44 protein-coding genes and 2 tRNA genes (2 of these 46 cut by a window edge) are annotated in these 57,671 nt (G+C 61.1%); 34 read left to right on the forward strand and 12 right to left on the reverse strand.

The window, feature by feature from the left end; translation table 11 throughout:
• The 5 genes from parE to NTD84_RS28900 form a co-directional block, all read left to right on the forward strand.
• Positions 1-940, forward strand: the 3' end of a protein-coding gene (gene parE / locus NTD84_RS28880) for a DNA topoisomerase IV subunit B (protein ID WP_262172461.1). The gene continues 965 nt to the left of window position 1, outside the view; only the last 940 of its 1,905 coding nucleotides appear in the window; the start codon falls outside the window, past its left edge; it ends in the stop codon at positions 938-940.
• Positions 940-1,929: an esterase-like activity of phytase family protein gene (locus tag NTD84_RS28885; protein ID WP_262172462.1), complete on the forward strand. Its 990-nt coding sequence runs from the start codon at positions 940-942 to the stop codon at positions 1,927-1,929. Before parE ends, NTD84_RS28885 begins: the two co-directional genes overlap by 1 nt.
• A complete protein-coding gene (locus NTD84_RS28890) occupies positions 1,926-2,450 on the forward strand; it encodes a TIGR02281 family clan AA aspartic protease (protein ID WP_262172463.1) in 525 nt (174 codons plus the stop codon). The genes NTD84_RS28885 and NTD84_RS28890 overlap by 4 nt, the downstream gene beginning before the upstream one ends.
• A 7-nt stretch (positions 2,451-2,457) precedes the next feature.
• Positions 2,458-4,725 carry a DNA topoisomerase IV subunit A gene (gene parC / locus NTD84_RS28895; RefSeq protein ID WP_262172464.1) on the forward strand — a complete coding sequence of 756 codons (2,268 nt, stop codon included), beginning with the start codon at positions 2,458-2,460 and terminating at the stop codon, positions 4,723-4,725.
• A 176-nt stretch (positions 4,726-4,901) separates the two neighbouring features.
• Positions 4,902-5,615, forward strand: coding sequence for a membrane integrity-associated transporter subunit PqiC (locus NTD84_RS28900; protein WP_262172465.1), 714 nt, complete (start codon positions 4,902-4,904; stop codon positions 5,613-5,615).
• 226 nt (positions 5,616-5,841) lie between these two features.
• Here NTD84_RS28900 and NTD84_RS28905 read toward each other — a convergent pair whose 3' ends face one another.
• Positions 5,842-7,368, reverse strand: a complete 1,527-nt coding sequence (locus NTD84_RS28905) for an AhpA/YtjB family protein (protein ID WP_262172466.1) — start codon at positions 7,366-7,368, stop codon at positions 5,842-5,844.
• Between the two features lie 135 nt (positions 7,369-7,503).
• Between NTD84_RS28905 and serB the strand changes: the two genes are divergently transcribed.
• A complete protein-coding gene (serB, locus tag NTD84_RS28910; protein WP_262172467.1) occupies positions 7,504-8,718 on the forward strand; it encodes a phosphoserine phosphatase SerB in 1,215 nt (404 codons plus the stop codon).
• 134 nt (positions 8,719-8,852) lie between these two features.
• On the opposite strand, the gene NTD84_RS28915 is transcribed toward serB, so the two are convergent.
• The 4 genes from NTD84_RS28915 to NTD84_RS28930 form a co-directional block, all read right to left on the reverse strand.
• Positions 8,853-10,640 (reverse strand): molecular chaperone, encoded by a 1,788-nt coding sequence (locus NTD84_RS28915; protein ID WP_262172468.1) that lies wholly within the window; start codon positions 10,638-10,640, stop codon positions 8,853-8,855.
• 202 nt (positions 10,641-10,842) lie between these two features.
• Positions 10,843-11,703 (reverse strand): archaetidylserine decarboxylase, encoded by an 861-nt coding sequence (gene asd / locus NTD84_RS28920; protein ID WP_262172469.1) that lies wholly within the window; start codon positions 11,701-11,703, stop codon positions 10,843-10,845.
• Positions 11,704-11,721: 18 nt separating this feature from the next.
• Positions 11,722-12,537: a thiosulfate sulfurtransferase gene (gene rhdA, locus NTD84_RS28925; protein WP_262172470.1), complete on the reverse strand. Its 816-nt coding sequence runs from the start codon at positions 12,535-12,537 to the stop codon at positions 11,722-11,724.
• A gap of 39 nt (positions 12,538-12,576) precedes the next feature.
• Positions 12,577-14,115 (reverse strand): HDOD domain-containing protein, encoded by a 1,539-nt coding sequence (locus NTD84_RS28930; RefSeq protein ID WP_262172471.1) that lies wholly within the window; start codon positions 14,113-14,115, stop codon positions 12,577-12,579.
• Between the two features lie 166 nt (positions 14,116-14,281).
• Here NTD84_RS28930 and motA point away from each other — a divergent pair, with 166 nt between their 5' ends.
• The 3 genes from motA (at position 14,282) to NTD84_RS28945 (ending at position 16,368) form a co-directional block, all read left to right on the forward strand.
• Positions 14,282-15,133, forward strand: a complete 852-nt coding sequence (gene motA, locus NTD84_RS28935) for a flagellar motor stator protein MotA (RefSeq protein ID WP_262172472.1) — start codon at positions 14,282-14,284, stop codon at positions 15,131-15,133.
• Between the two features lie 3 nt (positions 15,134-15,136).
• Entirely contained in the window at positions 15,137-16,165 is a 1,029-nt protein-coding gene (motB, locus tag NTD84_RS28940; RefSeq protein WP_262172473.1) for a flagellar motor protein MotB, read from the forward strand.
• A gap of 80 nt (positions 16,166-16,245) precedes the next feature.
• Positions 16,246-16,368, forward strand: a complete 123-nt coding sequence (locus tag NTD84_RS28945; protein ID WP_262172474.1) for a hypothetical protein — start codon at positions 16,246-16,248, stop codon at positions 16,366-16,368.
• Positions 16,369-16,399: 31 nt separating this feature from the next.
• Here the strand turns inward: NTD84_RS28945 and rsgA are convergent, their stop codons facing one another.
• Positions 16,400-17,431 carry a small ribosomal subunit biogenesis GTPase RsgA gene (rsgA, locus tag NTD84_RS28950; RefSeq protein ID WP_262172475.1) on the reverse strand — a complete coding sequence of 344 codons (1,032 nt, stop codon included), beginning with the start codon at positions 17,429-17,431 and terminating at the stop codon, positions 16,400-16,402.
• Positions 17,432-17,538: 107 nt separating this feature from the next.
• Here rsgA and orn point away from each other — a divergent pair, with 107 nt between their 5' ends.
• The 3 genes from orn (at position 17,539) to NTD84_RS28965 (ending at position 23,676) form a co-directional block, all read left to right on the forward strand.
• Positions 17,539-18,081, forward strand: a complete 543-nt coding sequence (gene orn / locus NTD84_RS28955; protein WP_262172476.1) for an oligoribonuclease — start codon at positions 17,539-17,541, stop codon at positions 18,079-18,081.
• A gap of 154 nt (positions 18,082-18,235) precedes the next feature.
• The gene (locus NTD84_RS28960) at positions 18,236-18,847 is read left to right on the forward strand and encodes a trimeric intracellular cation channel family protein (protein ID WP_262172477.1); all 612 of its coding nucleotides are present in this window, start codon (positions 18,236-18,238) and stop codon (positions 18,845-18,847) included.
• A gap of 107 nt (positions 18,848-18,954) precedes the next feature.
• The gene (locus NTD84_RS28965) at positions 18,955-23,676 is read left to right on the forward strand and encodes an RHS repeat domain-containing protein (RefSeq protein ID WP_262172478.1); all 4,722 of its coding nucleotides are present in this window, start codon (positions 18,955-18,957) and stop codon (positions 23,674-23,676) included.
• A 5-nt stretch (positions 23,677-23,681) separates the two neighbouring features.
• On the opposite strand, the gene queG is transcribed toward NTD84_RS28965, so the two are convergent.
• On the reverse strand, positions 23,682-24,749 hold the full coding sequence (gene queG, locus NTD84_RS28970) for a tRNA epoxyqueuosine(34) reductase QueG (RefSeq protein ID WP_262172479.1): 1,068 nt from the start codon (positions 24,747-24,749) through the stop codon (positions 23,682-23,684).
• 63 nt (positions 24,750-24,812) lie between these two features.
• On the opposite strand from queG, the gene NTD84_RS28975 reads away from it, so the two are divergent.
• From NTD84_RS28975 to NTD84_RS29030, 12 genes are all read left to right on the forward strand, one after another.
• Positions 24,813-26,312 carry an NAD(P)H-hydrate dehydratase gene (locus NTD84_RS28975; protein ID WP_262172480.1) on the forward strand — a complete coding sequence of 500 codons (1,500 nt, stop codon included), beginning with the start codon at positions 24,813-24,815 and terminating at the stop codon, positions 26,310-26,312.
• Positions 26,300-26,770, forward strand: a complete 471-nt coding sequence (gene tsaE, locus NTD84_RS28980; protein ID WP_262172481.1) for a tRNA (adenosine(37)-N6)-threonylcarbamoyltransferase complex ATPase subunit type 1 TsaE — start codon at positions 26,300-26,302, stop codon at positions 26,768-26,770. The genes NTD84_RS28975 and tsaE overlap by 13 nt, the downstream gene beginning before the upstream one ends.
• A 48-nt stretch (positions 26,771-26,818) precedes the next feature.
• Positions 26,819-28,198: an N-acetylmuramoyl-L-alanine amidase gene (locus NTD84_RS28985; RefSeq protein WP_410017388.1), complete on the forward strand. Its 1,380-nt coding sequence runs from the start codon at positions 26,819-26,821 to the stop codon at positions 28,196-28,198.
• Positions 28,195-30,102, forward strand: a complete 1,908-nt coding sequence (gene mutL, locus NTD84_RS28990) for a DNA mismatch repair endonuclease MutL (RefSeq protein ID WP_262172482.1) — start codon at positions 28,195-28,197, stop codon at positions 30,100-30,102. The genes NTD84_RS28985 and mutL overlap by 4 nt, the downstream gene beginning before the upstream one ends.
• Complete coding sequence (gene miaA, locus NTD84_RS28995) at positions 30,102-31,073, forward strand: tRNA (adenosine(37)-N6)-dimethylallyltransferase MiaA (RefSeq protein WP_262172483.1); 972 nt, start codon at positions 30,102-30,104, stop codon at positions 31,071-31,073. Before mutL ends, miaA begins: the two co-directional genes overlap by 1 nt.
• 94 nt (positions 31,074-31,167) lie before the next feature.
• Entirely contained in the window at positions 31,168-31,428 is a 261-nt protein-coding gene (gene hfq, locus NTD84_RS29000; protein ID WP_007902656.1) for an RNA chaperone Hfq, read from the forward strand.
• Between the two features lie 12 nt (positions 31,429-31,440).
• A complete protein-coding gene (hflX, locus tag NTD84_RS29005) occupies positions 31,441-32,742 on the forward strand; it encodes a ribosome rescue GTPase HflX (RefSeq protein WP_262172484.1) in 1,302 nt (433 codons plus the stop codon).
• A gap of 96 nt (positions 32,743-32,838) precedes the next feature.
• Positions 32,839-34,011, forward strand: a complete 1,173-nt coding sequence (gene hflK, locus NTD84_RS29010; RefSeq protein ID WP_262172486.1) for an FtsH protease activity modulator HflK — start codon at positions 32,839-32,841, stop codon at positions 34,009-34,011.
• On the forward strand, positions 34,011-34,880 hold the full coding sequence (gene hflC, locus NTD84_RS29015; protein ID WP_262172487.1) for a protease modulator HflC: 870 nt from the start codon (positions 34,011-34,013) through the stop codon (positions 34,878-34,880). Before hflK ends, hflC begins: the two co-directional genes overlap by 1 nt.
• A gap of 316 nt (positions 34,881-35,196) precedes the next feature.
• Complete coding sequence (locus NTD84_RS29020) at positions 35,197-36,384, forward strand: ATP phosphoribosyltransferase regulatory subunit (RefSeq protein ID WP_262172488.1); 1,188 nt, start codon at positions 35,197-35,199, stop codon at positions 36,382-36,384.
• A gap of 55 nt (positions 36,385-36,439) precedes the next feature.
• On the forward strand, positions 36,440-37,729 hold the full coding sequence (locus NTD84_RS29025; RefSeq protein WP_262172489.1) for an adenylosuccinate synthase: 1,290 nt from the start codon (positions 36,440-36,442) through the stop codon (positions 37,727-37,729).
• Between the two features lie 150 nt (positions 37,730-37,879).
• Entirely contained in the window at positions 37,880-39,814 is a 1,935-nt protein-coding gene (locus NTD84_RS29030) for a methyl-accepting chemotaxis protein (RefSeq protein ID WP_262172490.1), read from the forward strand.
• An 84-nt stretch (positions 39,815-39,898) separates the two neighbouring features.
• On the opposite strand, the gene NTD84_RS29035 is transcribed toward NTD84_RS29030, so the two are convergent.
• From NTD84_RS29035 to NTD84_RS29050, 4 genes are all read right to left on the reverse strand, one after another.
• Positions 39,899-41,464, reverse strand: coding sequence for an ABC transporter permease (locus NTD84_RS29035; protein ID WP_262172491.1), 1,566 nt, complete (start codon positions 41,462-41,464; stop codon positions 39,899-39,901).
• Positions 41,464-42,474, reverse strand: coding sequence for an extracellular solute-binding protein (locus tag NTD84_RS29040; RefSeq protein ID WP_262172492.1), 1,011 nt, complete (start codon positions 42,472-42,474; stop codon positions 41,464-41,466). Before NTD84_RS29040 ends, NTD84_RS29035 begins: the two co-directional genes overlap by 1 nt.
• A gap of 271 nt (positions 42,475-42,745) precedes the next feature.
• Positions 42,746-42,832 (reverse strand) — tRNA-Leu (locus NTD84_RS29045).
• Positions 42,833-42,998: 166 nt separating this feature from the next.
• Positions 42,999-43,085 (reverse strand) — tRNA-Leu (locus tag NTD84_RS29050).
• A 224-nt stretch (positions 43,086-43,309) separates the two neighbouring features.
• Between NTD84_RS29050 and rnr the strand changes: the two genes are divergently transcribed.
• Both rnr and rlmB read left to right on the forward strand, forming a co-directional pair.
• Positions 43,310-45,940 carry a ribonuclease R gene (rnr, locus tag NTD84_RS29055; protein ID WP_262172493.1) on the forward strand — a complete coding sequence of 877 codons (2,631 nt, stop codon included), beginning with the start codon at positions 43,310-43,312 and terminating at the stop codon, positions 45,938-45,940.
• The gene (rlmB, locus tag NTD84_RS29060; RefSeq protein ID WP_262172494.1) at positions 45,937-46,704 is read left to right on the forward strand and encodes a 23S rRNA (guanosine(2251)-2'-O)-methyltransferase RlmB; all 768 of its coding nucleotides are present in this window, start codon (positions 45,937-45,939) and stop codon (positions 46,702-46,704) included. The genes rnr and rlmB overlap by 4 nt, the downstream gene beginning before the upstream one ends.
• Positions 46,705-46,749: 45 nt before the next feature.
• On the opposite strand, the gene NTD84_RS29065 is transcribed toward rlmB, so the two are convergent.
• The gene (locus NTD84_RS29065) at positions 46,750-46,944 is read right to left on the reverse strand and encodes a hypothetical protein (RefSeq protein ID WP_262172495.1); all 195 of its coding nucleotides are present in this window, start codon (positions 46,942-46,944) and stop codon (positions 46,750-46,752) included.
• Between the two features lie 64 nt (positions 46,945-47,008).
• Between NTD84_RS29065 and rpsF the strand changes: the two genes are divergently transcribed.
• From rpsF to NTD84_RS29105, 8 genes are all read left to right on the forward strand, one after another.
• Positions 47,009-47,431, forward strand: a complete 423-nt coding sequence (gene rpsF, locus NTD84_RS29070; protein ID WP_007939579.1) for a 30S ribosomal protein S6 — start codon at positions 47,009-47,011, stop codon at positions 47,429-47,431.
• Positions 47,432-47,459: 28 nt separating this feature from the next.
• Entirely contained in the window at positions 47,460-47,690 is a 231-nt protein-coding gene (gene rpsR / locus NTD84_RS29075) for a 30S ribosomal protein S18 (protein ID WP_002551829.1), read from the forward strand.
• A 36-nt stretch (positions 47,691-47,726) separates the two neighbouring features.
• The gene (locus NTD84_RS29080; protein ID WP_262172497.1) at positions 47,727-48,620 is read left to right on the forward strand and encodes a hypothetical protein; all 894 of its coding nucleotides are present in this window, start codon (positions 47,727-47,729) and stop codon (positions 48,618-48,620) included.
• A 19-nt stretch (positions 48,621-48,639) separates the two neighbouring features.
• Positions 48,640-49,086, forward strand: a complete 447-nt coding sequence (rplI, locus tag NTD84_RS29085; protein ID WP_262172498.1) for a 50S ribosomal protein L9 — start codon at positions 48,640-48,642, stop codon at positions 49,084-49,086.
• Positions 49,087-49,207: 121 nt separating this feature from the next.
• Positions 49,208-50,602, forward strand: a complete 1,395-nt coding sequence (gene dnaB / locus NTD84_RS29090) for a replicative DNA helicase (RefSeq protein WP_017336265.1) — start codon at positions 49,208-49,210, stop codon at positions 50,600-50,602.
• Positions 50,603-50,795: 193 nt separating this feature from the next.
• On the forward strand, positions 50,796-53,099 hold the full coding sequence (locus NTD84_RS29095; protein ID WP_262172500.1) for a YgiQ family radical SAM protein: 2,304 nt from the start codon (positions 50,796-50,798) through the stop codon (positions 53,097-53,099).
• 389 nt (positions 53,100-53,488) lie between these two features.
• Positions 53,489-56,764, forward strand: a complete 3,276-nt coding sequence (locus tag NTD84_RS29100) for a DUF2126 domain-containing protein (protein ID WP_262172501.1) — start codon at positions 53,489-53,491, stop codon at positions 56,762-56,764.
• 88 nt (positions 56,765-56,852) lie between these two features.
• Positions 56,853-57,671, forward strand: the 5' portion of a protein-coding gene (locus NTD84_RS29105) for a circularly permuted type 2 ATP-grasp protein (RefSeq protein ID WP_262172502.1). It continues 1,668 nt past the right edge of the window; the window shows 819 of its 2,487 coding nt (coding positions 1-819); the start codon lies at positions 56,853-56,855; the stop codon falls past the right edge of the window.

Genomic DNA, 57,671 nt, shown 5'->3' on the forward strand with positions numbered 1-57,671 from the left:
CGTCCTGTCGATGAAAATGCAGGAGCCGCAATTCTCCGGCCAGACCAAAGAGCGTCTGTCGTCCCGTGAAGCCGCGGCGTTCGTCTCCGGCGTGGTCAAGGACGCGTTCAGCCTGTGGCTCAACGCCCACCCGGAAACCGGCATGCTCCTGGCCGAGCTGGCGATCAACAACGCCGGCCGTCGCCTGAAAGCCAGCAAGAAAGTCGAGCGCAAGCGCATCACCCAAGGGCCGGCGTTGCCGGGCAAGCTCGCCGATTGCGCCGGCCAGGACCCGATGCGTTCCGAGCTGTTTCTCGTGGAAGGTGATTCTGCTGGCGGCTCCGCCAAACAAGCGCGGGACAAAGAGTTTCAAGCGATCCTGCCGTTGCGCGGCAAGATCCTGAACACCTGGGAAGTCGACGGCAGCGAAGTGCTGGCCAGCCAGGAGGTGCACAACATCGCCGTGGCCATCGGGGTCGATCCCGGCGCGGCGGACATGAGCCAGCTGCGTTACGGCAAGATCTGCATCCTCGCCGACGCCGACTCCGACGGCCTGCACATCGCCACGCTGCTGTGCGCGTTGTTCGTCCAGCATTTCCGCCCGTTGGTGGATGCCGGTCACGTCTACGTAGCGATGCCGCCGCTGTACCGTATCGACCTGGGCAAAGAAATCTACTACGCCCTCGACGAAGCCGAACGTGACGGCATTCTCGATCGTCTGGTGGCCGAGAAGAAACGCGGCAAGCCGCAGGTCACGCGATTCAAGGGCCTGGGTGAAATGAACCCGCCGCAACTGCGCGAAACCACCATGGACCCGAACACCCGGCGACTGGTGCAACTGACCCTGGACGATTTCGCCGCAACCTCGGAAATGATGGACATGTTGCTGGCGAAGAAACGCGCCGGCGACCGTAAATCCTGGCTTGAGTCCAAAGGCAACCTCGCCGAGGTTCTTGGCTGATGCGGGTTGGCTTGGCCCTGGCGTGTGCGTTACTTCTGACCTCGGTGACGGCGTTTGCCGAACCGGCACCGGAGTTGCGCCTGTTATCCGAACATCCCGTGGAGGGCATGCGCGGCGGCAACCTGTCGGGGTTGGCTCAGTGTGGCAAGGACTTGTGGACGATTTCCGATCGCGACGACGATCAGATCTACCGTCTCAAGACCGGCGATACGGTCTGGCAGGCTGAAACCGTGCACATCGACGTGCCGCCGGTGCCGGACAGCGGGCTGCCCTGGGGCTTGCGTTCGCGGACCTGGGCGGCCGCCTTCGTGCGCGGCGGCGACCTGGATTTCGAGGGCATCACCTGCGACAGCGCGGGCAATCGCTACCTCGTCAGCGAGTCCCATGCCGCGGTGCTGCAAGTGCCGGTGGTCGGTCCCGTCTCGTGGTTGAAGATCTCGCCAATGCTGGTCCGCGAAGCGCGGGCCAGTGGCATGCTCTTGCATTTCAACGCCCTGTTCGAGGGCCTGGCGATCAACCCGGCAGGCGATCAGTTGTGGCTGGCCGCGGAGCGCGAGCGCCGGGGTTTGCTGACGATCAAGCGTCAGCAGACGGTTTGGGATTGCGATGGCGGCTGTGTGCTGCTGAGCGAAGCCGGGATGGAGATGCAGCCCGCGCAGTTTGATAAGGCTAAAGCGGTCTCGCGGGACTTTGCCGACTTGTCATTGTTCAACGGCAAGCTGTTTACCCTGGAGCGCAACGCGTTCCAGATTTGCCGCCGCGACGCAACGACGGCCAAGGTGGAGCGTTGCTGGTCGTTTGCCAGGGACGCGTTGCAGGACGGTCGTCAATATCCGCAGGCGTATGGCCTGGCGGAAGCGTTGGTCGTGGATGCGGAGGGCGCCTGGATCGGCATCGACAACAACGATGGTGCCCGTGACGACGGTGAGATTCGCCCGATTGTCTGGCGTTTCGCCGCGCCTGAAGGTGGCTGGAGCGCCAGGCCATGACCCCGCAAACGCCGGGCAAGCGCGCCGGTCGGGTGTTTATGGTGCTGGCGTGGTGCGCGGGACTGTTTTTGGCAACGCGGTTTTTCGGTGATTGGGAAGCGCGTCAGGAAAATCCCAACGTCGTCGTCAGCTCGGAACAGGGCGACGGTTTTATCGAAGTGAAACTGGTCAGCAATCACCAGGGACATTTCGTCGCCAGCGGCCAGATCAATGGCCAGCCGGTGGATTTCATGCTGGACACCGGGGCGACCGACGTATCGATCCCGGCGGAAATGGCCAAGCGGCTGAAACTCGAAGAGGGCTTCGGCGTGACCCTGAGCACGGCAAATGGCCTGAGCCAGGGTTATCGAACCCGCATTGACCGTTTGCAGGTGGGTGACATCGTGTTGCGCGACGTGCGCGCGCTGGTCGCGCCCGGCCTGGATGGCAATCAGGTGCTGCTCGGTATGAGCGCGCTGAACAAACTTGAATTTACCCAGCGCGGTGGCACCATGCTGCTGCGCCAGACAACGAACCGATGAGGCCCGCATGAGCGACTCCCTTGATCTCAGCCTGGACGGTGTAGAACGCCGGTCACTGGCTGACTTCACCGAAAATGCCTACCTCAACTACTCCATGTACGTGATCATGGACCGTGCCTTGCCGCATATCGGCGACGGCCTGAAACCGGTACAGCGGCGCATCATTTATGCGATGAGCGAGTTGGGGCTGGACGCCGATTCCAAGCACAAGAAATCGGCGCGTACCGTCGGTGACGTGCTCGGTAAATTCCACCCGCACGGCGATTCGGCCTGCTATGAAGCCATGGTCCTCATGGCCCAGCCGTTCAGCTACCGCTACACACTGGTCGACGGCCAGGGTAACTGGGGTGCGCCGGATGATCCCAAATCCTTCGCCGCCATGCGTTACACCGAAGCGCGGCTGTCGCGTTATTCCGAAGTGTTGCTCAGCGAGCTGGGCCAGGGCACCGCGGACTGGGGCCCGAACTTCGACGGCACCCTCGACGAACCGCTTGTGTTGCCGGCGCGTTTGCCGAACATCCTGCTCAACGGCACCACCGGTATCGCCGTGGGCATGGCCACCGACGTACCGCCACACAACCTGCGCGAAGTCGCGACAGCCTGCGTGCGCTTGCTCGACGAGCCGAAAGCCACGGTCGAACAACTCTGTGAGCACATCCAGGGCCCGGACTACCCGACCGAAGCGGAAATCATCACGCCGCGCGCAGACTTGCTGAAAATCTACGAAACCGGTCGCGGTTCGGTGCGCATGCGCGCCGTGTACCACATCGAAGATGGCGACATCATCGTCACCGCGTTGCCGCATCAGGTGTCTGGCGCCAAGGTGCTGGAGCAAATCGCGGCGATGATGCAGGCCAAACCGTCGAAAGCCCCGCAGATCGCTGACCTGCGCGACGAATCCGACCACGAAAACCCTTGCCGCATCGTGATCATTCCGGGCGCGCGGAAAAACTTCGACCACGACGCGCTGATGCAGCATCTGTTCGCCAGCACCGAGCTGGAGTCCAGCTACCGGGTCAACATCAACATCATCGGCCTCGACGGCAAGCCGCAGCTGAAAAACCTGCGGGCGTTGCTGGTCGAGTGGTTGGAGTTCCGGGTGCAGACCGTGCGTCGTCGCCTGCAATTCCGCCTCGACAAGGTCGAGCGTCGCCTGCACCTGTTAGACGGTTTGTTGATCGCTTACCTCAACCTGGATGAAGTGATTCACATCATCCGTACCGAGGAGCACCCGAAAGCCGCTCTGATTGAGCGTTTCGCCCTCAGCGAAATCCAGGCTGACTACATTCTCGACACCCGTTTGCGCCAGTTGGCGCGACTGGAAGAAATGAAACTGCGTGCCGAGCAGGATGAACTGCTCAAGGAACAAGCCAAGCTGCAGGCGCTGTTGAGCAGCGAAGCCAAGCTGAAAAAACTGGTGCGCTCCGAGCTGATCAAGGACGCCGAAACCTATGGCGACGACCGTCGTTCGCCGATCGTCGAGCGCGCCGAAGCCAAGGCCCTGACCGAACACGACCTGCTGCCGAACGAAAAAGTCACGGTAGTGCTGTCGGAAAAAGGCTGGGTTCGCTCTGCCAAGGGACACGAAATCGACGCCACGGGACTCTCCTATAAGGCCGGGGACGGTTTCAAGGCGCTGGCGCCGGGTCGTTCCAACCAGTTTGCCGTGTTTATCGACTCTACCGGCCGCAGCTATTCTGTGGCCTCGCACACCTTGCCTTCGGCCCGTGGCCAGGGTGAACCACTGACTGGCCGTCTGACACCGCCGCCCGGTGCGACCTTCGAATGCGTGCTGATGCCCGAAGACGATTCGCTGTACGTGATCGCCTCCGACGCCGGTTACGGTTTCGTGGTCAAGGGCGAAGACTTCCAGGCCAAAAACAAGGCAGGCAAGGCCCTGCTGAGCTTGCCGAACAATTCGAAAGTGATTCTGCCGCGGCCGGTGGCTGATCGTGAGAACAACTGGCTGGCCTCGGTGACCACCGAAGGTCGCCTGCTGATCTTCAAAATCAGCGATCTGCCACAATTAGGTAAGGGCAAAGGCAACAAGATCATCGGGATCTCCGGTGAGCGTGTAGCCAGTCGCGAAGAATATGTCACGGACATCGCCGTACTGCCCGACGGTGCCACGTTGGTGCTGCAGGCCGGAAAACGTACCTTGTCGCTGAAAGCGGACGACCTCGAGCACTACAAAGGTGAGCGTGGGCGTCGTGGCAACAAATTGCCACGTGGCTTCCAGAGGGTGGATGCGCTGCTCGTCGAAAACCTCAATTAAGCGTCCTAGAGCGCTCGATCTACGATTTAACGCGTAGATCGACGCTTTCGCGCTGGAGTCGGAACGCATATTCACGGATGATATGGCCTTTCAAGCGCCGGCGTGGCCGAGCGTTCTTCATATTTATTGAGTATTTTCACTGTGATTAGCCTTGTGGCAATCACCTGGATGGGACGATGACTGCTCTGCGCCTTCCTTTTATTTTGATGCTCGCCGGCGTTCTTGGCCTGGCGGGTTGCAGCGTTCACCAACCGGTGTCGCTGTACCAGCTGGACAGCGGAAGTCCGGCTCAACCTGCGCAAAGCGCGGGCATGGCGGTATTACTCGGTCCGGTCACGGTTGCCGATTACCTGCAACGGGAAACCCTGCTGCAGCGTCAACCGGATGGCAGCCTCCAGGCGGCGACCGATGGTCGTTGGGCGGGAAGCCTGTCTTCCGACATCGACCAGTTGTTGCTGCGTCAGGTGGCCGGTCACCTTGACAGCCAGCGTGTCGTGCTAGCCCCGGCGACCCTCGGCTTCACACCGGATGTTCAGGTGCTGCTGACCATCACGCGTCTGGACTCGGGTGAATCGCAACCAGCGATTCTGGATGCGCAATGGCGTCTGATCGACCGTCGTGGTCAGGTTCGCGATAACCGCATCATTCATCTGCAGGAGCAGCACGCCGGCGGTACCGCGGCGCAGGTCCAGGCTCAGGGCGTATTGTTGCAGCGCCTGGCTGAACAGCTGTCGGTGGCGCTCAAGCCATTGGCCAATCAGCCACCGATTGCTGAAGCACCGCGTAAACCGGCTCCGAAGCCCGCAGCACCGGCGACGGAGCAGGAAAAGCAGCCGAAGATCCCGATGGCCTCGCCGATCCGGACGGATATGGAAGTGTTCCGCTTCTGAAGCTGGATGGATTTGAAACAAGGCCCGCGTTGATGCGGGCCTTGTTGTTTTTGCGAGGCGGTAATCTGCCTGTTCTGGCCCAATCGCCAGCAGGCCGGCTGCCACAAGGGGCATGTGTACACCACAAATCCAATGTGGGAGCCAGCCTGCTGGCGATGGGGCCGGAACAGGCAACAAAAAAGCCTGCAGACAATCACTCATCTGCGGGCTTCTTCATAACGAGGCTCTAGGCCCGACGCTCATGCATCCGCGCCAATTGCCGCTCAAGCATCGACGGATAAGGCTCCATCAACCGCTCCACGCAGCACGCACCCTCAGGGCTGGCAATCGGGCGAATCCGCGCACGCTGGCGAATCAGCACGTCGTCACCGATTTTGCGCTCCACTAGCAGCAGGTTGCGGCTGTGTTGCGACAGGGCCAGGGCGTCCTGTGCGGTTTCGGTCAGCAGCAGGTCGATCTGGCTCAGGCCGAACAAGCCGTCGCCAAGGGTCAGGCCCAACTGCAATTGCAGGGTGATGCCGCTGTCGGCGACTTCGATCTGCAACTGATGGCCGAGGGCGCGCAGCAACTCACCGCAGCAGATGGCGTTGGTCAGGTAATCGTCGCCGCTGTCCTCGGTGTGGAAGACCATCAGCGTGCTGCCGTCGTTCAGGCTATGCAGCTCGCCCTCATAGAGCGAAGCGGCCTGATCGAGGCAATCGCGGTAGCGTTTGAGCAATTCTTCCAGGCGGGTGCGAGGCAGACGACGCAGTTGATCCTGAGCGCCCAGTTGCACAGCCAGCACCGCGCTGTGCTGCGGCACGTTGGAAATCACCGGTTTAGCGAGCGGTTTAGGCGCACTGTCGGCCGACTCATCACGCAGATCGGCAAACGCATCGTCGTCATCGTCATCTTCGACGGTGCTGACAATGTGCCGTGGCGCAGGCTTGAGGGCGGCGACCGGCTTGCTTTCGTCGAAACTCGGGTCACGCAGGTTGCGCACTTCGAAGGACGGCTCGTCGGCGTCTTCGTAATCGCTGTCGTCGTACTCGGGTTCCGGTGCAGGCTCAGGCTCGGCCGGTTCCGGCGCGAAATTGGCGTGCAGTTGCCGCGCCAGGTCGCCGATCTCGTCCTGACGGTCAGTCGCCGGGGTGTATTCGTCGATATTGCGCAGCCATACGCGCAATTGCAGCAGCGGGGTGGAGATGTGCCGACCCAGGCGCAGGCTCAAGGCCAGCGACAACGCCAACAGAATCGCACTCAAGATGCCCATGCTTTGCAGGCTGATGGTCATCGGCTGCTGGAATTGGTCCATGTCCAGGCTGATGCGCAATTGCCCGGCGGTCACGTCCTGGAAGGTGATCTTGCTCTGGTACATGCCTTCGGCTTCGCCCAGCAGGCTGTGCTTGGGGCGCTGACCGGCTTCGGCAAGGATACGGTTATCCACGCTGTAGATGGCGGCGTGGGCCACCAGCTTGTTTTTGGTGAGGTTGTTGAGCAGCACGTTGAGGCTGAGGATGTCGTTGGACACCAACAGCTCCGTCGCCGACGTGGCGGTCTGCGTGGTCAGGCTTTCGCCCAGGGCATCCGCCTGCTCGTGCATGGCCTGCTTGAACTGCAAACCCATCACACAGGCGTAGATCACCAAGGCCAGAGCGACCAGGATCACGTTATGGCTGGCGATGCGCAATGCAATCGGTACACGGCGATGGCGCAGTGCCCGGAAGATCAGCAGAAAGAAGTTATCGGTTTTTACTGGCGTGGGCCGGTTCACTTGAGCTCGGCTCTTTTGTCCGTGAAGTTGACGCGCAGTATAGCGACAGGCCCTAGACCGGCAAAGCGCTCACGGTGCCCGATGGTCACTGAAAGTGGGTAGAATGCGGTTTTTTTCCACCTGCGGGGGTGCGCCTTGCGCGAAATCGTCCTGATAAACATCACGGGAGTCGACCGTCCGGGTCTGACTGCGGCCATTACCGGCGTTCTGTCCCAGGGTGGTGTGAACATTCTCGACATCGGTCAGGCGGTGATCCACGACACCCTGTCCTTCGGCATCCTGGTTGAGATTCCTGACACCGAGCAAGGCAAGTCGGTACTCAAGGACATCCTGTTCAAGGGGTACGAACTCGATCAGCAAGTGCGGTTTACGCCGGTGTCTGAACAGGATTACCAGCAGTGGGTTGGCAACCAGGGCAAAAAACGCCACATCGTGACGCTATTGACCCGCAAAGTAACTGCCGGGCAATTGCAGGCCGTGAGCTCGATTACCGCCAAATATGGCCTGAACATCGATCACATCGATCGCCTGTCCGGGCGCATGCCGCTGGACACGCCGGCTGACAAGGGCAAAGGCTGCATCGAGTTTTCGGTGCGCGGCGAAGCGGCGGATCCGCAAGCGCTGCGGGCGGAATTCCTCAGCGTGGCCCAGGAGTTGAACGTCGACATCGCGTTCCAGGAAGATTCGCTGTTCCGCCGCAACCGCCGGCTGGCGGTGTTCGACATGGACTCGACGCTGATCGAGGCCGAAGTCATCGACGAACTGGCCAAGGCTGCGGGCGTAGGCGACAAAGTGTCAGAAATCACCGAGCGAGCGATGGCCGGCGAACTGGATTTCCGCGCCAGCTTCAAGGAGCGCCTGGCCTTGCTCAAAGGGCTCGATGTCGGCGTGTTGGACGAAATCGGCGCTTCGTTGCGCCTGACCGAAGGCGCCGAAACCCTGTTCGCCGAACTCAAGCGCCTGGGCTACAAGACGGCAATTCTCTCCGGCGGCTTCACCTACTTCGCCAAGCAGTTGCAGGCCAAGCTCGGTATCGACTATGTGTTCGCCAACGAACTGGAAGTGGTCGACGGCAAGGTAACTGGCGTGGCGGTCGAGCCGATTGTCGATGCGCAACGCAAGGCGGATCTGCTGAAGGAGTTGGCGCATAAGGAAGGTTTACGGCTGGAGCAGACCATTGCGGTCGGTGATGGCGCCAATGACTTGCCGATGCTGGCGATTGCCGGGTTGGGCGTGGCGTTCCGTGCCAAACCGCTGGTGAAGCAGTCGGCGAAGCAGGCGATTTCCACGTTGGGGCTGGACGGGGTGCTGTATTTGTTGGGCTTCCGGGATCGTGACGGGCAGCTCTAATATCCTGGGCGTCTGAACGGGCCACTTCGCGAGCAAGCCCGCTCCCACAGTTGACCGCATTCTCCTGAAGGAACCGGATCACTGTGGGAGCGGGCTTGCTCGCGAAGGCCGCGCCGCGGTCTTATAGATTCAGCTCAAAGCGTCTTCCACAACGAATCAAAATCTTCCTCGGAACTGACCACGCCGCTCCCCGCGGCGCTCTCGCTCTTGGCCGCCTCCAGTGACCGATAAGCAAACTGATTGAAGCTGTTGGTGCTCGCCACTCGCCGATCCAGCCCGGCCCGGCGTTCCTCGCCGTTGGTGTTGATCAGCACCTTGTTGCCTTCCTGAAACGGCAGTCGCGGGGCGAGCAGGGTAGCCGGTAGGTCGATCGCGCTGATGGCGGGCAATAACAGGCCACGCAGGTAATGGCTGTGGTCATCGCGGGTGCGCACCAGTTGCAGGCCGCAAGGCTCGGCGTACGGTGCGACTTGCTCGATGCCCATTTGCGTTCCGCCACCGCGAACCTGGCGGATCCAGCGCACCACGGCGATGCTCCAGCCTGCTCCCGCCGAATCCTCGATACCCACCATCTCGCCCGCCTGCAGCTCGGCCGGCACTGCGCCTGGCCAGGCGAGGCAATACCCGCCCGGGCTGTGGTTGATCACCGGCAGGACGTAGGTCGGGAAGTGCCGGTTACGGTCCGCGGCGTCGTGACTGTCATCGTTCTGCAGTTGCGGGTATTCGATTTCTTCGTAGGGCAGCAACGTGTCAGCGGTGCCGTGTGGCGCTGCATCGAACGCGTGGCTCCATTGGTCTTTCTCCCGGCCGGTGGGGGACGTGGCCTTGAACTGCGCACGGCCGGCGCCGGGGTTTTTCAGGATCTCGTTGAACGGCCGTTGCCCGCCCAGATAGAAGTGCAGCGCGCTCATGCCCACGCACAGGGTCAGAGTGCCTTGGCTAGGGGTGCGCTGAAAGCTGCGCTCGACGGCCTGGCCCCAGGCGGCATTCAGGTGTTGCAGGGTATCCACACTGAGTCCTGAGGGCACGGGCAGTGGCGAGGCGCTGTCGGTTTTTTGCAGATGCGCTTCGATGGCCGCGACCAGCGGCTGTGGATCGAGACCCAACAGACTGGCTTGCTGCTCGGCGCGGAATTTCGAACGATAGCGCGGCGCTACGTCCAGTTCCGGGGCGACGGCAAACAAGCCATCGGCGGGCGATTCCGGTTGCAGCTTGAGCAGCTTGCTCCAGGGCTCCAGCACTTCGGCGAGCCGGGCGATCTGGTTCTGCCGCAACTGATTGCACCGGGCGGCCCCCAGCAGCAGCGCGACCACGTAAGTCTGCTCGACGCTGAGGGTCTGCGTCAGACTGGCCAGCTCATCACGCAGGCCCAGGTGCTGGAGCCGATGCAGGCAGGCGATCCGGTACAGCTGATGCAGCTCCAGCCACACCCCTTCCGGCACCGGGCAATAGAGTTCGGTGGCGCGGATCAGCGAGCCGTTCAGGCAATGCATCGCCCGCTGCAACGCCTGGGTCAGCAGCGGCGCGCGATCCTTGCTGAAGCGCGGGGCGATGCGCACGACGATCTGTTTGTAGCCCATCGCCAGGTGACTTTGCAGCGCCTGGCAGAGGTTGGCGATCTTGCGCGAGCGCTCATCGAGAACGATCGATTGGTGCAGGAAGTGCCGCTCCAGGTGTTTGCAGACGTAATACACCTCGGGCCGCAGCAGTTCGAGCAGTTGCAGGCGATTGTCGCTGGGCGTCAGCAACTGGTTCAGCTCGCTCAAGCCTTGATAGAGCTGGCGCGCGGTTTCGCCGATGTTGGCCTTGGGCAGGTCGGCGATCCAGCGTTTGAGGTCGCGCGGAGTCGCTTCGCAGAACGACAGGCGCGACTGTGCCGGGATCGGCGCGCGTAAAAGAAGGTGGGGACTGGTCTCATTCATGCCGTGAACAAACTCCAACCGGGAAAATGGGCAGTGAATGGCTGAACTGTATCAGCTCTTAACGGGTGAGGGGGATTGGAGTCGCCATTCCCTGTAGGAGCGAGCTTGCTCGCGATGAATGTCAAAGCGCTGCGGGGTTTCAGGCTCCCAGCGTTATCGTTCAAGACCATCGCGAGCGCGCTCGCTCCTACAGGAGACGCATTTAAGCCTTCGGCGAGCCCAGACCCTGACCCATCTGCACCGGCGAACCTGCCGCCAGTTCTTCAGCCCACTGCACCTGATCCGGCCCGAACAGCACGACTGCGGTCGATCCCAGTTTGAAGCGACCCAGTTCCGCGCCTTTTTCCAGATGGATCGGCGCACGAGCGGCTTCGTCGTAGCGGAAGGTTTTCAGCTCGCGTTTCGGCGGCGTTACCAGGCCCGCCCAGACGGTTTCGATCGACGCCACGATCATCGCGCCCACCAGCACCACGGCCATCGGCCCGCGCTCGGTGTCGAAAATGCAGGCCACACGCTCATTGCGGGCGAACAGCTCCGGCACGTTTTCAGCGGTGGTCTGGTTGACCGAGAAAATCCGCCCCGGGATGTAGACCATTTCCCGCAGGGTGCCGGCCAGCGGCATGTGCACGCGGTGGTAATCCTTCGGTGACAGATAGATAGTCGCGAAATCGCCGCCCATGAACGGCGCAGCATTGGCTGCGTCACCGCCGAGCAATTCCAGCACACTGAAACTGTGGCCCTTGGCCTGGAACACGCGACCGTGCTCGATCGGGCCGAGCTGGCTGACCGCGCCATCGGCTGGGCTGAGGATCGCGCCCGGGGTTTCGTCCAGTGGGCGCGCGCCGTCTTTCAAGGCGCGGGTGAAGAAGGCGTTGAAGTGCTCGTAGGCGGTCAGGTCTTCGACCAGGGCCTGGGACATGTCCACCTGATAGCGCTTGGCGAACCATGCGGTGAAGGCATTCTTGAACCAGCGCACACGGCATTCGGCGATGCAGCCGGCCAGTCGCGAAAGCAAGTGGTGAGGCAGCAAGTATTGGCTGAGGATAAACAGACGCTTATTCATTAACTGTCCTTAAAAACCTTAAATCTCGACAGGCGTATCGGGGTGGTTGCCCCATTCGCCCCAGGAGCCGGCGTAGCCTTTGACCCGCGGATAACCGAGGGACTTGGCCACCAGATAGGTGAAGCCAGAACGGTGGTGAGTCTGGCAGTGGGTAATCACTTCTTTGTCTTTGCTGATCCCGAGCTGTTCGAGGATCTGCGGCATGTCTTTGCGGATGCGCAGGTTGCGCGCCGGGTCCATGCCTGCGGTCCATTCGAAATTAACCGCGCCGGGAATGTGCCCGGCCTTGGCCGCCAGGACTTTCTCGCCGGAGTATTCCAGCGGTCCACGCGCGTCCCAGATCGCCAGGTCGGCGGCGCCGAGACGGCATTGCAGGTATTCACGGGTCGCGGTCGGTTCGTCGTGCAACGTCAGCGCCACGGGGCCGCCGACCGGGGCCGGGATCTGGATCGACATTGGCGAGCCTTCGGCCAGCCACGACGTCAGGCCGCCGTCGAGGTAGTGGTAGTTGCGATGGCCGATGACATCCAGCAGCCAGATGAAACGCCCGGCCCAACCGCCGCCTTCGTCGTCGTACACCACGTAGACCGCGTCGGGGTTGTGCCCCAATTCACCGAACAACGCTTCGAGTGCCGCTTGCGGCGGCATCAGGCCGGGCGCCGGCGGCTGGCCGAGTTGCGTGCGTTTCGGATCGACAAAGCGCGCACCGGGAATATGCCCTTCGGCATAGCGGGCGCTGCTGGTCAGGTCCACCAGAATCAGATCGCGGGCGTCGAGGCGAGGGAGCAAGTCGCTCGGTTCGATCACCAGCGGCAAGCCAGAGAAGTCAGACATGTGAGGTCTCCAGAGCACAAAGGGGGGGATTGTAGCGGGTCATTGCCCGCGATGGCTAAAGCTGTGCAGCGCTTTCTCGATGCACTGCGCGGTTTTCCCGAAGGCCTGCACGGTGATTTCCGAAAACGGCCCGCCGCCCTGATCCGCTACAACGATCATGATCACGCGGCCGTTGTTGACCAGCGAGCGTAACAGCAGGTGTTCGCCACCGAACTGCGAACGCAGGCTGGCCGGCAGCAGCGCCGAAAATTGTGCGTTGTTGGCCGGGGTCAGGCGCATCTGGGCCTGTTGCGAGAGCAGGCGTTGCAACACGGTGCTCTGGCTCACTGCGAAATTCAGCCCGGCTGTTTCTTTAGGCAATCCGGCGATCTGGTGCACCCGCAAATTGGCGTGGGTGCGATCGGCCATCAGGATCATCACCCGACGCATACCGCAGGCGACCAGTGCGTCGCGGGCGGAGTTGGTCAGGTGCATGGCATTGGTGAAGCGGCTCGGCTCGACCAACAGTTCGGCACATTGCTGGCGCCATTTCGTCAGGTCTTCGGCGGTCGGCGCCGGGGCCGGCAGTAACCCGGCGTGAACCCGCTTCGTGCCCCACGGCCAGAGCAAAGAAACGGCGGGGTGCCAGAGGTCGGACCGAGCGTGCTGGCGTGCACTGTTGGCAGCCTGCTGGTGCAATTGCTGCTGCACGTCGTCCATCGGCATTTGCAGGTAAAGGCTGGTCAGGTATTGCCAGCGCTCGCTGTGCGGACTGTCCCAGGCTTGTTGCGCCGATAGCGCCAGGCCGTTGGCCAGCAGCACGGTGTTGGCGGGCTGATTGAGCCAGCGGCGCAACGTCGGATCGTCGTCGAGACGGTTCTGCTGGCGCAGCGGGTGATCGACGTCGCGGGCGATGCGCAGAACTTTCACCAACTCCCGCTGTTCATTGAGCAATAGCTTGTAACCCTGTTGCACCCAGATCGGCAGGTGCCAGATCTCCACCAGCGCCTGAGCAATGTCCAGCAGGCGAACCCCGAACAATTGTTTCTCGACGGTGGCCGCCGACTCACCTTTATGGATGACCCGCAGTTCCCATTCTTCGAGCAACCGGGGATGGGTTAGCGCCATCGGCCACAAGGGCGAAAGAAACAACAGGCTGCCCCAATGGATGTCCTGCCACAGCCGGGCCAGGCGTGCGGCGAAAAAACCGTTGGCCTGTTGGGTGGCATGCTGACTGATCAATTGCAGCTGACGCAGGGCCACGGGGATTTGCGCTTCCGGTTCCGCAGGCAGGCGGGCGAGCAGTTCTTCAGTGCGCTTCAAACCGAGGCGATTGATCGCCACCTCAAGGTTTTCCGCCAGCGCGGTCATGCCGCCATGGGTGTGCCGGTTGGCTTCGCGAATCACGCTCAAGGCCAGGGCGGGGCTGTCCTGCATCAGGTCGGCGATGTCGCGCAGCGAGCTGCGGTTGTCCGCGATGGCCTTGCAGACCCGGTCGTGGCTGCCCTGCGGAACCGGCAGGCGCACGCCATCGAGCAGCTTGACCCAGCCTGCGAGTGTGGTCGGTTTTGGCGTGGAGACGTTCGTTTCGTTAGCCATGGTTGGACGCGATCATCGTCTGCATTACCTATGCCCTGAATGGGCCAAATTGGCTTTTCGCCTGAACTGGCTATAGTCTGGCGCAGTTTTGCCGATAAGTAGAAGAAGAGATTTTTTAACTTCCGAATATGACCTTGAACCCGACTCAGTAAGTGCTCCCCTACCTATGGCTAAAATAATCGGCATCATCGTCGTATTCGCGAGCGTGCTCGGCGGATACGTGCTCTCCCACGGCAAGATTGCCGCCCTGATCCAGCCCTTCGAGGTGATGATTATCGGCGGTGCAGCCCTCGGCGCATTCCTGCAGGCCAACCCCGGCTACATGACGATGCATGTGCTCAAGAAATCCTTGGGCATGTTCAGTTCGCGATTCACCCACACCTTCTATCTTGAAGTGCTGGGCCTGATCTACGAGATCCTCAACAAGAGTCGCCGCGAAGGCATGATGGCCATCGAAGGCGACATCGAAGATGCCGCCGCGAGCCCGATCTTCGCCAAATACCCCGCGGTGTTGAAAGACGAGCGCATGACCGCGTTCATCTGCGATTACCTGCGGATCATGTCCTCCGGCAACATGGCCCCCCATGAACTGGAAGGCTTGTTCGACATGGAACTCTACAGCCTCAAGGAAGACCTCGAGCACCCGTCCCACGCGGTGAACGGCATCGCCGACGCCATGCCGGGTTTTGGTATCGTCGCGGCGGTACTCGGTATCGTGGTGACCATGGCTTCCCTTGGCGAAGGCGACCAGAAGTCCATCGGCCTGCACGTGGGTGCGGCATTGGTAGGTACTTTCTTCGGTATTCTCGCGGCCTATGGTTTCTTCGGTCCGCTGGCGCATTCCCTGGCCCACGATGCCAAGGAAGAACTGAACGTCTACGAAGCCATCAAGGCGTCGCTGGTAGCCTCGGCTTCCGGCATGCCGCCATCACTGGCGGTGGAGTTCGGGCGCAAGGTTCTGTACCCGGCGCACCGTCCTAGCTTCGCTGAGCTGGAACAAGCGGTTCGCGGTCGCTAAGTCATGGAAAATAATCAGCCGATAATCATCAAGCGCGTCAAGCGCATCGCCGGCGGGCATCACGGGGGCGCCTGGAAGATCGCCTTCGCTGACTTCGCCACGGCGATGATGGCGTTCTTCCTGGTGTTGTGGCTGCTGTCCACCGCCACCCCGGAACAGAAGATCGCCATCGCCGGTTATTTCAAGGATCCGGTCGGCTTTTCCGAAAGCGGCACGCCCTACATCATCGATCTGGGCGGCACGCCGACCCTGGCGCCGGAGAACACCCTCAACCCTGAGGTTAAATCCCAGCCTCAGCCGGACAAGGTGACTGTCGACGCCGAACAGGTCGAAGGCATGGCCGAGATGGTCGAGAAGGAACGTCTGGAACTGTTGCTGCAAGAACTGCAGAACAAGGTCGACGAAAACCCGCAGCTGCAGAAATTCAAGGACCAGATCCTGTTCGAGATCACCCCGAACGGCTTGCGCATCCAGATCATGGACGCGGAAAACCGTCCGATGTTCGACTCGGGCAGCGCCCGTCTTAAGCCGTATTTCGAAGACATCCTGCTGGCCATGGCGGACACCATCAAAGCGGTGCCGAACAAGATCAGCATCAGCGGTCATACCGATGCGAAGCCTTATTCGGGAACTGGCGATTTTGGTAACTGGGAGTTGTCGGCCAACCGAGCCAACGCTGCCCGCCGTGCATTGGTAGCCGGCAGCTATCCGGATGCGCAGGTTGCACGGGTCGTCGGATATGCGTCTTCGGCATTGTTCGATCGCAAGAATCCGTTTAACCCGGTCAACCGTCGTATCGACATCGTCGTGCTAACCAAGAAAGCCCAGCAGGCTATAGAAGGTGCACAAGGTGCCGATCCGGCGTCGACACCAGCGCCGGGGCAGGACGCTCCGGGTGAGGCGCCCGGCACGCCGGTCGATCCAAACGCAGTGCCCGCCGACAAGCAACCGGTGCCGGCGCACGAACTGCGCGAGCGTTTGAACCTGTTTGAAGATGCGGCGCCAAAGCCGGGCGAGCCGCCCAAGCAGTGACCCACAAAAAAGCCGACAGCGATGTCGGCTTTTTTTATGCGGCTGGTTTGGCGACGGCCACCATCCCTGTAGGAGCGAGCATGCTCGCGATGGTCGCCAACGATAACGCGGGCTGCCTGAATGAACGCGGCGCCCTTGCGTCCATCGCCAGCAAGCTGGCTCCTACAGGGTTTGGCGTGATCCCGAAACAACGAGCTCTGTAGGCGCTGGCTTGCCAGCGATGTGAGAAGCGGTTTAGTAGCTGCTCTCCGGCAAGCTCGCAATGATCGAGCGATAACTGTTCATCCGTTGCTGCTGCACGCGCCCTTCTTCCAGAGCCTTGAGCAGTGCACACCCAGGTTCGCGGTCGTGCTTGCAGTCGCGGAAGCGGCAGGTGCCGATCAGGTCGTTGAACTCGATGAAGCCGGCTTCGACGTCGGCGCGGCTGACGTGACCCAGGCCGAATTCTCGGATCCCCGGGGAGTCGATCAACTCGCCGCCACCGGGGAAGTGGAACAGTCGCGCGGTGGTGGTGGTGTGGGTGCCCTGGCCGGACAGCTCGGAGAGCGGGCCGACGCGGGTTTCGACTTCCGGCAGCAGGCTGTTGACCAGCGAGGACTTGCCGACGCCGGACTGGCCGACGAACACGCTGATGCGTCCGTCCAGCTGTTTCTGCAGTTGCTCCATGCCGTTGCCGTGATGCGCCGACACTTCCAGCACCGGGTAACCCAGCGTGCGGTAGACCGCGAGCAAGGCGTTCAGCGCCGGGGCGTTCTGCTCGTCGATCAGGTCGAATTTGTTGAGCAGCAGCAACGGTCGGATCCCGGCGTGCTCCGCGGCGACCAGATAACGGTCGATCAGGTTGGCGTGAGGCTCGGGCAGTGGCGCGAAGACGATGACGATCATGTCGACGTTGGCTGCCACCGGCTTGAGCTGGCCGCGGCTGTCAGGGCGGCAGAGTTCGGTTTTGCGCGGCAGTTGCGCCACGATCACCCCGATACCCTGGTTGCCGGCACGCCAGACCACCTGATCGCCGGTCACCAGTGCGGGCAGGTTGGCGCGCAAGTGGCAGCGGAACACCTGGCCGGCCAGATCGCCATCGAGGGCTTCGACTTCGACCTGCACACCGAAGTGCGCGATCACCAGGCCCGTCTGTTCGGGCCCCAGGTCGCCACCCTCAAGTGCCTCGACAGCCGAGGACTCGCGTTTGGCGGCGCGGGCAGCGCGTTCGCCCTGAATCTTTTCGATGCGCCAGTTTTGACGACGATTGAGTTGGCGTTTGGCCATGGGTGTTCCGTATCAAGAATGCAGCGATTAGGTAAAACGGCCGCGAGTTTAGCACGCCCGGGCGCCGCCCTAGGCTAAACTGCGCAGCATTGCCTAGGAGCCGACACATGCAAAACCCGCAGAATCTGATCTGGATCGACTTGGAAATGACCGGTCTGAACCCTGATACCGACGTCATCATCGAGATGGCCACCATCGTCACCGACAGCGACTTGAACACCTTGGCCGAAGGCCCGGTGATCGCGATCCATCACAGCGATGAAATCCTCGCCGGCATGGACGAGTGGAACACCCGTCAACATGGCGGCTCGGGCCTGACCCAGCGCGTTCGCGACAGCCGCATCAGCATGGCCCAGGCGGAAGCCGAAACCATCGCTTTCCTGGAAAAATGGGTGCCGAAGGGCAAGTCGCCGATCTGTGGCAACAGCATCTGCCAGGACCGCCGCTTCCTTTATACCCACATGAAATCCCTGGAAAGCTATTTCCATTACCGCAACCTCGACGTCTCGACCCTGAAAGAACTGGCCGCGCGCTGGGCGCCGGACGTGCGTGACAGCTTCAAGAAGGGCAGCACCCACCTGGCGCTGGACGACATCCGCGAATCGATCGCCGAGTTGCAGCATTACCGCCAGCATTTCATCAAGTTTTAACGCTGGAACGCGGACCTGTAGGAGCCAGCTTGCTGGCGATGGCGCACTTGAGGAGGCCATCGCCAGCAAGCCGGCGCCTACAGATAGAGCACGCCTGCTTCAATAAGCACGCCTTAATGGCTAGACTGCGCGCCTTCCCGCAAGGACCGCCACCATGTTGTTGATGCTTTACCTGATCGCCATCACCGCCGAAGCCATGACCGGCGCCCTCTCTGCCGGTCGCCGGGGCATGGACTGGTTTGGCGTGGTGCTGATCGCCTGCGTCACGGCGTTGGGCGGTGGTTCGGTGCGGGACGTGCTGCTCGGCCATTACCCGCTGACCTGGGTGAAACACCCGGAATACCTGGTGCTGACGTCGGTCGCAGCGATGTTCACCGTCTTCGCCGCGCGCTGGATGCGCCACCTGCGCTCGCTGTTTCTGGTCCTCGACGCCGTGGGTCTGGTGGCATTCACCCTGATCGGTTGCATGACTGCCCTGGAAATGGGCCACGGCATGCTGGTGGCGTCGGTCAGTGGCGTGATCACCGGGGTCTTCGGTGGCATCCTCCGCGACATCTTCTGCAACGACATTCCGCTGATCTTCCGTCGCGAGCTCTATGCCAGCGTGTCGTTCGCGGCAGCCTGGTGCTACATGCTCTGCCTCTACCTGCAAATGCCCGGCGAACAGGCGATTCTGATCACCTTGTTCGGTGGCTTCTTGCTGCGGTTGCTGGCCATTCGTTTTCACTGGGAAATGCCGAAATTCGTCTATAACGACGAGCAATAACGCCCTCGCCTCGCATACATCGCCTGTCTGGCGGCGGTATATAGATAAGTCTCGCCGCGTGAATAACTTAATAAGCTGTGGCTCACCACTGTTTAAAGGTTATTTACATGCCCGATTCATCCACTGTGAGCGCGCCAGGCTCACCAGAAACCCTACATTCCAACGCTTTCAACTTCGGTGAGTTCCTGACCGGCGGTGTCGATCCCCGCACCGGCCTTTACACCTGTGCCCTGACATTGGGCGAACTGGTTTCATGCTTTCTGCAGGGCCCTTCGCTGCCGATCAGGCTTTTCTTCAGCCCGCTTCATGGCAGCGACAGCGGATTCGGCAAGGGGTGGGCGCTGGCATTGACCCGTTACGACGTGGTCAGCGGCCTGCTCACGTTGTCCGGAGGGCAGCGTTACCGGGCGAGACAGACGGCGTCCGGGCTGGTTTTTGAAGAGCTGAAGCTGCATTCACTCAACGTCCTGTGCCCAGGCCCCGGGCGTTTCAACGTCGTGCACAAAAGCGGTTTGACCGAAGAGTTGGAGATTTACGCCGGCAGCGATCTGGCAGTGCCGAGAAGGATCATGTCTGCCAACGGTGCGGCGGTCACGCTCGATTATCAGGTCATTGACGGCAAGCCGGTGCTGTCCGCCGTGCGGGACGCCAGTCGAGCGCTGCTGAAGATAGCTCGGCCGTCTGGCCAAGTGACATTGACTCTGTATCCCGACAGCGAATGCGCCGCGACTTTTACGCTGAAGCTGGAGAGCGGCAGGGTGACCTCCGTGCAATTGCCTGATGGCAGCGCCTGGTCGCTGAAAAGCGAGGCAGTGGATGGCGTCGAATGCCTGACGGAAGTGACATCGCCTTTAGGTGCCCGAGCGCTCATTGGCTACAAGGCGGCAGGCCATCGCCTTCCGCTAGACGGCCCACATCCGACGATCCCCCACGTGATTTCCCATACGGTTTTTCCTGGCCAGCAGCCGGCGATCACTACGAATTATGCGTTCTCCCAGACCAATTTCCTTGGACATGATGGTGATCAAGCCCACTGGTCGCAAGGCGGTGACACGCTTCTCCAGAGTCCGTCGACCTACCAGTATTCCTCCACGGAGATGCTGATGAACGGCGCCACGGTGCATCGCTCGATCAAGCGCACTTACAACCATTGCCATTTGCTGATCTCGCAAGTGACCACCTGCGGGCACAGCGAGATTTCCCGAACGATCGAGTATCACCTTGAACCGGGCAAGCCGTTCTCGGAGCAACCCCCGCAATGTCATCTGCCCAGGGTTCAGACGCTGCGCTACGAGAACCTCAGGACCAAAGCCTTTCGCGAAGAAGTGACGACGACCGAGTTCGATGCCTGGGGCAACCTGCTCAAGCATGTCGCGCCGAACGGGCTCATCACTGAGTCAGAGTTTTACCCGGTGAGCGGGGCCGAGGGCTGCCCCGCGGACCCTCTGGGGTTCGTGCGCTTCGAAAAAAAACGAACCGTGCGGCCGGCAGCGGAGTTTGCCCAGGCTTCGACGACGCAGACGAATTTTTCCTATCAGCAAGTTGGAGCAACGGGAAAGCCCGGCAGTGATGTGGTCCTGGCGCAGCAGGCGTTCTATGAGTGCACCACCGAAGGCGACATCCTTCGTTCGCAGACTGATTTCGAGTACGCCAGGATGAACGCGGGCGATCAGGCTTACGTGGTGTTGCAGAAACAGATCGTCAGGCAGAACGGCGAGGCCAGCTTGACCCGCTTCGAGTACCGGATTGATGACCTCTCGCTAGCGGTCGAAACCCTTCAGATCGGCTTTGATGACACCCGCAAAACATCGACCGTGACGTTTTCCACGATCAACGGATTGAAGCGCTCGGAGCAAAACGAAGATCAGGGGAAAGTCGTCTTCAGCTACGACGTTTTGGGGCGCGAGTTCAGTAAAACCGTTGCGCCAGACACCCGGTTCGAGAGTCGTTGCAGTTCCCGCTTTCATGTGGAGAACAAAGGCGCTCAAACCCGGGTGACAAAGCTCAGCAAGGACGCCAACCATCTACAAACCAGAAGTCGCTATGACGGACTCGGCCGGATCATCGAAATCGAAGAGCAAGACCCGGATCAACTGGAGGGTGTGGTGTTCCGCGAGGTCTATGCCGCGAAGTACAACGCGCTGGGCCAACTGACGGGGGAAAAGCGCATAGACCGGTGGCATGACCAAAGGCGCGTATTCACCACCACGTTCGCCTTCGATGAGTGGGGGCAGGTCAACACCACGTTGAACCCGGATGGCCGTCGGGAGCACTGCGACCATGACCCGGTCACTCGCACGGAGACGGCCTGGCGGGAAGGGATGGGCAAATCGGTCACGGTCTACAACGCCTTCGGCAAACCCGACAGCATCGAACTGTTCGATACCTCCTCGAAAAGCCAGGGCAAACAGCTTTACACCTACGATGGGCTGGGCCGCAGCGTCAGCCAGATCGACGCCGTGGGTAACCGCACGACGTATGCCTATGACGTGTTCAATCGCCTGATTCTCAGCACATTGCCCGACGGCAGCGCGGTGCAGACTTCGTACGCGCAGCATTGTCAGGAGCCCTTGCCGATCAACATCACCGTTGCCGGGCGCACGCTCGGGCAGCAGGTGTTTGACGGGCTGGGGCGTTTGACCCTGAGTACCGTCGGCGAGCGCACTACCCGGACCGGATACAAAGGCGGTTTCAGCCAGCCGGCCTGGAAGCAGATGCCTGGTGGCCAGCGGATCGAGTACCACTATGAGCCCGCTCTGGGCGGGGTTGTCACGCGGCGGCAAACCAGCGGCTTGCTCGCGACCTATAACTATCACCCTCAGCTCGGCGAGCTGACCCAATGTGTCGAGCAGGGGCGCGAAAGCCAGTTTGAATATGACCGCGCCGGGCGTCTCAAGCGCGAGGCATCGACCGTTGGCGCCGATGAGAAAGCGGCCTCCTACACCTACTCGTTGGGCGGCCGTCCGCTCAGTTGCATTGATGTGCTGGGCGAGACGCATGCGACCGATTACGACGACGCAGGTCGCCCACGGTCATTCAAACACCGCGCACTGAATGCGACTTTTTCCTACAACACCCTGGGTCAACTGATGACCATCGATACGCGCGCCGCGAAGGCGCAACGTTCGCTGGTCACGCGCCTGGCCTACGATGATTTTGGGCGTGAGGTGTCTCGCACCTTCGAGCTTGGCGGTGGCGTTACTCAAGTCCTGTCGTCGACTTACACCCTGGCGAACAAACTGGCGCAGAAGACTTTGAAGCAGGATCAGCAAGTCTTGCGCAGCGAGCGATTCACTTACGATTGCCGCGGCCGTCTCAGCCTTTATGAGTGCGAGGGCACCCAGCGGCCGCGGGATGCCCAGGGCAAAGAGATTCGTCGGCAGCGTTACGTATTCGATGCGCTGGATAACATCCTCACGTTGGAAACCGAATTCCCTGACGGCGTGAACCTCGCGACGTTCGAATATCTCGCGAGTGACCCGACCCAGTTGACGAACATCCGCAACAGCCACCCTGACTACCCGGCACCCGCGGTCCTGCGCTACGACCCCAACGGGCACCTGATCGAGGATGAACAACGGCGAAAACTGGCGTATGACCCCTTGGGGCGGTTTACCCAAGTCACCGATGCGACCGACGAGGTGATACGCACCTTTTATTACGACGCCCGGGATCAACTGGTCGAGCTGTCACAACCCTCCGGGCCGGCCACCCGGCGCTTCTATCAGAAGGGGCGACACAGCAACGAGATACGCGGCGCCCGCAAGCGTACGCTATTGCGCTCGGCGGGCGTTCTGCTGGGTCAGGATCGCCAGGGCAGCGATGCGGCGATCCGGCTGTTCGGCGTCGATCAGCAGCACAGCGTGTTGGCCGAGACACTGAGCGGACAGCGTCGGCATTTTGCTTACAGCCCCTATGGGCATCGGGCGGCGCCAGGAAGTCCGGGGTTCAGCGGCGAGCAACTCGATCCGCAGACCGGCTTATACCTGCTGGGCAACGGCTATCGCGGTTACAGCCCGACGCTGATGCGTTTCATCAGCCCTGACAGCGTCGGCCCATTCGCTGCCGGCGGTTTGAACCCGTACGCGTACTGCGCTGGCGACCCGATCAACCGGATTGATCCGACCGGGCATTTCTGGGAGGCGATATTGAGCGGAGTTCTCTCGGTGGTCGGTATCGTGGCCAGTGTCCTGACATTGGGCGCCGCGACGCCGCTGGCGATAGCCGGGCTGGCGCTGGGTGTGGCATCCGGCGTGATCGGCACCGCCGGCGCTGCGCTACGGGCGTACGACCCGGAGTCTGAAGCAGCGGAAATTCTGGATTGGGTCAGTCTCGGTCTTGGCGCTGGGTCGCTGGCCGCGGGAATGGCTGCCGCGGGCAAGGCTTCGGTTCAATGGGGCAACCGCCTCAATAAAGCGTTCTCGAACGGGCTGAGCCCGAACGGCCCGCCGTCGGCAGCGGCCGTTGGCAGCAAAGGGGCGGCGAAGGTCAGCGATGGCTTTCGCGGCAATGGCCCGTGGCGAATCAAACTGGCCGATCCGAAGAGCATCTCGAAGCAGCTCAAGCGCGCACAACAGGGCGAGTACGACAGTTTCAAGAACGCCATCTATCACGAGGGCGTCAACCCGGCCGAAGCGGCCCGGCATATGGGCGATCCGAAACCGACCTTTCTCCAGAGCCATACGAAAAACTGGAAAGACGCGCTCGGTAATAAAGTGAATAAGGTTGATCAGTGGGAGGTGCGTATCGGCGGTGCAGACCGCGTGACCTACCTGGTGGACGACACGGACAAACTGGTGACGATCCAGCAGGTCGGCGGCCACCTCTGACCCGATCAGGCGCGCGCCGAATGCTGCTTCAGTGCCCATTCAACATGTTCCCTGACCAGCTCCGACGGATAATCCTGCCGCGCCTTCAACGCTTCGAGCACCGGAATCGTCGAAGGCGCATTCCCCAGGCCCACTGCGAGGTTGCGCAACCAGCGTTCATATCCCGCGCGACGCAGCGGCGAACCTTCGGTGCTGCTGAGGAACTTGTCTTCGTCCCACATAAACAGCTCGGCCAGTTCGGCGTTGTCCAGGTTGTGCCGAGGCTTGAAGTCACTTTCCCCGGACGGTCGGGCGAAGCGGTTCCAGGGGCAGACGATCTGGCAGTCATCGCAGCCGAACACCCGGTTGCCGATCAACGGCCGCAATTCTTCCGGAATCGCACTCTTCAGTTCGATGGTCAGGTACGAAATGCAGCGTCGTGCGTCCAACACGTAGGGGCCTACAAAGGCGTTGGTCGGACAGATGTCGAGGCAGGCGGTGCAGCGGCCGCAATGTTCGCTGCTGTGGGGCGGGTCTACCGGCAGCGGCAGGTCGACAAACAATTCGCTGAGAAAGAAATAACTGCCGGCCTTGCGGTTCAAGACTAGGGTGTTTTTGCCGATCCAGCCCAGGCCCGCCTGTTCCGCGATGGCTTTCTCCAGCACGGGTGCGCTGTCGACGAACGCGCGGTAACCGAACGGGCCGATGACGGCCTGAATTTTTTCTGCCAGTTGTTGCACGCGTTTACGGATCAATTTGTGGTAATCGCGGCCCAAGGCATAACGGGAGACGTAGGCCTTTTCCGGTTCGGCCAGGCGTTTGGCCATTTCGGTGTCGCCCGGCAGGTAGTCCATGCGTAGGGAAACGACCCGAAGCGTGCCGGGCACCAGCTCTTCCGGATGTGAGCGTTTGCTGCCGTGGGCGCCCATGTAGTCCATTTCGCCGTGGTAGCCGGCGTCGAGCCAGCGCTCCAGGTGCTGCTCATGCTCGGCGAGATCCAGGCCGCTGATGCCGACTTGCTGAAAGCCCAGCTCGCGGCCCCAGTCCTTGATGGATTGGGCGAGGGCGGGCAGGTCTGTGGTAATAGCGGGCATGAGGCGAGAGAAACCGGAGCTGAGGTGCGTATAATTCTGCCAGACATCGGAGCCCGAAGACGCATGCCGCACACTAAAGATGATTTACCCGACGCGCTGTACAGCGCCGCGCAAGTGCGAGACCTCGATGCTCGCCTGATTGGCGCCGGCACGCCGGGCTTCGAATTGATGCAGCGTGCTGCGCGGGCGACCTGGCGGGCGTTGGTCCGGCACTGGCCCACGGCGCACGAATTGACGGTGGTCGCCGGCCACGGCAACAACGCCGGTGATGGCTATCTGGTCGCGGTGTTGGCCAGGCGAGCCGGTTGGCCTGTGCGGGTGTTGGCGGCCGGTGATCCTCAGCGTTTGCAGGGCGATGCCAGGTTGGCGCATGCCGAGGCGCTGTCCGAAGGCGTCGCCATACAAGCCTGGAGCGCGCAATCCGAGTTGCGCGGTATCGTGCTGGATGCGTTGCTGGGCACCGGTCTGACGGGCGAAGTGCGCGAGCCCTACGCCAGCGTGATCCAGGCGATCAATGCCAGCGGTCTGCCCGTGGCGGCGGTCGATATCCCCTCAGGTCTTTGTGCCGATACGGGGCGCGTCCTCGGCGTGGCAGTCCGGGCGGATCTGACGGTGACCTTTATTGGCTTGAAGCTGGGGCTGTTCACAGGCGACGCGGCGGATTTGATCGGCGATCTGGTTTTCAACGACCTGCAGGCTTCACCCGAGTTTTTCGATGGCGTTGCCATAAGCGCCCGTCGCCTGAGCCCCGGTAATCTGCCCCGTCTGCCGGCGCGTGCGCCGACCGCCCATAAAGGCCAGTTTGGCCACGTGCTGTTGATTGGCGGTGATCGCGGTTTTGGCGGCGCCATTCTGCTGAGCGCCCAAAGTGCCCTGCGCAGTGGCGCGGGCATGGTCTCTGTGGCCACTCGCAGCGAACACGTGCCGGCGGCACTGGCCAGGCTCCCCGAAGCCATGGTGCTGGGCACTTCGTCGGCGAATCAGTTGATGGGATTGCTGCAAAAGGTTTCCGTGCTGGTGGTCGGTCCGGGCTTGGGGCAGGCTTCGTGGGGACGCAGCCTGTTGTCGGCGGCGGCCAATGCGCCGTTGCCGCAAGTCTGGGACGCCGATGCGCTGAACACGCTTGCCGAAGGGCACTTGAGATTGCCCGAGGCTTGCGTTATTACGCCGCATCCGGGCGAGGCGGCGCGGTTGCTGGGCATCTCCACAGCCGCTGTTCAGGCGGATCGCCCGGCCGCGGCTCACGCGTTAAGCAAAAAATACACAGCGGTGGTGATACTGAAAGGCGCTGGCAGTCTGATCGCCAGCCCGGACGGGCGTCTGGCGGTGTGTCATCAGGGCCATCCGGCGATGGCCACGGCGGGTCTGGGCGATGTGCTGGCCGGATTGGTCGGCGCACTGCTGGCACAAGGCATGACCGCGTTCGATGCGGCCTGCCTGGCGGTGTGGCTGCACGCCAATGCCGGCGCTGAACAAGGTAAATCGGGCCGTGGGCTGGCGGCCAGTGATCTGATTCCAGCCATTCGTCAGTTGTTGGAGGAGCAAGCACCGTGTCTGAAGTAACCCTGTACCTGGCTGATGAAGAGGCGATGACCGCGTTCGGTGCACGCATCGCGAAAACCACCGAAGGGCACGGTCTGATTTTTCTCGAGGGGGATCTGGGCGCGGGCAAAACCACGCTGTCCAGGGGCATCATCCGCGGCTTGGGGCACGTGGGCGCGGTAAAAAGTCCGACCTTTACCCTGGTTGAACCCTACGAGATCGGTGATATCCGTGCCTTCCATTTCGACCTCTATCGCCTGGTCGATCCGGAAGAGCTGGAATACCTCGGCATCCGCGACTACTTCGAAGACGATGCGTTGTGCCTGATCGAATGGCCCCAGAAGGGTGCAGGCTTTTTGCCAAAGCCTGACCTGACCATTACCATTAGCCCGCAAGACAGCGGGCGTTCGCTGAAAATTTTGTCCCAGGGCTCGCGCGGCGAGTCGTGGTGTGCCGCTTTGGCATTGGAATCCAATTAAATGATGGGGTCAGGTATGCGCTTTCGCGCGATGGTAGCTGCCGTAGGGATGTTGTTTTTGGCGGTGACCGTCGACGCTGTGGCCGACACGAAGGTCAACAGCGTTCGTTTGTGGCGGGCGCCGGACAACACACGGCTGGTGTTCGACCTGACCGGACCGGTGCAGCACAGCGTGTTCACCCTGACAGCTCCGGATCGGCTGGTGATCGACATCAATGGCGCCACCCTGGGCGCGCCGCTGAATGTGTCCACCGCCAATACCCCGATCACCGCCATGCGCTCGGCCCAACGCACGCCGACCGACCTGCGGGTGGTCATCGACCTGAAAAAAGCCGTTACGCCGAAGAGTTTTACCCTGGCGCCGAACGCCCAGTACGGCAACCGCCTGGTGGTCGATTTGTTCGATAACGCTGCGGATGCCGCGCCGATTCCTGCGCCGACCAACGTCGCGACAGTGGCCCCGGTTCCGGTCACGCCAATCGATCCTCCGGTCAAGTTGCCGCCCGCGCCGGCTGGCAAACGCGACATCATCGTGGTCATCGATGCCGGTCACGGCGGTGAAGACCCGGGTGCCTCAGGCTCGCGCGGCCAGCGTGAAAAAGACGTGGTGCTCGCCATCGCCCGTGAATTGCAGCGTCAGGTCAATGGCATGAAAGGCTTCCGCGCCGAACTGACCCGCACCGGCGATTACTTCATCCCGTTGCGCGGCCGTACCGAAATCGCCCGCAAGAAAGGCGCTGACCTGTTCGTGTCGATCCACGCCGACGCCGCGCCTTCCGCTGCCGCGTTTGGTGCGTCGGTGTTTGCCCTGTCTGACCGCGGCGCCACGTCCGAAACGGCGCGCTGGCTGGCTGACAGTGAAAACCGCTCTGACTTGATCGGCGGTGCCGGCAACGTCAGCCTCGACGACAAGGACCGCATGCTCGCCGGCGTGCTGCTCGACCTGTCAATGACGGCTTCCCTGACGTCCAGCCTGAACGTCGGGCAGAAAGTCCTGAGCAATATCGGTCGCGTCACGCCGCTGCACAAACAGCGCGTGGAGCAAGCCGGGTTCATGGTGTTGAAGTCGCCGGACATCCCGTCGATCCTGGTGGAAACCGGGTTCATCTCCAATGCCAACGAGGCCTCGAAACTCGCGGCGGCCAACCACCAGCAGGCATTGGCCCGTTCGATCAGCAGCGGCGTGCGTCAGTTCTTCCAGCAGAATCCACCGCCGGGCACCTACATCGCCTGGTTGCGTGATTCCGGCAAGATCGCTCAGGGGCCGCGGGATCACCGGGTCAGCCCGGGCGAAACCCTGGCGATGATCGCCGTGCGCTACCAGGTGTCCCCGGCCACTTTGCGCAGCGCCAACAACCTGAAAAGCGACGAGCTGAAAATTGGTCAGACCCTGACCATCCCCGGTACTGAACTGGCGGCAAAAGAATGAATCAGGCCGTGATCAACACTGCTCGCATCGAGCTGCTCAGCCCGCGCCTGGCCAACCAGATTGCCGCCGGCGAGGTGGTCGAGCGCCCGGCCTCGGTAATCAAGGAGCTGCTGGAAAACAGCCTCGACTCCGGCGCCAGGCGCATCGACGTCGATGTCGAGCAGGGCGGCGTCAAGCTGCTGCGGGTGCGTGACGATGGTAGCGGCATTTCATCTGACGACCTGCCGTTGGCCCTGGCCCGTCACGCCACCAGTAAAATCCGCAACCTCGAAGACCTTGAACAGGTGATGAGCCTGGGGTTCCGCGGTGAAGCCCTCGCGTCGATCAGCTCCGTTGCACGCCTGACCCTGACTTCCCGCACCCGCGATGCCGATCAGGCTTGGCAGGTGGAAACCGAGGGCCGGGACATGGCGCCACGGGTGCAGCCGGCCGCGCACCCGGTGGGCACCTCGGTGGAAGTCCGCGACCTGTTCTTCAACACCCCGGCGCGGCGTAAATTCCTCAAAACCGAAAAAACCGAATTCGATCACTTGCAAGAAGTGATCAAGCGTCTGGCCCTGGCGCGGTTCGACGTGGCGTTCCATTTGCGCCACAACGGCAAGACCATCCTCAGTCTGCATGAAGCCCATGACGACGCGGCCCGCGCCCGGCGTGTGGCGGCGATTTGCGGCTCGGGCTTTCTTGAGCAGGCGTTGCCGATCGAGATCGAGCGCAACGGCCTGCATTTGTGGGGTTGGGTGGGCTTGCCGACGTTCAACCGCAGCCAGGCGGACTTGCAGTATTTCTTCGTCAATGGCCGGGCGGTGCGCGACAAGCTGGTGGCTCACGCGGTCCGTCAGGCCTATCGCGACGTGCTGTTCAACGGCCGCCATCCGACCTTCGTGCTGTTTTTCGAAGTCGATCCGGCGGGCGTCGACGTCAACGTGCACCCGACTAAACACGAAGTACGCTTCCGCGACGGGCGCATGGTCCACGATTTCCTCTATGGCACCTTGCACCGCGCCTTGGGCGATGTGCGTCCGGAAGATCACCTGGCGTCGCCGGTGGCAACCGCCATCGTTCGACCGAGTGGCATCGAGGCCGGCGAGTTCGGCCCGCAAGGCGAGATGCGCCTCGCAGCCAATGCCTTGCTGGAGCAGCCTCAGGCCCAACCGTCGTTCAATACGCCGGGATCGGGGTCTGGCGCTGGTTACCAATATCAATACACGCCGCGTCCGCAGTCGGGTGTGCCGGCGGCAGAAGCCCAGGCAGCGTATCGAGAGTTCTTTGCGCCGCTGCCAGAAGCCAACGCCGTGGCGCTTCCGGCCGGTCAGGACGATATCCCGCCACTGGGTTACGCGCTGGCGCAACTCAAAGGCATCTATATCCTTTCGGAAAATGCCCAGGGCCTGGTGCTGGTGGATATGCACGCCGCTCATGAGCGGATCATGTACGAGCGCCTGAAGATCGCCATGGCCAGCGAAGGCCTGAGCGGGCAACCGCTGCTGGTACCGGAATCGCTGGCAGTGAGTCAGCGCGAAGCCGATTGTGCTGAAGAGCACGTCGCCTGGTTCCAGCGCCTCGGCTTTGAATTGCAGCGCCTTGGCCCGGAAACCCTGGCGATCCGGCAGATCCCGGCCTTGCTCAAGCAGGCGGAAGCCAATCGGCTGGTCAGTGATGTGCTGGCGGACCTGATGGAATACGGCACCAGCGACCGCATTCAGGCGCACCTGAACGAACTGCTCGGCACCATGGCCTGCCACGGCGCGATTCGGGCGAATCGGCGCTTGGCCCTGCCGGAAATGAACGGCCTGCTGCGCGACATGGAAAATACCGAGCGCAGCGGTCAATGCAACCATGGCCGACCGACCTGGACCCAATTGGGCCTGGACGATCTGGACAAACTGTTCCTGCGCGGTCGTTGATGAGCCAGCTCCCACCTGCGATTTTCCTGATGGGCCCGACCGCAGCGGGCAAGACCGACCTGGCCATCGAACTGAGCAAAGTCCTGCCCTGCGAGCTGATCAGCGTCGACTCGGCACTGGTCTATCGGGGCATGGACATCGGCACCGCCAAGCCGTCGAAAGAGACTCTGGCCGAATTCCCCCACCGTTTGATCGATATTCTCGACCCGGCAGAGAGCTATTCGGCTGCGGATTTCCGTCGGGACGCACTCGAAGCCATGGCCGACATCACCGCACGAGGCAAAATACCGCTGCTGGTGGGCGGCACAATGCTCTATTACAAGGCTTTGCTGGAAGGCCTGGCGGACATGCCGGCAGCCGATGCCGAGGTCCGTGCGCAGATCGAGGAGGAAGCTGCACGCCTTGGCTGGCAAGCGCTGCACGAACAATTGGCGAGCATCGACCCGGAATCCGCAGCCCGTATTCATCCGAACGATCCCCAGCGCCTCAGTCGAGCGCTGGAAGTTTATCGCGTCAGCGGTCAGAGCATGACCGAGCTGCGACTGCGACAAAGTGCGCAAAGTACTGAAGCAGCCGCTTCGGGACTGCAACAATTGCCCTATACTGTCGCGAACTTGGCCATTGCTCCGGCAAATCGCCAGGTACTGCACGAGCGAATTAAACAAAGATTCACTTTAATGTTGGAACAGGGATTCATTGACGAGGTCGTAGCCCTGCGTAAGCGAAGTGACCTGCATTCCGGGTTGCCGTCGATACGTGCGGTAGGCTACCGACAAGTCTGGGACTACCTGGATGGCAAGCTGACGCAGGTCGAGATGCAGGAGCGTGGAATCATTGCCACGCGCCAGTTGGCCAAGCGTCAGTTCACCTGGCTGCGCAGCTGGGCTGATTTACACTGGTTGGACAGCCTGGATTGCGACAATCTGCCGCGCGCCTTGAAATACCTGGGGACCATCTCCATATTGAGCTGAGTCCTTGCAATTGCCGTCTATCCTTGGGGGTGTGACGGCCACAAGCCATCTGTTTACCTATTTTTTATATTGAATCCTTAAAGGAGTGCGGCACATGTCAAAAGGGCATTCGCTACAAGACCCTTACTTGAATACTTTACGTAAAGAGAAAGTTGGGGTGTCCATCTACCTGGTCAACGGGATCAAACTGCAAGGCACGATCGAGTCTTTCGACCAGTTCGTTATCCTGCTGAAAAACACCGTCAGCCAGATGGTTTACAAACACGCTATCTCTACAGTGGTGCCGGTTCGTCCAATTCGTCTGCCTAGCGCAACCGAATCCGAAGCTGGTGACGCTGAGCCAGGTAACGCCTGATAGGAGTCTCCTTTGTTCTTTGAGCGCCACGGTGGTGGTGAGCGAGTGATCCTCGTTCACTTGGATGGACAGGACCCTGAGGCGCGCGAAGATCCGCAGGAGTTTCAGGAATTGGCTAATTCAGCCGGCGCCGAGACCGTTGCGTTTTTTAACGTGCCGCGTCATCGGCCAACCGCCAAATACCTGATTGGCAGCGGCAAGGTCGAGGAACTGCGCGACCTGGTCCACGCCGAAAAGGCAGATCTGGTGATCTTCAATCACATCCTCACGCCCAGTCAGGAACGTAACCTCGAACGTGTTTTCGAGTGTCGCGTGATCGACCGCACCGGTCTGATTCTCGATATTTTCGCCCAACGCGCCCGTACCCATGAAGGCAAACTCCAGGTAGAACTGGCTCAGCTTGACCACATGAGCACCCGCCTGGTTCGTGGCTGGACTCACCTTGAGCGCCAGGGTGGCGGTATCGGCATGCGTGGCCCGGGTGAAACCCAGCTGGAAACCGACCGTCGTTTGCTGCGGGTTCGCTTGCGACAGATCAAGGGCCGGTTGGAGAAAGTGCGCAGCCAGCGCGAACAGTCGCGACGTGGCCGTACGCGTGCGGATATCCCTACCGTGTCGTTGGTGGGGTATACCAACGCCGGTAAATCCACGCTCTTCAATAACGTCACGAAATCCGACGTGTACGCGGCTGACCAGTTGTTCGCCACGCTGGACCCGACCTTGCGCCGTCTGGAACTGGACGACCTCGGGCCGATTGTCCTGGCGGACACCGTGGGTTTCATTCGTCACTTGCCCCACAAGCTGGTCGAGGCATTCCGGTCTACCCTCGAAGAGTCGAGCAACTCCGACCTGCTGTTGCACGTGATCGATGCGGCCGAACCGGATCGCATGTTGCAGATCGAGCAAGTGATGGTGGTGCTGGGCGAGATTGGTGCCCAGGACTTGCCGATCCTCGAGGTCTATAACAAACTCGATTTGCTTGAAGGCGTTGAGCCACAAATCCAGCGCGACGCAAACGGCAAGCCTCAACGGGTCTGGTTGTCGGCGCGTGATGGCAGTGGCCTGGAATTGCTGGAGCAAGCCATTGCCGAGTTGCTGGGCAGTGAGCTGTTTATCGGTACCTTGCGCTTGCCGCAACGATTCGCTCGACTGCGTGCGCAGTTCTTCGAACTCGGAGCGGTGCAGAAAGAAGAACACGACGAAGAAGGTGTCAGCTTGCTGGCCGTACGATTGCCGCGCTCGGAGCTCAATCGGCTGGTCAGCCGTGAAGGCGTTGTGCCGACAGAGTTCATCGAGCAACACACTTTGCAATAAAAGCCTGAGAAAGCGGTTGTGCCGCGGTGACAGGCATTCTGTAGCATTGGTCGGCGCGCCGTGGGTGCGTCTTTGCTTTATCAGATGGAGAGCGCTATGGCTTGGAATGAGCCGGGTGGCAACTCGAATAATCAGGATCCTTGGGGTGGCAAGCGCCGCAATAACGGCGACCGCAAGGGACCACCGGATCTCGACGAGGCCTTCCGAAAGCTGCAGGAAAGCCTGAACGGGTTGTTCGGTGGTGGTAAGAAACGCGGTGACGATGGTGGTGGTTCGGGCAAGAGTGGCGGCTTCGGCGGCATTTTTGGTGTCGTACTCGTCGTGCTGGCGGCCGTCTGGCTGTACAGCGCGGTTTACGTCGTCGACGAGCAGGAGCAAGCCGTGGTGCTGCGCTTCGGCAAGTACTACGAAACCGTAGGGCCGGGTCTGAACATCTATTTCCCGCCGATCGATCGCAAGTACCTGGAAAACGTCACGCGTGAGCGTGCCTACACCAAGCAGGGTCAAATGCTGACTGAAGACGAGAACATCGTCGAAGTGCCGCTGACCGTGCAGTACAAGATCAGCAACCTGCAGGACTTCGTGCTGAGCGTCGATCAGCCGGAAATCAGCCTGCAGCACGCGACCGAAAGTGCCCTGCGCCATGTGGTGGGTTCCACCGCGATGGACCAGGTGCTGACCGAAGGCCGTGAATTGATGGCCAGCGAAATCAAGGAGCGTCTGCAACGCTTCATGGACACCTATCGCACCGGTATCACCGTCACCCAGGTCAACGTGCAGAGCGCAGCAGCACCGCGTGAAGTGCAGGAAGCCTTCGATGACGTGATCCGTGCCCGTGAAGACGAGCAGCGTTCGCGCAACCAGGCTGAAACCTATGCCAACGGCGTCGTGCCGGAAGCCCGTGGTCAGGCCCAGCGCATCATTGAAGATGCCAACGGTTACCGTGACGAAACCGTCTCGCGCGCCAAGGGTGAAGCGGATCGCTTCACCAAACTGGTCAGCGAGTACCGCAAGGCCCCCGAAGTCACCCGTGAGCGTCTGTACCTGGACACCATGCAGGAAGTCTTCAGCAATACCAGCAAGGTCCTCGTGACCGGCAACAAGAATGGCCAGAGCAATCTGCTGTACTTGCCGCTGGACAAGATGGTCGAAAGTGGTCGCAACACCAGCACTCCGGTGACTGGCGCGGCAGCCACCAGCAATGAAGCGAATGCGCGTGCGGCAGCCGATCTGCAGCAACAGCAAGCACGTACCAGGGAGAGTCGCTGATGAGCAATAAATCGCTGATCGCCCTTATTGTCTGTGTCGTCGTGGCGATCGCAGCCTGGAACTGCTTCTACATCGTGGCTCAGACCGAGCGTGCGGTGTTGCTGCAGTTCGGTCGCGTGGTTCAGACCGATGTTCAGCCGGGCCTGCATGTGAAAGTGCCCTATGTTAATCAGGTGCGTAAATTCGACGCACGCCTGATGACGCTGGATGCACCGACACAACGCTTCCTGACCCTGGAAAAGAAAGCGGTCATGGTCGATGCCTACGCCAAGTGGCGCGTGAAAGATGCCGAGCGCTTCTACACCGCGACTTCCGGCCTCAAGCAGATTGCCGACGAGCGTCTTTCCCGTCGTCTCGAATCCGGCCTGCGTGACCAGTTCGGTAAGCGCACCTTGCACGAAGTGGTTTCCGGTGAGCGCGATGCGCTGATGACCGATATCACGGCTTCGCTGAACAAGATGGCGGAAAAAGAGCTGGGCATCGAAGTGGTCGATGTTCGGGTCAAAGCCATCGACCTGCCGAAGGAAGTGAACCGTAGCGTTTTCGAGCGCATGAGTTCCGAGCGTGAGCGTGAAGCTCGCGAGCACCGCGCCAAGGGTAACGAGCTGGCAGAAGGCATCCGTGCCGACGCCGATCGTCAACGCCGCGTGCTGCTGGCTGAAGCCTATCGTGAATCCGAAGAGGTTCGCGGTGACGGTGATGCCCAGGCCGCTGCGATCTACTCCAAGGCCTACGGCCAGGATCAGGAGTTCTACGGTTTCTACCGTAGCCTGCGTGCCTACCGTGAAAGCTTCGCGAACAAATCCGACGTCATGGTCCTCGACCCAAGCAGCGACTTCTTCCGTTACCTGGAAAAAGCCAAGCCTTGATACCACGTTGACCTGAATCATCCCCCCGCCTGGCGGCTAAAACCTTTGGCGGGGTGATCCTTTGGGAAAACGTGTGTATGATGCGGCAGCCGGGAAATTCCCGGCTTTTTTGCGTCTGCACGTTTGATTGCGGCTTTTATGCAGACGCCCGAGTTGAATGACTCGACAGGTTTTTCGAGGAAAGTGGTAGGCGAAGCCGGTTTCAGGCTTTTCGCCACGTCGTTCATGCGCGTGGTTTGCACATGAACCGATCATTTTCTGCTTCACTCAAGGCTCGCCCAACGGCTGGCCGCCCGGACCATAGGGGAATGGCGTAATGGCAACGGTAGACCGCTGGCTGCTGCCAGATGGCATCGAAGAAGTACTGCCACCGGAGGCGGCGCGCATTGAAGTCGCGCGTCGCCAGGTGTTGGATCTGTTCCAGAGCTGGGGTTACGAGTTTGTCGTGACTCCCCATATCGAGTACCTGGAATCCTTGCTGACCGGCGCGGGCCAGGACCTCGATCTGCGTACCTTCAAGGTCATCGATCCGCAATCGGGCCGGCAAATGGGTTTCCGTGCCGACATCACGCCGCAAGTGGCGCGCATCGATGCGCACACCCTGCGTCGCGAAGGTCCGAGCCGCCTGTGCTATGCCGGCAGCGTGCTGCACGCTCAGCCGCGTGCGTTGTCGTCCTCGCGCAGCCCGATTCAACTGGGCGCCGAGTTGTATGGCGATGCCAGCCCGAGCAGTGACGTCGAGGTGATCAGCCTGATGCTGGCCATGTTGCAACTGGCCGACGTGCCGGATGTGCACATGGACCTCGGTCATGTCGGCATCTATCGTGGCCTGGCCCGCGCTGCCGGTTTGTCCGGTGAAGTCGAGCAGCAGTTGTTCGATGCATTGCAACGCAAGGCGATCGACGAGGTCATTACCTTGACCGAAGGCTTGCCTGCCGATCTGTCGGGCATGCTGCGGGCGTTGGTTGACCTGTGCGGTGGCCGTGAAGTGCTGGAAGCGGCGCGTGTGCGTCTGGCGAATGCGCCGGCCCCTGTGCTGGCGGCGCTGGACGATCTGCTGGCGATTGCCGAGCGTTTGTCCATTCGTTTCCCTGAGTTGCCGTTGTACTTCGACCTGGGCGAGTTGCGTGGCTACCACTACCACACCGGTGTGGTGTTCGCGGTATTCGTGCCGGGTGTGGGCCAGTCCATTGCCCAGGGCGGTCGTTACGACGACATTGGCGCCGACTTCGGTCGAGCCCGTCCGGCAACCGGTTTCTCTACCGATTTGAAAACCCTGGTGACCCTGGGGCGTGCTGAGATCGAGCTACCGTCTGGCGGTATCTGGATGCCTGACAGTACGGATGCGGCACTCTGGCAGCAGGTTTGCCAGTTGCGCAGTGAGGGTCAGCGTGTTGTCCAGGCATTGCCCGGGCAACCTTTGGCCGCCGCCCGTGAAGCGGACTGCGACCGGCAATTGATTCAGCAGAACGGGCTTTGGCAAGTAACGCCACTGGCTTCTTGAGTTTTCCTGTCGGCCCATGGCCGACACCAAGTTTGCGCGAATGAGGACAAGTGTTATGGGTAAGAATGTCGTAGTCCTGGGCACCCAATGGGGTGATGAGGGCAAAGGCAAGATCGTTGATCTGCTGACCGAACATGCTGCCGCGGTAGTGCGCTATCAAGGTGGTCACAACGCAGGTCACACCCTGGTGATCGATGGCGAAAAAACCGTCTTGCACCTGATTCCGTCGGGCGTGCTGCGCGAAGGCGTGCAGTGCCTGATCGGCAACGGCGTGGTGGTTGCACCAGACGCCTTGCTGCGCGAGATCGTCAAGCTGGAAGAGAAAGGCGTACCGGTGCGTGAGCGCCTGCGTATCAGTCCTTCCTGCCCGCTGATCCTGTCCTTCCACGTTGCGCTGGACCAGGCCCGTGAAAAGGCCCGTGGCGAGCTGAAGATCGGTACGACCGGTCGCGGCATCGGCCCCGCCTACGAAGACAAGGTGGCGCGTCGCGGTCTGCGTGTTGGCGACCTGCTCAACATGCCGCGCTTTGAAGACAAGCTGCGTGAACTGGTGGATTACCACAACTTCATGCTGGTGGGTTACTACAAAGAGCCGGCCATCGAGTTCGAACAGACCCTGGCCGAGTGCAAGGAATACGCTGAGCTGCTCAAGCCGCTGATGCTGGACGTGACGGCCGAGCTGCACGACCTGCGTCGCGCCGGCAAAGACATCATGTTCGAAGGCGCCCAGGGCTCCCTGCTGGATATCGACCACGGTACCTACCCGTACGTGACCAGCTCCAACACCACCGCGGGTGGCGTTGCTACCGGCTCGGGTGTTGGCCCGATGTTCCTGGACTACATCCTGGGCATCACCAAGGCTTACACCACGCGTGTAGGTTCGGGTCCGTTCCCGACTGAACTGTTCGACGAAGTCGGTGCGCACCTGGCCAAACAAGGTCACGAGTTCGGTGCAACGACTGGCCGTGCCCGTCGTTGTGGCTGGTTCGACGCCGTTATCCTACGTCGTGCTATCGATGTGAACAGCATCTCGGGCATCTGCCTGACCAAGCTGGACGTGCTCGACGGTCTGGAAACCATCAATATCTGCGTTGGCTACAAAGATGCCGACGGTAACGATGTTGCCCCGACTGACGCTGACAGCTACGTGGGCCTGCAGCCTGTGTACGAAGAAGTGCCGGGCTGGACCGAATCGACCGTGGGCGCCAAGACCCTGGAGGAGTTGCCTGCCAACGCGCGTGCGTACATCAAGCGCGTCGAAACGCTGATCGGCGCGCCGATCGACATTATTTCGACGGGCCCGGACCGCAACGAAACCATCGTGCTGCGTCACCCGTTCGCTTAATAAGTCATTGATGTGTAACACAAAGGGCCCATAATCGGGCCCTTTGTCGTTTATGCCTGCCGGACGGCATGACCTTTGCTGCGATCTTCATTAAGAGCACGTCATCTGGCGTGCCATCAATTTAATGGCGTTTAGGCAGAGGGATATCAAGTGTCGGCGGTTCTCTCATTGTTACAAAGTCGTTTATTGCGGCCCGTGTTCGTTACCCTGGGTATCGCCCTTTTGGTGCAGGTGCTGGTGGCTGTTGCTCTCACGCGGAGCACAGTGACCGCGCTGGAAGCCGATTTGGGTGTGCGCCTGGGGGCCGACAGTCAAAAACTTTCCGGTGAACTCGAGCAGGCGGGACGCGAAGTCACGTCGAGTCTCGACAACCTCTCCACCAGCACACGCCAGCGCCTCACGGCCGGTCTGTCTTCGCGACTGGAGGATGAGCAGGCGCAGTTGCGGACTACGCTGGAGAAGGCTCTGAAGGATTCCGCCAATGATATGGCGCAGCTTCTGGCCTCGGTCGCGCCTCGCGCGATGTGGGACAGCGACGTGCCAACCCTCTCCGAATTCGCCCGCCGGGCCCAGCGTAATCCCAACGTATTATTCGTGGTCTACGACGACGCAACAGGTCAGCACCTGACGCGCTACCTCAATCGCGAAAACCCGATCAACAAGGCGCTGCTGGAGAAGGGGCAGGGTGAGCGGGCGCTCGACAAGGTGCTGGACGCGGCGAAGAACGACCCGTCCGTGTACTTCGTCGAAGCGTCGATCAACCCCAATGGTGTGGAAATCGGCAAGGTCTTGATGGGCGTCTCCACGGCCTCGGTGGAAGCCGATCTGGCAGCTCTGGACAAGCGCTTCTCGGCGCTGATCGCCAGCAGTGATCAACTGGTCGGCGACAGCCTCAAGGGCGCCGCCGCCGACAGCGCCACCGCAATGCGTGCGCGCCTGACGTCCGCACAATCCACCGCCGCGGAAATGAAGGCCAACACCACCACCACTGTGCAGGAAGCGGCGACGACGTTGCGCTGGCGCATCGGCATGAGCCTGGCGCTCGTAGGATGCGGCGTGTTGCTGTTGCTGGCCGTGGTGCTGGGCCGTCGGGTGGTCAATCGCTTGAAAATGCTGATTGCCGCGATGGACGATCTGGCGGCGGGCGAAGGCGACCTGACCAAGCGTGTGCAGATCAATAGCAAGGACGAGATCGGCGACATGGCTTCGGCGGTCAATCGCTTTGTCGATAAGTTGCAACCGATCGTACGTGAAGCGGGCGATGTCGCTCAGCGTACCGGCGTTGAAATTGGCGCCATGACCTTGCGCAATGCCGGCGCCGATGCCGCGGCGGGCATGCAGCGGGACGAAGTGGCGGAGAGCCTGCGCGCGTTGTCGCAAATGGCTGACGAAGCGCAGTCTGAAAGCCATGCGATGCAGGCGGCCTTGCAGCAGGTGGTGGACATTCGTTCGGCCACCGATGAAAACACCCGAACGTCGGCGAAAGTTGGCAGCCTGATCGAGGCGCTGGCCGGGCAGGTCGATACCGGGGCGAAAGTCATCGAGCGCCTGGCGCAGCAGAGTGAACAGATAGAGGTGGTGTTGACCGTGATTCACGGGATCGCCGAACAGACCAACCTGCTGGCGTTGAACGCAGCCATCGAAGCGGCGCGTGCCGGCGAGACCGGTCGCGGTTTTGCCGTGGTGGCCGACGAGGTGCGGGCACTGGCGAGCAAGACCCAGAGTTCCACAGGCGATATCCAGGCGCACATCGTCGCCTTGCAGCAAGGTGCGCGCGAGGCGGTGGCCGCGATCGGTCAGGCCGGGCGCCAGGCCAGCGAAGGTTTGCTGGTGTTGCGGGACAGCGCGCGGTTGCAGCAATCGGTGCAGGTCTCGGTCGAGCAGGTGCATGCGGCGATTGGCTTGGCGACGCAGGCAGCGGCGCATCAGGCTCAAGGCGCGCAAGCGGTGCGGGGTCGGGTTGAAACCATTCATGCGCAGGCTGAAAAAGCGGCTCAGGCGGTGGTTGAAACCACGGCCAGCGGCAAGGTGCTGGATGGGTTGGCTGCACAGTTGAAGGCGAGCCTGGGGCAGTTCAGGGCTTAAAAACCTTGGCCCCTTCGCGAGCAAGCCCGCTCCCACGTTGGAATGCATTCCAGCGTGGGAGCGGGCTTGCTCGCAAAGGCGATCTCAACGACTCAGGTACATCCGTGTCGTCAGCAGATAAACCGGCAACCCCGACACCAAAATCAACAACGCCGCATAAGGCGCCGCCGCCGCAAACTCCACGTTCGCGGTATGCGCCCACACCTCCGTTGCCAGCGTATTGAGTCCGGTTGGACTCAGCAGCAACGTCGCCGTCAGCTCTTTCATCGCATCCAGAAACACCAGCGCAAATGCCGCGCCCAGCGCCGGGAAAATGATCGGCAACGTCACCCGGCAAAACGCGCTGAAGGACGACGCTCCCAGCGTGCGAGCCGCTTCTTCCAGTTGCGGCGCAGCCTTGTTCAGCGCCGTACGAATCGGCGCCTGAGCCAACGGCAGAAACAGCAGGGCATATGCGATCAGCAGCAAGGCCGACGTCTGGTACAGCGCCGGCACGTAATGCAGCGCGAAATACACCAGCGTCAGCGCAATCACCAATCCTGGCAGCGCATGCAGCAGATACGGCAAGCGTTCGGCCCAGATGGCCAGTTGGCCTTTGTAGCGCACCACCAACAGTCCCACCGGCACGGCCAGCACCAGGCACAGCGCCGCGCCGCCTAACGACAGCGCGAGAGACGACAACAATGCCTCGCTGATCGCCGCCACCGGAAAGGCTGCGGACGAACCCACCATCAGCCAATACGCCAGCATGCCCAGGGGAATGCCGCTGCCAATGACCGCCAGCGCCAGGCAGTAAATCTGCCCGACGACTGACCAGCGCCCCAGTCGAACCTGCTCCGCGCGCCGCGCGGCGCCTTGACCGGTGCGCACGTGCCGACCTTTACCGCGCACGCGCAGTTCCAGCCATAGCAGCATCAGGCACAGCGCCAGCAACACGGCAGACAGCATCGCCGCATTGGCGTTGCTGAACTCCAATTCGAACTGCTGATAGATCGCCGTGGTGAAAGTCTGCAAGCCGATGATCGACAGCGCGCCGAATTCCACCAGCATGTGCAGGGCGATCAGCAGCGAGCCGGCGAGCAGTGACGGCCAGAGCAGCGGCAGCGTGATGCGGAAAAAAACGCCCCAGCGGTTCTGTCCCAGCGTCCGTGCGGATTCTTCGAGCGACGGATCGAGATTGCGCAGCGTCGCCGCGACCGGCAGAAAGATCAGTGGGTATTTGGACAGGGTCATCACCAGGATCGCCCCGCCGAGGCCTTCGAAGTGCGCGCTCAGCGACACCCAGGTGAAGCTGCTGACAAATGCCGGCACCGCGAACGGCAGGCACAGGATCACGCCCCACAGACGCCGTCCTGGCAAGTTGCTGCGCTCAAGCAGCCAGGCCAACGAAAGACCGACGACCCCACAAGCGAGCGTTACGCCGACCATCAACGCCAGCGTGTTGCGCAGCAGGCCAAACACGTACGGCCGCCACAGCAGGTGCAGCGCCTCGGCCCAGCCCGCCTGCCAGGTTTTCAGCCCGACGTAAGCCAGCGGCAACAGGCTGAGCACCACCAGCAATAACACCGGCAACAGCAACCAGATTGACGGCCGCTTGCGCCGTGGCACGTAACCTCCACGCGTAGCGGGGGCGGATAACGATGCGCTCATCAGTTCAAGCCAACGTCACGTTCCAGGTCGAGGGCTTCCTCGGCATTGCCGAGATCGGCCGGGGTGACGTTCGGCGCTTGCAGCTCGCTGAACGGCTTGAGGCCACGGTCCGATTCCATACCTTTGTGCAGCGGGTATTCGGCGGTGGTCTGGGTGATCACGCGCTGACCTTCTTCGCTGGCCATGTAGGCGAGGAATTGCTGCGCTTCCTTGGGGTGCTTGCTGGATTTCAACACGGCGGCGCTGGAAACGGTGATCAACCCGCCGACATCGCCGCCGGTGAAGTAATGCAATTTCGAATCGAGCTGGCCTTTTTCACGCTGCAAGGCGAACCAGTAGTAATTGTTCACCAGCACGGTGGCGACTTCGCCGTTTTCCACTGCTTTGAGGGCGACCATGTTGTTGCTGTAGGTTTTGCCGAATGCACGCAGGCCGGTCAGCCATTCTTCGGCGGCATCCATGCCATGGACCTTGATGATCGCGACGGCTTGCTCCTGGAACGCGCCGCTGGTGGGCACAAAGCCGACCTTGCCTTGCCATTTCGGGTCGGAGAATTCCATGACCGACTTGGGCAGGTCTTTTTCGTCGATCAGTTTGGGGTTGAAGGCAACGACGCGCACGCGCGCGGTGATGCCAATCCAGGTTCCATTGCCGGCGACGTAGTCTTTCGGCAGGACGGCGAGGGTGGCGGCATCGGTCTGGGCCAGCAGGCCTTGTTCGCCGAGTTTGTTCAGCGGTGGCGATTCTTCGGTGTAGATCACATCGGCGGGGGAGCGATCGCCTTCTTCGACGACCTGGCTGGCGAGCTGATTGCTGCTGCCTTTGCGCACATTGACGTGGATGCCGGTTTTGGCCTCGAAAGCTTTGGCGACCGCATCGCCGACTTCCTTGTGTTGGCCGTTATAAAGTGTCAGGGAAACTGGATCAGCAGCCTGGGTGAGGGGAGTAGCGATTGCCAGGCCGAGGAGGGTGATGGTCAGGCCGCGGCGCAGGGTATTTCGAAACATCATTCGCAGGGTTCCTCACTGTCGCATTGCAAAAACTTGCAACAATGATAAACGATATTGTTTCTCAAGTGCGCCTTGCGGGCTTCGCGCGTTTGACCAGCCCTGTAGGAGCGAGCTTGCTCGCGATGGTCCGCCAACGATGACACGGGCTTCCCGAAGGGGTTGCGATGTCTGAGCGCGCATCGCGAGCAAGCTCGCTCCTACAGGCCAGAAACGCAAAAACCCGCTTTCGCGGGTTTTTGTGAAATCCAAGATCGTAACCTTGAATTTGAATTGGTGCCCAGAAGAAGACTCGAACTTCCACGACCTTGCGGTCACCAGCACCTGAAGCTGGCGTGTCTACCAATTTCACCATCTGGGCAGTATCTTCAGCGTTGCCGCTGTTGATGTGGCGCACTATACGGAGCGCGTTTTGATCTGTAAACCCCTGATTTAGTTTTAATAAATCAGACGCTTAGAATGCAAAAAACCCGCTTTCGCGGGTTTTTGTGCGAGCCTTGAAATTGATCTAATCTCAAGCTCGAAATTGGTGCCCAGAAGAAGACTCGAACTTCCACGACCTTGCGGTCACCAGCACCTGAAGCTGGCGTGTCTACCAATTTCACCATCTGGGCAGTATCGGCAACGTCTCCGTCGTCGATGGCGCGCACTATACGGAGCGTCTTTTTAACTGTAAACCCCCGGTCTTAAAAAAACCTGAAAAATATTACCAGCGGCATTCAAAACAGCATTGCGGCGTCGATAAAGGGCTTTAGATAGGCGCTTACAGCCTGAAATTTCCCGTTTCATTACGCCTATGCCAAACTAACCCGCATATAGACAAGGTGAAAACTCTCTAATGGCCGATTGGCAGTCCCTCGATCCCGAGGCCGCTCGTGAAGCGGAAAAATATGAAAACCCTATTCCTAGCCGCGAACTGATCCTTCAGCACCTTGCTGATCGGGGTTCGCCTGCTAACCGCGAGCAATTGGTCGAAGAGTTTGGTCTGACCACAGAAGACCAGATCGAAGCCCTGCGCCGCCGCCTGCGCGCCATGGAGCGCGACGCTCAACTGATCTATACCCGCCGCGGCACGTATGCGCCGGTGGACAAGCTCGACCTGATCCTCGGCCGCATCAGCGGTCACCGTGACGGCTTCGGCTTCCTAGTCCCGGACGACGGCAGTGACGATCTGTTCATGAGCCCGGCGCAAATGCGCCTGGTGTTCGATGGCGACCGTGCGCTGGCCCGTGTTTCCGGCCTGGACCGTCGCGGTCGCCGCGAAGGCATGATTGTCGAAGTGGTGTCCCGCGCTCACGAAACCATCGTCGGCCGTTACTTCGAAGAGGGCGGTATCGGCTTCGTGGTGGCGGACAACCCGAAGATCCAGCAGGAAGTGCTGGTCACGCCGGGCCGCAATGCCAACGCCAAGGTCGGGCAGTTCGTCGAAGTGAAGATCACTCACTGGCCGACGCCACGCTTCCAGCCGCAAGGCGACGTGGTCGAGGTCGTGGGCAACTACATGGCGCCGGGGATGGAAATCGACGTCGCCCTGCGCACTTACGATATCCCGCACGTCTGGCCTGAAGCGGTCTTGAAAGAAGCCGCCAAGCTCAAGCCTGAAGTCGAAGAGAAAGACAAAGAGAAGCGCATCGACCTGCGCCATCTGCCATTCGTGACCATCGACGGTGAAGACGCGCGCGACTTCGATGACGCGGTCTACTGCGAAGCCCGTCCGGGCAAGCTGCGCCTGTTCTCCGGCGGCTGGAAGTTGTACGTGGCGATTGCCGACGTTTCCAGTTATGTGAAGATCGGCTCGGCGCTGGATAACGAATCCCAGGTTCGCGGCAACTCCGTGTACTTCCCGGAGCGCGTGGTGCCGATGCTGCCGGAGCAGCTGTCCAACGGCCTTTGCTCGCTGAATCCGCACGTCGATCGCCTGGCCATGGTGTGTGAGATGACCATCTCCAAATCCGGCGAGATGACCGACTACTGCTTCTACGAAGCAGTGATCCACTCCCATGCCCGCCTGACCTACAACAAGGTCAGCACCATGCTGGAGACGCCGAAGGTCTCCGAGGCGCGCCAGCTGCGTGGCGAATACACCGACGTCGTGCCGCACCTCAAGCAGCTGTACTCGCTGTACAAGGTGTTGCTGGCGGCCCGTCATGTCCGTGGCGCGATCGATTTTGAAACCCAGGAAACCCGGATCATCTTCGGTTCCGAGCGCAAGATCGCCGAAATCCGCCCGACTGTACGCAACGACGCGCACAAATTGATCGAGGAATGCATGCTGGCGGCTAACGTGGCCACCGCCGAATTCCTGAAAAAGCACGAAATCCCTGCGTTGTATCGCGTCCACGATGGTCCGCCGCCGGAGCGACTGGAAAAACTGCGCGCTTTCCTCGGCGAGCTCGGCCTGTCCCTGCACAAAGGCAAGGACGGCCCGTCGCCGAAGGATTACCAGGCCTTGCTGGCAAGCATCAAGGACCGTCCGGATTTCCACCTGATCCAGACCGTCATGCTGCGTTCGTTGAGTCAGGCGGTGTACAGCGCCGATAACCAGGGCCACTTCGGCCTGAATTACGAAGCCTATACCCACTTCACTTCGCCGATCCGCCGCTACCCGGACTTGCTCACGCACCGGGCGATCCGCAGCGTCATCCATTCGAAGCAGAACACCCCGCATGTTCGTCGTGCCGGTGCGATGACCATTCCGAAAGCGCGTATCTATCCGTACGACGAAGCGGCCCTGGAGCAACTCGGCGAGCAGTGCTCGATGAGCGAGCGCCGCGCTGACGAAGCGACCCGCGACGTAGTGAACTGGCTCAAGTGCGAGTTCATGAAAGACCGCGTGGGCGAATCGTTCCCGGGTGTGATCACCGCTGTGACCGGTTTTGGCCTGTTCGTCGAACTGACCGATATCTACGTCGAAGGCCTGGTGCACGTCACCGCGCTGCCGGGCGATTACTACCACTTCGACCCTGTGCACCATCGCCTCGCCGGCGAACGTACCGGTCGCAGCTTCCGCCTCGGCGACACCGTTGAAGTGCGCGTGATGCGCGTTGACCTCGACGAGCGCAAGATCGACTTCGAGATGGCGGAAAAAACCATCAGCGCGCCTATCGGTCGCAAGAAACGCGGGACCGAAACCGCTGCGCCTGCCACCAAGACCGCTGCAGAGCCGGCTCCGGCGAAAACCGGCCGTCGCCCTGCCAAGGAAAAGGCTGTCGAAGCCTATCGCCCGAGCGATGCTGCGGCGAAAAACGCTGAGCTGCGCAAAAGCCGTGAACTGAAACAGGCGTTGCTGTCTGAAGCGAAAAGCGGTGGTAAAGCGGCGTCTGGGGGAAAGACCGGACGGTCGGCGCCTGACAAGGCCTCCGGCGGCAAGCCAGCGAAACCGAGCAAACACCGTAAAGGTCCGCCAAAAGCGGGCTCCGCTCCTGCCGCCAAAAGCGGTGGAGTGCGTAAACCTAAGGCCAAGTCATGAGTCAGCTGGAAAAAATCTACGGCGTACATGCGGTAGAAGCATTGCTGCGTCACCACCCGAAGCGCGTCAAGCAGATCTGGCTGGCGGAAGGGCGTAGTGATCCGCGTGTTCAAACGCTGATCGAACTCGCTGCGGAAAATCGTGTGGCCGTCGGCAATGCCGAGCGTCGTGAACTGGATGCCTGGGTTGAAGGCGTGCACCAAGGCGTGGTGGCGGACGTGAGTCCGAGCCAGGTCTGGGGTGAGGCGATGCTTGACGAGCTGCTCGATCGCACCGAAGGCGCGCCGTTGCTGCTGGTGCTCGACGGCGTGACCGATCCGCACAACCTCGGCGCTTGCCTGCGTTCGGCCGATGCGGCCGGTGCGCTGGCGGTGATCGTGCCGAAAGACAAGTCAGCCACGCTGACCCCGACGGTACGAAAAGTCGCCTGTGGCGCCGCGGAAGTGATTCCGCTGGTCGCCGTGACCAACCTGGCGCGCACCCTTGAGAAACTCAAGCAGCGCGGCTTGTGGGTCGTCGGTACGGCGGGCGAGGCGGAGCAGAGTCTGTATCAGCAAGACATGACTGGCCCGACCATCCTGATCATGGGCGCGGAAGGCAGCGGCATGCGGCGCCTGACGCGTGATCTGTGCGACTACCTGGTGCACCTGCCGATGAGCGGCAGCGTCAGCAGTCTCAACGTGTCGGTGGCGACCGGCGTCTGCCTGTTCGAGGCGCAGCGCCAGCGCAGCGTGAAGGCGGCGGGGGTTGGCAAGAAGGTCTGATCGACCTGCAATCCTGTGGGAGCGAGCCTGCTCGCGATGGCGGAGTTACATCAGCATCAATGTTGAGTGATCTTTCGTCATCGCGAGCAGGCTCGCTCCCACAGTGTTTTGTGCCAAATGAAAAGATTGGTGGCTGTTCAAATAATCACCAATTGCCTTGCGCCTCCCCGGTCCCTTCTCTACAATTGCGCCCCTTGCTGTGACGGCAGGCACGCATGTGTCCATCGCCAGCAAGTCCATAAGTGTCATTCACTCCTTGTCTGACCGCTTTTGAGCGGCAGGCTACAACCCGTAAGGAGCATTCATGCGTCATTACGAAATCATCTTTTTGGTCCACCCGGATCAAAGCGAGCAAGTCGGCGGCATGGTTGAGCGTTACACCAAGCTGATCGAAGAAGACGGCGGCAAAATCCACCGTCTGGAAGATTGGGGCCGTCGTCAACTGGCCTACGCAATCAACAATGTTCACAAGGCTCACTACGTGATGCTGAACGTTGAGTGCACTGGCAAGGCCCTGGCCGAGCTGGAAGACAACTTCCGCTACAACGATGCAGTGATCCGTAACCTGGTCATCCGTCGCGAAGAAGCCGTTACCGGCCAATCCGAGATGCTCAAGGCTGAAGAAAACCGCAGTGAGCGCCGTGAGCGTCGCGACCGTCCTGAGCACTCCGACGCCGAAGGCGTTGACAGTGATGACAGCGACAACAGCGATAACGCTGACGAGTAATCCACGGACCTTTTGAGGAGCCTATTACATGGCACGTTTCTTCCGTCGTCGTAAATTCTGCCGCTTCACCGCTGAAGACGTGAAAGAGATCGATTACAAAGATCTCAACACTCTGAAAGCTTACGTATCCGAGACCGGCAAAATCGTTCCAAGCCGCATCACCGGTACCAAAGCACGTTATCAGCGTCAGCTGGCCACCGCTATCAAGCGCGCCCGCTTCCTGGCCCTGCTGGCCTACACCGACAGCCACGGCCGCTGAGACCGGGCAGTCGACTCGTAGCAAAGGATTGAATGCATGCGTGCCATAGCTGAGTTCATCATGCGCGGCCGTATGCAGGCCACCCTCGTAGTGGCTGGATGCGCGGCATTGCCGTTGTTGTATTGGTTGGGTGCTGCCGCGGGATGCTTCGTGCTCCTGCGGCGCGGATTGAAGGACGCCTCGAGCGTTCTTGCTCTGGGACTGCTGCCGGCATTGATCTGGTGGCTTTACGCCAATGACCCACGCTCACTTCTGGTGTTGCTGGGGGCTTGGAGCCTTGCGTTGGTTTTGCGCGCAAGCGAGTCCTGGAACCGCGTGCTGCTGGTCAGCATAGCGATGGGAGTGGTGTTTGCAGTGGTGCTGGGGACAGCTTTTGCTCCCCAAATCGAGATGCTGGCGCAGGCCTTGATAAAGGTCATGCCGTCGCTACTCGGTGATGTCTACCAGAAGTTGTCGGTAGACGAGCAAGCGCATTTTGCGTCCCTGATTGCACCGGTCCTGACCGGCCTGATTGCGGCCTTGTTGCAAATCGTCAGTGTGCTGAGCCTGATTGTCGGGCGCTACTGGCAGGCGTTGTTGTACAACCCGGGCGGTTTTGGTCGCGAGTTTCGCGCCATCCGCTTCCCGCTGTGGCTGGCGATGTTACTGCTGGCGTTCATGCTTCTGGGACCGAATATCGGTCCGCAGATGGCCATGTTGACGCCGTTGTGCAGTGTACCGCTGGTGTTCGCCGGGCTGGCCCTGATTCACGGGCTGGTGGCGCAAAAGCGACTGGCCAGGTTCTGGCTGGTGGGGTTGTACGTCACGCTGTTGCTGTTCATGCAGCTGATCTATCCGTTGCTGGTGGTCTTGGCCATCGTCGACAGCCTGATTGATTTTCGCGGTCGTCTGGCGCCGAAAGACGCCGATAACGCGAACGGTGAAGGTTAAAAGTTAAGAGGATTTTCACATGCAATTGATCCTTCTGGAAAAAGTCACCAACCTGGGCAACCTGGGTGACAAAGTGAACGTTAAGGCTGGTTACGGTCGTAACTACCTGCTGCCTTACGGCAAAGCTACCGCTGCGACCGCTGCCAACCTGGCTGCGTTCGAAGAGCGTCGCGCTGAGCTGGAAAAAGCCGCAGCAGACCGTAAATCGTCGGCTGAAAGCCGCGCTGCCCAACTGGCCGAGCTGGAAGTGACTATCACTGCCACCGCTGGCGACGAAGGCAAGCTGTTCGGTTCGATCGGTACTCACGACATCGCTGACGCACTGACCGCCTCCGGCGTTGAAGTGCAGAAGAGCGAAGTTCGTCTGCCGAACGGCACCATCCGCAACGTAGGCGAATTCGACGTAGCCGTGCACCTGCACGCCGAAGTTGAAGCCACCGTACGCGTTGTCGTGGTAGCAGCTTAAGCAGCACTTGTCGGCTGGCACCCTCGGGTGCTTGCCGGTAACATCGGGCACGATCCTGTTTACAGGTCGTGCCCTTTGTCTTTCTGCAGTTCCTGAATTCACACTAATCATTCAAGTGGCCATGAACGATATCTCCGCTCCCGAGCAATACGATCTGCAAACCGCTGCCCTGAAGGTGCCGCCGCACTCCATCGAGGCCGAACAGGCTGTGCTCGGTGGTCTGATGCTGGACAACAACGCCTGGGAACGCGTGCTCGATCAAGTCTCCGACGGCGATTTCTATCGGCATGACCACCGCCTGATCTTCCGTGCGATCGCCAAGCTCGCCGACCAGAACTCACCGATCGACGTCGTGACCCTGGCCGAGCAATTGGACAAGGAAGGTCAGACCTCGCAGGTCGGGGGCCTCGGCTACCTCGGTGAGCTGGCGAAAAACACCCCGTCCGTCGCCAACATCAAGGCCTACGCGCAGATCGTTCGTGCACGGGCAACCTTGCGCCAGCTGATCGGCATCGCCACCGAAATCGCCGACAGCGCCTTCAACCCGGAAGGCCGCACCGCGGAAGAAATTCTCGACGAAGCCGAGCGGCAGATCTTCCAGATTGCCGAGGCCCGGCCCAAAACCGGCGGCCCGGTGAGCGTGAATGACCTGTTGACCAAGGCCATCGACCGCATCGACACCCTGTTCAACACCGACAATGCCATCACCGGGCTGTCGACGGGTTACACCGACCTCGACGAGAAAACCAGTGGCTTGCAGCCGGCTGACTTGATCATCGTCGCCGGTCGTCCGTCGATGGGTAAAACCACCTTTGCGATGAACCTGGTGGAAAACGCGGTGTTACGCAGCGACAAGTGTGTTCTGGTCTACTCGCTCGAGATGCCAGGCGAATCGCTGATCATGCGTATGCTGTCGTCCCTCGGCCGCATCGACCAGACCAAGGTCCGTGCCGGTCGTCTCGATGACGACGATTGGCCGCGCCTGACGTCGGCGGTCAACCTGCTGAACGATCGCAAGCTGTTCATCGACGATACGGCGGGCATCAGTCCCTCGGAGATGCGCGCGCGGACGCGACGCCTGGTGCGTGAGCACGGCGACGTGGCCCTGATCATGATCGACTACCTGCAATTGATGCAGATTCCGGGTTCCGGTGGCGACAACCGGACCAACGAGATTTCCGAGATCTCCCGTTCCTTGAAAGCCCTGGCCAAGGAATTCAACTGCCCGGTGGTAGCGTTGTCCCAGCTCAACCGCTCCCTGGAGCAACGGCCGAACAAACGGCCGATCAACTCCGACCTTCGGGAATCCGGAGCGATCGAGCAGGATGCCGACGTCATCATGTTCGTGTACCGGGATGAGGTTTATCACCCGGAAACCGAACACAAGGGCATCGCCGAGATCATCATCGGCAAGCAGCGGAACGGGCCGATCGGTACGTCCAGGCTGGCGTTCATCGGCAAGTACACGCGCTTCGAAAACCTGGCGCCAGGCAGTTACAACTTCGACGACGAATAAAAACCTGTGGGAGCGAGCCTGCTCGCGATAGCGGTGTGCCAGACAACATCAATGTCGACTGACACACCGCTATCGCGAGCAGGCTCGCTCCCACATGGGTCGTCCGTAATTTCCGACCATAGCCGTCGGAATTGGTTATTTTTTGTGCTATATTCCGCGCCCGCGATTTTTCATCTCAACACCGGTCATCGTCATGCAAACAGCCAAGCCGTTATTTGACTATCCCAAGTACTGGGCCGAATGTTTCGGTCCAGCACCGTTCCTGCCAATGAGCAGGGAGGAGATGGATCAGCTTGGCTGGGATTCCTGCGACATCATCATCGTCACCGGTGATGCCTACGTTGACCATCCGTCGTTCGGCATGGCGATCATCGGCCGGCTGCTGGAGTCCCAGGGCTTCCGCGTCGGGATCATTGCCCAGCCGAACTGGCAGTCCAAAGACGACTTCATGAAGCTCGGCGAGCCGAACCTGTTTTTCGGCGTCGCGGCCGGCAACATGGATTCGATGATCAACCGCTACACCGCCGACAAGAAAATTCGCTCTGACGACGCCTACACCCCGGGTGGCCTGGCGGGCAAACGTCCGGACCGCGCGAGCCTGGTCTATAGCCAGCGTTGCAAGGAAGCCTACAAACACGTGCCGATCGTGCTCGGTGGCATCGAAGCCTCCCTGCGCCGCATCGCCCACTACGACTACTGGCAGGACCGGGTACGCAACTCGATCCTGATCGACGCCAGCGCCGACATCCTGCTTTACGGCAACGCCGAGCGGGCGATCGTTGAAGTCGCCCAGCGTCTGTCCTACGGTCACAAGATCGAAGACATCACCGACGTGCGCGGCACCGCGTTCATCCGTCGCGATACGCCGAAAGACTGGTATGAAGTCGATTCCACACGTATCGACCGTCCGGGCAAGATCGACAAGATCATCAACCCGTACGTGAACACCCAGGACACCCAGGCTTGCGCCATCGAGCAGGAAAAAGGACCGGTCGAGGACCCGAGCGAAGCCAAGGTCGTGCAGATCCTCGCCAGCCCGAAAATGACCCGCGACAAAACCGTGATTCGTCTGCCCTCGGTCGAGAAAGTCCGTGGCGATGCGGTGCTGTACGCCCACGCCAACCGCGTGCTTCACCTCGAAACCAACCCGGGTAACGCCCGTGCGCTGGTGCAGAAGCATGGCGAAGTCGATGTCTGGTTCAACCCGCCGCCGATTCCGATGACCACCGAGGAAATGGACTACGTGTTCGGCATGCCCTATGCGCGCATTCCACACCCGGCATACGGCAAGGAAAAAATCCCGGCCTACGACATGATCCGTTTCTCGGTGAACATCATGCGTGGCTGCTTCGGCGGCTGCACCTTCTGCTCGATCACCGAGCACGAGGGCCGGATCATTCAGAACCGTTCCGAAGAGTCGATCATTCGCGAAATCGAAGAGATCCGCGACAAGGTGCCGGGCTTCACTGGCGTCATTTCCGACCTCGGCGGCCCGACCGCAAACATGTACCGCATTGCCTGCAAGAGCCCGGAAATCGAATCCGCGTGCCGCAAGCCTTCCTGCGTGTTCCCGGGCATTTGTCCGAACCTGAACACTGACCACTCGTCGCTGATCCAGCTCTATCGCAGCGCCCGTGCGTTGCCCGGTGTGAAGAAAATTCTGATCGCGTCCGGCCTGCGGTACGACCTCGCGGTCGAGTCGCCGGAATACGTCAAGGAACTGGTGACCCACCACGTCGGCGGTTACCTGAAGATCGCCCCGGAGCACACCGAGGAAGGTCCGCTCAACCAGATGATGAAACCGGGCATCGGCAGCTATGACAAGTTCAAGCGCATGTTCGAGAAGTACTCCAAGGAAGCGGGGAAAGAGCAGTACCTGATTCCCTACTTCATCGCCGCCCACCCAGGCACCACCGACGAAGACATGATGAACCTGGCGCTGTGGCTCAAGGGCAACGGCTTCCGCGCCGATCAGGTGCAGGCGTTCTACCCGTCGCCGATGGCCACCGCCACCGCGATGTATCACTCGGGCAAGAACCCGCTGCGCAAGGTCACTTACAAGAGCGACGCCGTGACCATCGTCAAGAGCGAAGAGCAGCGTCGCCTGCACAAGGCCTTCTTGCGCTATCACGACCCGAAAGGCTGGCCGATGCTGCGTGAGGCGCTGACCCGCATGGGCCGCGCTGATCTGATCGGGCCAGGCAAGAACCAGTTGATCCCGCTGCATCAACCGGCGACCGACAGCTACCAGAGTGCTCGTCGCAAGAACTCGACGCCCGCTGGCAGCCACAAAGTCGCCGGTGAGAAGACCACCAAGATCCTCACTCAGCACACCGGCCTGCCGCCCCGCGCCAGCGATGGCGGTAACCCGTGGGACAAGCGTGAACAGGCCAAGGCCGCGGCATTCGCCCGCAATCAGCAGGCCGCCAAGGAACGCAAGGATGCGGCCAAAGGCAAGGGGCCGAAGCCGGCGCGCAAGCCGGTTGTGCCGCGTTAAGCCTCACTGGTCTGAACAAAACGCCAACCTTCGGGTTGGCGTTTTCGTGTCTGAGTGAATGCAAGATCGGGACGTTGTGTCGCGGCAACTGGTCTCTTCGCGGGCAAGTCGAACCGTCGCCCCGCCGCTCCCACAGCTTATCAGTGGATGCCAGATTTCCTGAGCGACAGAAGTCCCTGTGGGAGCGGGCTTGCCCGCGAAGGGGCCAGCGTTGGCGACGACGATGCCCCTGAACGCCACAAATCCGTGCAATCGATCCAAAGCATTTTCCCGCATCGCCCGATTTTGGTGCTGTACTGCCCTAAGCAAATCATGAAAGCGCCGACGCCACTGGATGGCATAAGTCTTGCGCGCTTTCGAATACGCTTAAGGCTCGCAGGAGGCACGCCGTGTCGATTCATGTCGCATTGCACCACGTCACGCATTACCGCTACGACCGCACTGTCGAGCTCGGTCCGCAAATCGTACGCCTGCGCCCGGCCGCCCACAGTCGCACGCGGATACTGTCCTATGCGCTGAAAGTCTCCCCTGAGCAGCACTTCATCAACTGGCAACAAGACCCGCAGGGCAACTACCTGGCGCGGTTAGTGTTCCCGGAGAAAACCGATGAGCTGCGAATCGAAGTCGACCTCCTGGCCGAGATGGCGGTTTTCAATCCGTTCGACTTTTTCCTCGAGCCGTACGCCGAACAGATCCCGTTCAGCTACGCCGCGGACGAGCGCAAGGAGCTGGCGCCGTATCTGGAAACCTTGCCCCTGACGCCGAGGTTCAAGGCCTACCTGGACGGCATCGACCGCACGCCGTTGCCGAGCGTGGATTTTCTCGTCGCGCTCAATCAGCGCCTGAGCGAAGACATCGGTTACCTGATCCGCATGGAACCCGGCGTGCAAACACCGGAGCACACCCTTGAACACGCCTCCGGTTCCTGCCGCGACTCGGCCTGGTTGCTGGTGCAGCTGCTGCGCAACCTCGGGCTGGCGGCGCGATTCGTCTCCGGCTACCTGATCCAACTCACCGCCGATGTCAAAAGCCTCGACGGCCCGTCGGGCACTGACGTGGACTTCACCGATCTGCACGCCTGGTGTGAGGTCTACCTGCCCGGCGCCGGCTGGATCGGCCTGGACGCGACCTCAGGGCTGTTCGCCGGTGAAGGACACATTCCGTTGGCCTGTAGTCCCGATCCAGGCTCCGCGGCGCCGATCAGTGGCCTGGTGGAACCGTGCGAGTGCGAATTCACCCACGAAATGTCCGTGGAGCGGATTTGGGAGGCACCTCGCGTCACCAAGCCCTACACCGAAGACCAATGGCTGGCGATCCAGGCGCTGGGCCGAAAGATCGATGCCGACCTGCTGGAGGGCGATGTACGCCTGACCATGGGCGGCGAGCCGACGTTTGTCTCTATCGACGATCCGGACGGCGCCGAATGGAACACCGCCGCGCTCGGGCCGGACAAACGCAGGCTGTCCGCCGAGCTGTTCCAGCGCATGCGCAAGCGGTACGCGCCGAAGGGCCTAATGCATTTCGGTCAGGGCAAGTGGTATCCGGGCGAACAGCTGCCGCGCTGGTCGTTGAATTGCTATTGGCGGCGTGACGGCGTGCCGATCTGGCACAACAGTGCGCTGATCGCCGATGAGCAGGAAGACTATGGCGCCGATGGCGAGTTGGCCGGGCGTTTTCTGGCGAGTGTCGCCGAGCGCCTGAAAATTCCGACACGTTTTGTGTTTCCGGCCTACGAAGACAATTTCTATTACCTCTGGCGCGAAGGCACGTTGCCGCAGAACGTCAGCGCCGAAGATTCACGTCTGGAAGAACCGCTGGAGCGTGCGCGCCTGCGTAAAGTCTTCAGTCAGGGCCTGGATAAGGTCATCGGCCAGGTGCTGCCGCTGGCGCGCACCGCCAAGGGCGATCAGTGGCAAAGCGGCCGCTGGTACTTGCGCGACGAGCACTGCCGGCTGGTGCCGGGGGATTCGCCGCTGGGGTATCGCTTGCCGCTGGGTTCACAGCCCTGGGTGAAGGCCGCCGAATATCCGTTCATTCATCCCAACGACCCGAATCAGGCGTTTCCAGCGCTGCCGGACACGCAGCAATTGAACGCCCCCGGCGCAGCGGCCGAAGCGATCGAGCGGGACCTGGAGATCGACGAATCCGCCGACTGGCTGACTCGCACCGCGTTTTGTGCCGAGGCCCGGGAAGGGCGGCTGTACCTGTTCATGCCGCCGCTGGAGCGGGTCGAGGATTATCTGGAGCTGGTCACTGCGATCGAAGCCACGGCGCAGGAACTGCATTGCCCGGTGTTGCTGGAAGGTTATGAACCGCCAGGCGATCCGCGCCTGAGCAACTTTCGCATCACCCCGGATCCGGGCGTGATCGAGGTCAACGTGCAGCCGTCCGCCACGTGGGATGAGCTGGTCGAGCGCACCGAGTTCTTGTACGAAGAAGCGCGCCAGACACGCCTGACCACCGAGAAATTCATGATTGATGGTCGGCACACCGGCACCGGCGGCGGCAACCATTTCGTACTGGGGGGCGCGACACCGGCCGACTCTCCGTTTCTGCGTCGCCCGGATTTGCTGCGCAGCCTGATCAGTTACTGGCACAACCACCCGTCACTGTCCTACCTGTTTTCCGGATTGTTCATCGGCCCGACGTCCCAAGCGCCACGGGTCGATGAGGCCCGTAACGATGCGTTGTATGAGCTGGAAATCGCTTTCGCGCAAATGCCCTCGCCCGGCGAGGAATGCGCGCCGTGGCTGGTGGATCGGCTGTTGCGCAACCTGCTGATCGACGTGACCGGCAACACCCACCGCGCCGAATTTTGCATCGACAAGCTCTATTCGCCGGACGGTGCGACCGGGCGTCTCGGTCTGCTGGAATTGCGCGCCTTTGAAATGCCGCCCCATGCGCGCATGAGCCTGGCCCAGCAGTTGCTGTTGCGAGCGTTGGTCGCGCGGTTCTGGCGCGAGCCTTACGCACCGCCGAAACTGGCGCGCTGGGGCACGGAATTGCACGACCGTTTCCTGCTGCCGCATTTCATCGAGCAGGATTTCGCTGACGTCATCGTTGATCTCAATGCCGCGGGTTACCCGGTGCGCGCGGAATGGTTCGCGGCGCATCTGGAGTTCCGCTTTCCCAAGGTTGGCGATTACGCGGTCAGCGGCATCGAGCTGGAAGTGCGTCAGGCACTGGAGCCGTGGCATGTACTGGGCGAGGAGGGCGCTGTCGGCGGCACGGTGCGTTATGTGGATTCGTCCCTGGAGCGTTTGCAGGTCAAAGTCACGGGGCTGCCGCCGCAACGCTATCTGCTGACCTGCAACGGCGTACCCGTGCCGTTGCAGCCCACCGGACGAGTGGGTGAGTTCGTCGCTGGCGTGCGGTTCCGCGCCTGGCAACCGGCCAACTGCCTGCAACCGACTATTCCGGTGCATGCGCCGCTGGTGTTCGATCTGCTCGACACCTGGATGCAGCGTTCGCTGGGTGGCTGTCAGTACCACGTCGCTCATCCGGGCGGGCGCAATTACGACAGCCTGCCGGTCAACGCCAATGAAGCCGAGAGTAGGAGGATGGCGCGTTTCTTCCGCATCGGACACAGCCCTGGGAAACTTCCTATACCGATCCTGGAAATTAACGACGAGCTGCCGCTGACTCTCGATTTACGACGTTTCTAAACCGTACGCGACGCTCGGATTTTTCGTCTATCCGGGCGTCACACGCCTGCGTTAGTCTGACCGTTCTTTGCTGTCTGCCGAGCTTTCCATGCCTGACCTGCTAGACCGCTACCCGCTGACGGCGGGCACTTATCACGAACTGCTCGACGCTGACGGCACCGTGCGCCCTCACTGGCGCCGGCTGTTCGACCAGTTGCAGCGCAGTACGCCAATGCAGTTGGTGCAGCGTCAGGCGCTGCTGACCCGGCAGATCCAGGAAAACGGCGTGACCTACAACGTCTACGCCGACCCCAAGGGGGCCGATCGCCCGTGGGAGCTGGACCTGTTGCCGCACGTGATCGCTGCGCAGGAATGGGCGCAATTGTCAGCCGGCATCGCCCAGCGGGCTCGCCTGTTGAATGCGGTACTGGCCGACCTGTACGGGCCGCAACGCTTGATCGCGGAAGGTTTGCTGCCGGCAGAGCTGGTGTTCGGCCACAACAATTTTCTCTGGCCCTGTCAGGGCATCACGCCCCCCGACGGGGCTTTTTTGCATCTGTATGCCGTGGACCTGGCGCGCACGCCCGATGGTCGCTGGTGGGTGACAGCGGATCGCACGCAAGCACCGTCCGGCGCCGGTTACGCGTTGGAAAACCGCACCATCGTGTCCCGGGCCTTTCCCGAGTTGTACCGCGATTTGAAGGTGCAGCACCTGGCCGGATTTTTCCGCACGCTGCAGGAAACCCTGGCCCGTCAGGCGCCGAGTGACGATCAAGCGCCGTTGGTGGTGCTGCTGACGCCGGGGCGCTTCAACGAAAGCTATTTCGAGCATTTATACCTCGCGCGGCAACTCGGTTATCCGCTGGTGGAGGGCGGCGACCTCACGGTGCGCGATGCCACGGTCTACCTGAAAACCTTGAGCGGCCTG

Origin of the sequence: Pseudomonas sp. 14P_8.1_Bac3 (assembly GCF_025466085.1) — a bacterium.
In the GTDB taxonomy this organism is placed as follows: Bacteria; Pseudomonadota; Gammaproteobacteria; order Pseudomonadales; family Pseudomonadaceae; genus Aquipseudomonas.

Bases quoted from the DNA above. Each gene is read 5' to 3' on its own strand.
- NTD84_RS28885 (WP_262172462.1), top strand. From the start codon at position 940: ATGCGGGTTGGCTTGGCCCTGGCGTGTGCGTTACTTCTGACCTCGGTG.
- NTD84_RS28890 (WP_262172463.1), top strand. From the start codon at position 1,926: ATGACCCCGCAAACGCCGGGCAAGCGCGCCGGTCGGGTGTTTATGGTG.
- parC (WP_262172464.1), top strand. From the start codon at position 2,458: ATGAGCGACTCCCTTGATCTCAGCCTGGACGGTGTAGAACGCCGGTCA.
- NTD84_RS28900 (WP_262172465.1), top strand. From the start codon at position 4,902: ATGACTGCTCTGCGCCTTCCTTTTATTTTGATGCTCGCCGGCGTTCTT.
- NTD84_RS28915 (WP_262172468.1), bottom strand. From the start codon at position 10,640: ATGAATGAGACCAGTCCCCACCTTCTTTTACGCGCGCCGATCCCGGCA.
- asd (WP_262172469.1), bottom strand. From the start codon at position 11,703: ATGAATAAGCGTCTGTTTATCCTCAGCCAATACTTGCTGCCTCACCAC.
- rhdA (WP_262172470.1), bottom strand. From the start codon at position 12,537: ATGTCTGACTTCTCTGGCTTGCCGCTGGTGATCGAACCGAGCGACTTG.
- NTD84_RS28930 (WP_262172471.1), bottom strand. From the start codon at position 14,115: ATGGCTAACGAAACGAACGTCTCCACGCCAAAACCGACCACACTCGCA.
- motA (WP_262172472.1), top strand. From the start codon at position 14,282: ATGGCTAAAATAATCGGCATCATCGTCGTATTCGCGAGCGTGCTCGGC.
- motB (WP_262172473.1), top strand. From the start codon at position 15,137: ATGGAAAATAATCAGCCGATAATCATCAAGCGCGTCAAGCGCATCGCC.
- NTD84_RS28945 (WP_262172474.1), top strand. From the start codon at position 16,246: ATGCTCGCGATGGTCGCCAACGATAACGCGGGCTGCCTGAATGAACGC.
- rsgA (WP_262172475.1), bottom strand. From the start codon at position 17,431: ATGGCCAAACGCCAACTCAATCGTCGTCAAAACTGGCGCATCGAAAAG.
- orn (WP_262172476.1), top strand. From the start codon at position 17,539: ATGCAAAACCCGCAGAATCTGATCTGGATCGACTTGGAAATGACCGGT.
- NTD84_RS28960 (WP_262172477.1), top strand. From the start codon at position 18,236: ATGTTGTTGATGCTTTACCTGATCGCCATCACCGCCGAAGCCATGACC.
- NTD84_RS28965 (WP_262172478.1), top strand. From the start codon at position 18,955: ATGCCCGATTCATCCACTGTGAGCGCGCCAGGCTCACCAGAAACCCTA.
- queG (WP_262172479.1), bottom strand. From the start codon at position 24,749: ATGCCCGCTATTACCACAGACCTGCCCGCCCTCGCCCAATCCATCAAG.
- NTD84_RS28975 (WP_262172480.1), top strand. From the start codon at position 24,813: ATGCCGCACACTAAAGATGATTTACCCGACGCGCTGTACAGCGCCGCG.
- NTD84_RS28985 (WP_410017388.1), top strand. From the start codon at position 26,819: ATGTTGTTTTTGGCGGTGACCGTCGACGCTGTGGCCGACACGAAGGTC.
- mutL (WP_262172482.1), top strand. From the start codon at position 28,195: ATGAATCAGGCCGTGATCAACACTGCTCGCATCGAGCTGCTCAGCCCG.
- miaA (WP_262172483.1), top strand. From the start codon at position 30,102: ATGAGCCAGCTCCCACCTGCGATTTTCCTGATGGGCCCGACCGCAGCG.
- hfq (WP_007902656.1), top strand. From the start codon at position 31,168: ATGTCAAAAGGGCATTCGCTACAAGACCCTTACTTGAATACTTTACGT.
- hflK (WP_262172486.1), top strand. From the start codon at position 32,839: ATGGCTTGGAATGAGCCGGGTGGCAACTCGAATAATCAGGATCCTTGG.
- hflC (WP_262172487.1), top strand. From the start codon at position 34,011: ATGAGCAATAAATCGCTGATCGCCCTTATTGTCTGTGTCGTCGTGGCG.
- NTD84_RS29020 (WP_262172488.1), top strand. From the start codon at position 35,197: ATGGCAACGGTAGACCGCTGGCTGCTGCCAGATGGCATCGAAGAAGTA.
- NTD84_RS29025 (WP_262172489.1), top strand. From the start codon at position 36,440: ATGGGTAAGAATGTCGTAGTCCTGGGCACCCAATGGGGTGATGAGGGC.
- NTD84_RS29035 (WP_262172491.1), bottom strand. From the start codon at position 41,464: ATGAGCGCATCGTTATCCGCCCCCGCTACGCGTGGAGGTTACGTGCCA.
- NTD84_RS29040 (WP_262172492.1), bottom strand. From the start codon at position 42,474: ATGATGTTTCGAAATACCCTGCGCCGCGGCCTGACCATCACCCTCCTC.
- rnr (WP_262172493.1), top strand. From the start codon at position 43,310: ATGGCCGATTGGCAGTCCCTCGATCCCGAGGCCGCTCGTGAAGCGGAA.
- rlmB (WP_262172494.1), top strand. From the start codon at position 45,937: ATGAGTCAGCTGGAAAAAATCTACGGCGTACATGCGGTAGAAGCATTG.
- NTD84_RS29065 (WP_262172495.1), bottom strand. From the start codon at position 46,944: ATGGACTTGCTGGCGATGGACACATGCGTGCCTGCCGTCACAGCAAGG.
- rpsF (WP_007939579.1), top strand. From the start codon at position 47,009: ATGCGTCATTACGAAATCATCTTTTTGGTCCACCCGGATCAAAGCGAG.
- rpsR (WP_002551829.1), top strand. From the start codon at position 47,460: ATGGCACGTTTCTTCCGTCGTCGTAAATTCTGCCGCTTCACCGCTGAA.
- NTD84_RS29080 (WP_262172497.1), top strand. From the start codon at position 47,727: ATGCGTGCCATAGCTGAGTTCATCATGCGCGGCCGTATGCAGGCCACC.
- rplI (WP_262172498.1), top strand. From the start codon at position 48,640: ATGCAATTGATCCTTCTGGAAAAAGTCACCAACCTGGGCAACCTGGGT.
- dnaB (WP_017336265.1), top strand. From the start codon at position 49,208: ATGAACGATATCTCCGCTCCCGAGCAATACGATCTGCAAACCGCTGCC.
- NTD84_RS29095 (WP_262172500.1), top strand. From the start codon at position 50,796: ATGCAAACAGCCAAGCCGTTATTTGACTATCCCAAGTACTGGGCCGAA.